The organism is Octadecabacter sp. B2R22, from assembly GCF_018861045.1.
Taxonomy (GTDB): domain Bacteria; phylum Pseudomonadota; class Alphaproteobacteria; order Rhodobacterales; family Rhodobacteraceae; genus Octadecabacter.
This window is the reverse complement of record NZ_JAHKQJ010000002.1, coordinates 1-54,288: the sequence shown is the minus strand read 5'-3', so window position 1 is coordinate 54,288 and position 54,288 is coordinate 1. Positions and strand designations below refer to the sequence as shown.

General features: G+C 53.5%; 65 protein-coding genes, 1 tRNA gene and 2 pseudogenes. 20 read left to right on the top strand and 48 right to left on the bottom strand.

What is annotated here, in order from left to right; all coding sequences use genetic code 11:
- Positions 1 to 121 precede the first annotated feature (121 nt).
- The 4 genes from KO486_RS00395 to KO486_RS00380 all read right to left on the bottom strand — a co-directional run bounded on the left by KO486_RS00395 (position 122) and on the right by KO486_RS00380 (position 3,830).
- A tRNA-Arg gene (locus KO486_RS00395) sits at positions 122 to 198 on the bottom strand.
- 47 nt (positions 199 to 245) lie between these two features.
- Entirely contained in the window at positions 246 to 1,646 is a 1,401-nt protein-coding gene (locus KO486_RS00390; protein WP_216035252.1) for a HAMP domain-containing sensor histidine kinase, read from the bottom strand.
- Positions 1,647 to 1,674: 28 nt separating this feature from the next.
- Positions 1,675 to 3,093 (bottom strand): FAD-dependent oxidoreductase, encoded by a 1,419-nt coding sequence (locus KO486_RS00385; protein ID WP_216035251.1) that lies wholly within the window; start codon positions 3,091 to 3,093, stop codon positions 1,675 to 1,677.
- 2 nt (positions 3,094 to 3,095) lie between these two features.
- Positions 3,096 to 3,830, bottom strand: a complete 735-nt coding sequence (locus KO486_RS00380) for a TVP38/TMEM64 family protein (RefSeq protein ID WP_216035625.1) — start codon at positions 3,828 to 3,830, stop codon at positions 3,096 to 3,098.
- A gap of 301 nt (positions 3,831 to 4,131) precedes the next feature.
- On the opposite strand from KO486_RS00380, the gene rpmH reads away from it, so the two are divergent.
- From rpmH to yidD, 3 genes are read left to right on the top strand one after another with little or no spacing between them, the layout of a single operon-like run.
- Positions 4,132 to 4,266: a 50S ribosomal protein L34 gene (rpmH, locus tag KO486_RS00375; protein WP_083903176.1), complete on the top strand. Its 135-nt coding sequence runs from the start codon at positions 4,132 to 4,134 to the stop codon at positions 4,264 to 4,266.
- 19 nt (positions 4,267 to 4,285) lie between these two features.
- Positions 4,286 to 4,675, top strand: coding sequence for a ribonuclease P protein component (rnpA, locus tag KO486_RS00370; RefSeq protein ID WP_216035250.1), 390 nt, complete (start codon positions 4,286 to 4,288; stop codon positions 4,673 to 4,675).
- 8 nt (positions 4,676 to 4,683) lie between these two features.
- A complete protein-coding gene (yidD, locus tag KO486_RS00365; RefSeq protein ID WP_216035249.1) occupies positions 4,684 to 4,908 on the top strand; it encodes a membrane protein insertion efficiency factor YidD in 225 nt (74 codons plus the stop codon).
- A 35-nt stretch (positions 4,909 to 4,943) separates the two neighbouring features.
- On the opposite strand, the gene KO486_RS00360 is transcribed toward yidD, so the two are convergent.
- Positions 4,944 to 5,567 carry a hypothetical protein gene (locus tag KO486_RS00360; RefSeq protein ID WP_216035248.1) on the bottom strand — a complete coding sequence of 208 codons (624 nt, stop codon included), beginning with the start codon at positions 5,565 to 5,567 and terminating at the stop codon, positions 4,944 to 4,946.
- 240 nt (positions 5,568 to 5,807) lie between these two features.
- On the opposite strand from KO486_RS00360, the gene ttcA reads away from it, so the two are divergent.
- The 8 genes from ttcA to KO486_RS00320 all read left to right on the top strand — a co-directional run bounded on the left by ttcA (position 5,808) and on the right by KO486_RS00320 (position 13,547).
- Positions 5,808 to 6,650, top strand: a complete 843-nt coding sequence (gene ttcA, locus KO486_RS00355) for a tRNA 2-thiocytidine(32) synthetase TtcA (protein ID WP_216035247.1) — start codon at positions 5,808 to 5,810, stop codon at positions 6,648 to 6,650.
- Between the two features lie 106 nt (positions 6,651 to 6,756).
- Entirely contained in the window at positions 6,757 to 8,256 is a 1,500-nt protein-coding gene (locus KO486_RS00350; protein ID WP_216035246.1) for a GGDEF domain-containing phosphodiesterase, read from the top strand.
- Positions 8,257 to 8,377: 121 nt separating this feature from the next.
- On the top strand, positions 8,378 to 10,159 hold the full coding sequence (gene yidC, locus KO486_RS00345) for a membrane protein insertase YidC (protein ID WP_216035245.1): 1,782 nt from the start codon (positions 8,378 to 8,380) through the stop codon (positions 10,157 to 10,159).
- Positions 10,159 to 10,902: an MOSC domain-containing protein gene (locus KO486_RS00340; protein WP_216035244.1), complete on the top strand. Its 744-nt coding sequence runs from the start codon at positions 10,159 to 10,161 to the stop codon at positions 10,900 to 10,902. Before yidC ends, KO486_RS00340 begins: the two co-directional genes overlap by 1 nt.
- Positions 10,903 to 11,553, top strand: a complete 651-nt coding sequence (gene yihA / locus KO486_RS00335) for a ribosome biogenesis GTP-binding protein YihA/YsxC (protein WP_216035243.1) — start codon at positions 10,903 to 10,905, stop codon at positions 11,551 to 11,553.
- A 28-nt stretch (positions 11,554 to 11,581) separates the two neighbouring features.
- The gene (gene argB, locus KO486_RS00330; RefSeq protein WP_216035242.1) at positions 11,582 to 12,448 is read left to right on the top strand and encodes an acetylglutamate kinase; all 867 of its coding nucleotides are present in this window, start codon (positions 11,582 to 11,584) and stop codon (positions 12,446 to 12,448) included.
- Complete coding sequence (locus KO486_RS00325; protein WP_216035241.1) at positions 12,445 to 13,056, top strand: ferredoxin; 612 nt, start codon at positions 12,445 to 12,447, stop codon at positions 13,054 to 13,056. The genes argB and KO486_RS00325 overlap by 4 nt, the downstream gene beginning before the upstream one ends.
- Complete coding sequence (locus KO486_RS00320; protein ID WP_216035240.1) at positions 13,053 to 13,547, top strand: histidine phosphatase family protein; 495 nt, start codon at positions 13,053 to 13,055, stop codon at positions 13,545 to 13,547. The genes KO486_RS00325 and KO486_RS00320 overlap by 4 nt, the downstream gene beginning before the upstream one ends.
- Here KO486_RS00320 and KO486_RS00315 read toward each other — a convergent pair.
- The 8 genes and pseudogenes from KO486_RS00315 to KO486_RS00280 form a co-directional block, all read right to left on the bottom strand.
- Complete coding sequence (locus KO486_RS00315) at positions 13,544 to 14,335, bottom strand: amino acid ABC transporter ATP-binding protein (RefSeq protein ID WP_289847950.1); 792 nt, start codon at positions 14,333 to 14,335, stop codon at positions 13,544 to 13,546. The genes KO486_RS00320 and KO486_RS00315 overlap by 4 nt on opposite strands.
- 11 nt (positions 14,336 to 14,346) lie before the next feature.
- Positions 14,347 to 15,009 (bottom strand): annotated as a pseudogene (locus KO486_RS16390) (amino acid ABC transporter permease); the annotation flags it as partial.
- Positions 15,010 to 16,702: 1,693 nt separating this feature from the next.
- The gene (locus tag KO486_RS00305) at positions 16,703 to 17,935 is read right to left on the bottom strand and encodes an ABC transporter permease subunit (RefSeq protein WP_216035238.1); all 1,233 of its coding nucleotides are present in this window, start codon (positions 17,933 to 17,935) and stop codon (positions 16,703 to 16,705) included.
- A 142-nt stretch (positions 17,936 to 18,077) separates the two neighbouring features.
- Positions 18,078 to 19,094, bottom strand: a complete 1,017-nt coding sequence (locus tag KO486_RS00300; protein ID WP_216035237.1) for an amino acid ABC transporter substrate-binding protein — start codon at positions 19,092 to 19,094, stop codon at positions 18,078 to 18,080.
- 221 nt (positions 19,095 to 19,315) lie between these two features.
- The gene (locus tag KO486_RS00295) at positions 19,316 to 20,020 is read right to left on the bottom strand and encodes an ATP12 family protein (RefSeq protein WP_216035236.1); all 705 of its coding nucleotides are present in this window, start codon (positions 20,018 to 20,020) and stop codon (positions 19,316 to 19,318) included.
- The gene (locus KO486_RS00290) at positions 20,017 to 21,060 is read right to left on the bottom strand and encodes an RluA family pseudouridine synthase (protein WP_216035235.1); all 1,044 of its coding nucleotides are present in this window, start codon (positions 21,058 to 21,060) and stop codon (positions 20,017 to 20,019) included. The genes KO486_RS00295 and KO486_RS00290 overlap by 4 nt, the downstream gene beginning before the upstream one ends.
- A complete protein-coding gene (gene crcB / locus KO486_RS00285; protein ID WP_216035234.1) occupies positions 21,057 to 21,431 on the bottom strand; it encodes a fluoride efflux transporter CrcB in 375 nt (124 codons plus the stop codon). Before crcB ends, KO486_RS00290 begins: the two co-directional genes overlap by 4 nt.
- 30 nt (positions 21,432 to 21,461) lie before the next feature.
- The gene (locus tag KO486_RS00280; RefSeq protein WP_216035233.1) at positions 21,462 to 22,769 is read right to left on the bottom strand and encodes a replication-associated recombination protein A; all 1,308 of its coding nucleotides are present in this window, start codon (positions 22,767 to 22,769) and stop codon (positions 21,462 to 21,464) included.
- 92 nt (positions 22,770 to 22,861) lie between these two features.
- Here KO486_RS00280 and KO486_RS00275 point away from each other — a divergent pair, with 92 nt between their 5' ends.
- The gene (locus KO486_RS00275; RefSeq protein WP_252734422.1) at positions 22,862 to 23,587 is read left to right on the top strand and encodes a DUF4336 domain-containing protein; all 726 of its coding nucleotides are present in this window, start codon (positions 22,862 to 22,864) and stop codon (positions 23,585 to 23,587) included.
- A 53-nt stretch (positions 23,588 to 23,640) separates the two neighbouring features.
- Here the strand turns inward: KO486_RS00275 and rplQ are convergent, their stop codons facing one another.
- The 22 genes from rplQ to KO486_RS00165 all read right to left on the bottom strand — a co-directional run bounded on the left by rplQ (position 23,641) and on the right by KO486_RS00165 (position 37,393).
- Positions 23,641 to 24,057, bottom strand: a complete 417-nt coding sequence (gene rplQ, locus KO486_RS00270; RefSeq protein ID WP_216035231.1) for a 50S ribosomal protein L17 — start codon at positions 24,055 to 24,057, stop codon at positions 23,641 to 23,643.
- Between the two features lie 117 nt (positions 24,058 to 24,174).
- Positions 24,175 to 25,191 (bottom strand): DNA-directed RNA polymerase subunit alpha, encoded by a 1,017-nt coding sequence (locus tag KO486_RS00265; protein ID WP_216035230.1) that lies wholly within the window; start codon positions 25,189 to 25,191, stop codon positions 24,175 to 24,177.
- A gap of 109 nt (positions 25,192 to 25,300) precedes the next feature.
- Positions 25,301 to 25,690 (bottom strand): 30S ribosomal protein S11, encoded by a 390-nt coding sequence (gene rpsK, locus KO486_RS00260; protein ID WP_216035229.1) that lies wholly within the window; start codon positions 25,688 to 25,690, stop codon positions 25,301 to 25,303.
- Positions 25,691 to 25,703: 13 nt separating this feature from the next.
- The gene (gene rpsM, locus KO486_RS00255; RefSeq protein ID WP_216035228.1) at positions 25,704 to 26,072 is read right to left on the bottom strand and encodes a 30S ribosomal protein S13; all 369 of its coding nucleotides are present in this window, start codon (positions 26,070 to 26,072) and stop codon (positions 25,704 to 25,706) included.
- Positions 26,073 to 26,419: 347 nt separating this feature from the next.
- A complete protein-coding gene (locus tag KO486_RS00250) occupies positions 26,420 to 26,998 on the bottom strand; it encodes an adenylate kinase (protein WP_216035623.1) in 579 nt (192 codons plus the stop codon).
- Positions 26,998 to 28,356, bottom strand: coding sequence for a preprotein translocase subunit SecY (gene secY / locus KO486_RS00245; RefSeq protein ID WP_216035227.1), 1,359 nt, complete (start codon positions 28,354 to 28,356; stop codon positions 26,998 to 27,000). Before secY ends, KO486_RS00250 begins: the two co-directional genes overlap by 1 nt.
- A 134-nt stretch (positions 28,357 to 28,490) precedes the next feature.
- A complete protein-coding gene (gene rplO, locus KO486_RS00240) occupies positions 28,491 to 28,964 on the bottom strand; it encodes a 50S ribosomal protein L15 (protein WP_216035226.1) in 474 nt (157 codons plus the stop codon).
- Positions 28,965 to 29,192: 228 nt separating this feature from the next.
- A complete protein-coding gene (locus KO486_RS00235) occupies positions 29,193 to 29,840 on the bottom strand; it encodes a hypothetical protein (RefSeq protein ID WP_216035225.1) in 648 nt (215 codons plus the stop codon).
- Between the two features lie 6 nt (positions 29,841 to 29,846).
- Positions 29,847 to 31,058 (bottom strand): threonine ammonia-lyase, encoded by a 1,212-nt coding sequence (locus KO486_RS00230; RefSeq protein ID WP_216035224.1) that lies wholly within the window; start codon positions 31,056 to 31,058, stop codon positions 29,847 to 29,849.
- 67 nt (positions 31,059 to 31,125) lie between these two features.
- The gene (gene ppk2, locus KO486_RS00225; protein ID WP_252734420.1) at positions 31,126 to 31,986 is read right to left on the bottom strand and encodes a polyphosphate kinase 2; all 861 of its coding nucleotides are present in this window, start codon (positions 31,984 to 31,986) and stop codon (positions 31,126 to 31,128) included.
- 155 nt (positions 31,987 to 32,141) lie between these two features.
- Positions 32,142 to 32,330, bottom strand: coding sequence for a 50S ribosomal protein L30 (rpmD, locus tag KO486_RS00220; RefSeq protein WP_093996463.1), 189 nt, complete (start codon positions 32,328 to 32,330; stop codon positions 32,142 to 32,144).
- Between the two features lie 3 nt (positions 32,331 to 32,333).
- Positions 32,334 to 32,897 (bottom strand): 30S ribosomal protein S5, encoded by a 564-nt coding sequence (gene rpsE, locus KO486_RS00215; protein ID WP_216035223.1) that lies wholly within the window; start codon positions 32,895 to 32,897, stop codon positions 32,334 to 32,336.
- 105 nt (positions 32,898 to 33,002) lie between these two features.
- Complete coding sequence (rplR, locus tag KO486_RS00210; RefSeq protein WP_216035222.1) at positions 33,003 to 33,362, bottom strand: 50S ribosomal protein L18; 360 nt, start codon at positions 33,360 to 33,362, stop codon at positions 33,003 to 33,005.
- Between the two features lie 6 nt (positions 33,363 to 33,368).
- A complete protein-coding gene (gene rplF / locus KO486_RS00205) occupies positions 33,369 to 33,899 on the bottom strand; it encodes a 50S ribosomal protein L6 (RefSeq protein WP_216035221.1) in 531 nt (176 codons plus the stop codon).
- Between the two features lie 10 nt (positions 33,900 to 33,909).
- Positions 33,910 to 34,302 (bottom strand): 30S ribosomal protein S8, encoded by a 393-nt coding sequence (rpsH, locus tag KO486_RS00200; protein WP_216035220.1) that lies wholly within the window; start codon positions 34,300 to 34,302, stop codon positions 33,910 to 33,912.
- A 12-nt stretch (positions 34,303 to 34,314) separates the two neighbouring features.
- A complete protein-coding gene (gene rpsN, locus KO486_RS00195; RefSeq protein ID WP_216035219.1) occupies positions 34,315 to 34,620 on the bottom strand; it encodes a 30S ribosomal protein S14 in 306 nt (101 codons plus the stop codon).
- A gap of 14 nt (positions 34,621 to 34,634) precedes the next feature.
- Positions 34,635 to 35,198: a 50S ribosomal protein L5 gene (gene rplE / locus KO486_RS00190; RefSeq protein ID WP_216035218.1), complete on the bottom strand. Its 564-nt coding sequence runs from the start codon at positions 35,196 to 35,198 to the stop codon at positions 34,635 to 34,637.
- A complete protein-coding gene (rplX, locus tag KO486_RS00185; protein WP_216035217.1) occupies positions 35,198 to 35,503 on the bottom strand; it encodes a 50S ribosomal protein L24 in 306 nt (101 codons plus the stop codon). The genes rplE and rplX overlap by 1 nt, the downstream gene beginning before the upstream one ends.
- A gap of 1 nt (position 35,504) precedes the next feature.
- Entirely contained in the window at positions 35,505 to 35,873 is a 369-nt protein-coding gene (gene rplN / locus KO486_RS00180; protein WP_216035216.1) for a 50S ribosomal protein L14, read from the bottom strand.
- Positions 35,874 to 35,953: 80 nt separating this feature from the next.
- Positions 35,954 to 36,184, bottom strand: a complete 231-nt coding sequence (gene rpsQ, locus KO486_RS00175; RefSeq protein ID WP_049833301.1) for a 30S ribosomal protein S17 — start codon at positions 36,182 to 36,184, stop codon at positions 35,954 to 35,956.
- 3 nt (positions 36,185 to 36,187) lie between these two features.
- On the bottom strand, positions 36,188 to 36,397 hold the full coding sequence (gene rpmC / locus KO486_RS00170) for a 50S ribosomal protein L29 (protein ID WP_216035215.1): 210 nt from the start codon (positions 36,395 to 36,397) through the stop codon (positions 36,188 to 36,190).
- Positions 36,398 to 36,553: 156 nt separating this feature from the next.
- Positions 36,554 to 37,393, bottom strand: coding sequence for a hypothetical protein (locus tag KO486_RS00165; protein ID WP_216035214.1), 840 nt, complete (start codon positions 37,391 to 37,393; stop codon positions 36,554 to 36,556).
- Positions 37,394 to 37,527: 134 nt separating this feature from the next.
- On the opposite strand from KO486_RS00165, the gene KO486_RS00160 reads away from it, so the two are divergent.
- A complete protein-coding gene (locus KO486_RS00160; RefSeq protein ID WP_216035213.1) occupies positions 37,528 to 38,136 on the top strand; it encodes a 2OG-Fe(II) oxygenase family protein in 609 nt (202 codons plus the stop codon).
- A 76-nt stretch (positions 38,137 to 38,212) separates the two neighbouring features.
- Complete coding sequence (locus tag KO486_RS00155; RefSeq protein ID WP_216035212.1) at positions 38,213 to 38,902, top strand: hypothetical protein; 690 nt, start codon at positions 38,213 to 38,215, stop codon at positions 38,900 to 38,902.
- Between the two features lie 117 nt (positions 38,903 to 39,019).
- On the opposite strand, the gene KO486_RS00150 is transcribed toward KO486_RS00155, so the two are convergent.
- From KO486_RS00150 to rplB, 7 genes are all read right to left on the bottom strand, one after another.
- Positions 39,020 to 39,640: a VPLPA-CTERM sorting domain-containing protein gene (locus KO486_RS00150; protein ID WP_216035211.1), complete on the bottom strand. Its 621-nt coding sequence runs from the start codon at positions 39,638 to 39,640 to the stop codon at positions 39,020 to 39,022.
- A 289-nt stretch (positions 39,641 to 39,929) separates the two neighbouring features.
- Entirely contained in the window at positions 39,930 to 41,087 is a 1,158-nt protein-coding gene (locus KO486_RS00145; RefSeq protein WP_216035621.1) for a choice-of-anchor F family protein, read from the bottom strand.
- 415 nt (positions 41,088 to 41,502) lie between these two features.
- Entirely contained in the window at positions 41,503 to 41,916 is a 414-nt protein-coding gene (gene rplP / locus KO486_RS00140; protein WP_216035210.1) for a 50S ribosomal protein L16, read from the bottom strand.
- Positions 41,917 to 41,928: 12 nt separating this feature from the next.
- Positions 41,929 to 42,645, bottom strand: a complete 717-nt coding sequence (gene rpsC / locus KO486_RS00135; protein WP_216035209.1) for a 30S ribosomal protein S3 — start codon at positions 42,643 to 42,645, stop codon at positions 41,929 to 41,931.
- The gene (gene rplV, locus KO486_RS00130; RefSeq protein WP_216035208.1) at positions 42,645 to 43,031 is read right to left on the bottom strand and encodes a 50S ribosomal protein L22; all 387 of its coding nucleotides are present in this window, start codon (positions 43,029 to 43,031) and stop codon (positions 42,645 to 42,647) included. Before rplV ends, rpsC begins: the two co-directional genes overlap by 1 nt.
- 3 nt (positions 43,032 to 43,034) lie before the next feature.
- Entirely contained in the window at positions 43,035 to 43,313 is a 279-nt protein-coding gene (gene rpsS / locus KO486_RS00125) for a 30S ribosomal protein S19 (RefSeq protein WP_216035207.1), read from the bottom strand.
- A gap of 3 nt (positions 43,314 to 43,316) precedes the next feature.
- Positions 43,317 to 44,159, bottom strand: a complete 843-nt coding sequence (gene rplB, locus KO486_RS00120; protein WP_216035206.1) for a 50S ribosomal protein L2 — start codon at positions 44,157 to 44,159, stop codon at positions 43,317 to 43,319.
- A gap of 977 nt (positions 44,160 to 45,136) precedes the next feature.
- Between rplB and KO486_RS00115 the strand changes: the two genes are divergently transcribed.
- Positions 45,137 to 45,439, top strand: coding sequence for a DUF4156 domain-containing protein (locus KO486_RS00115; protein WP_216035205.1), 303 nt, complete (start codon positions 45,137 to 45,139; stop codon positions 45,437 to 45,439).
- A gap of 65 nt (positions 45,440 to 45,504) precedes the next feature.
- Here KO486_RS00115 and KO486_RS00110 read toward each other — a convergent pair.
- Positions 45,505 to 45,582, bottom strand: a pseudogene (locus KO486_RS00110) (50S ribosomal protein L23); the annotation flags it as partial.
- Between the two features lie 78 nt (positions 45,583 to 45,660).
- Complete coding sequence (locus KO486_RS00105) at positions 45,661 to 46,350, bottom strand: VPLPA-CTERM sorting domain-containing protein (protein WP_216035204.1); 690 nt, start codon at positions 46,348 to 46,350, stop codon at positions 45,661 to 45,663.
- Positions 46,351 to 46,921: 571 nt separating this feature from the next.
- Here KO486_RS00105 and KO486_RS00095 point away from each other — a divergent pair.
- A complete protein-coding gene (locus KO486_RS00095) occupies positions 46,922 to 47,092 on the top strand; it encodes a hypothetical protein (protein ID WP_216035203.1) in 171 nt (56 codons plus the stop codon).
- 202 nt (positions 47,093 to 47,294) lie between these two features.
- Here KO486_RS00095 and KO486_RS00090 read toward each other — a convergent pair whose 3' ends face one another.
- Genes KO486_RS00090 through rpsJ form a run of 4 tightly spaced genes read right to left on the bottom strand, consistent with a single transcriptional unit; the run spans position 47,295 to position 49,340 of the window.
- On the bottom strand, positions 47,295 to 47,591 hold the full coding sequence (locus KO486_RS00090; protein ID WP_216035202.1) for a 50S ribosomal protein L23: 297 nt from the start codon (positions 47,589 to 47,591) through the stop codon (positions 47,295 to 47,297).
- Complete coding sequence (gene rplD / locus KO486_RS00085) at positions 47,588 to 48,205, bottom strand: 50S ribosomal protein L4 (protein WP_216035201.1); 618 nt, start codon at positions 48,203 to 48,205, stop codon at positions 47,588 to 47,590. Before rplD ends, KO486_RS00090 begins: the two co-directional genes overlap by 4 nt.
- Entirely contained in the window at positions 48,195 to 49,016 is an 822-nt protein-coding gene (gene rplC, locus KO486_RS00080) for a 50S ribosomal protein L3 (RefSeq protein ID WP_216035200.1), read from the bottom strand. The genes rplD and rplC overlap by 11 nt, the downstream gene beginning before the upstream one ends.
- 12 nt (positions 49,017 to 49,028) lie before the next feature.
- The gene (rpsJ, locus tag KO486_RS00075) at positions 49,029 to 49,340 is read right to left on the bottom strand and encodes a 30S ribosomal protein S10 (protein ID WP_049833284.1); all 312 of its coding nucleotides are present in this window, start codon (positions 49,338 to 49,340) and stop codon (positions 49,029 to 49,031) included.
- 504 nt (positions 49,341 to 49,844) lie between these two features.
- Between rpsJ and KO486_RS00070 the strand changes: the two genes are divergently transcribed.
- From KO486_RS00070 to KO486_RS00055, 4 genes are all read left to right on the top strand, one after another.
- Entirely contained in the window at positions 49,845 to 50,837 is a 993-nt protein-coding gene (locus tag KO486_RS00070) for a TRAP transporter substrate-binding protein (RefSeq protein WP_216035199.1), read from the top strand.
- A 75-nt stretch (positions 50,838 to 50,912) separates the two neighbouring features.
- A complete protein-coding gene (locus KO486_RS00065) occupies positions 50,913 to 51,407 on the top strand; it encodes a TRAP transporter small permease subunit (protein WP_216035198.1) in 495 nt (164 codons plus the stop codon).
- A complete protein-coding gene (locus KO486_RS00060; RefSeq protein WP_216035197.1) occupies positions 51,404 to 52,714 on the top strand; it encodes a TRAP transporter large permease in 1,311 nt (436 codons plus the stop codon). The genes KO486_RS00065 and KO486_RS00060 overlap by 4 nt, the downstream gene beginning before the upstream one ends.
- A 10-nt stretch (positions 52,715 to 52,724) precedes the next feature.
- Positions 52,725 to 53,897: an AGE family epimerase/isomerase gene (locus KO486_RS00055; protein WP_216035196.1), complete on the top strand. Its 1,173-nt coding sequence runs from the start codon at positions 52,725 to 52,727 to the stop codon at positions 53,895 to 53,897.
- Positions 53,898 to 54,288: the final 391 nt, after the last annotated feature.

Below are 54,288 nucleotides of genomic sequence, written 5' to 3'. Positions count from 1 at the left end.
TGAGTCAGCTTGTGCCCTGAAGGTCAAAGTGGTGTGAAGTTCAACGCGGGGGATATTCTGGGGGATACAGAAACGGAATCAGCCAAAACAATAACGAAACCAATGCCTTAAGGGGGTGTTATGGCGGACCGAGGAGGATTCGAACCCCCGACCCCCTGATTCGTAGTCAGGTACTCTATCCAGCTGAGCTATCGGTCCACTGAGCGGGGATGTAGCGACCCCGTGGGTCCAGCGCAAGAGGTAAACTACGTTATCTTCGGGGAAAGTGTCAGGTCGGATTTAGGAAGGCTTATGACAAAGCGTGTTCCGCTCTCGTCGGTGCGTTCCAAATCTAGCCGCCCGCCATGCCCACGGATCAATTCGGCTGCAATCGCCAAGCCAAGACCGGACCCGCCACGGGTTGTCCCACCCTGGAACGCTTCGAACAAATGCTCTTGGGCTTTCTTTGGGAGCCCCGGCCCTGTGTCGGTCACCGCGATAGACCAAACGCTGTCGTCTTCTGTTCCTGTGATAGAAATCTCGCCGGCTTTTCCGGTGGCGACAATCGCTTGCCGTGCGTTCCGCACAAGGTTGCCGAGGACACGATATATCTGTTCCTCATCAGCGCGCACAGTCATGCCTGTCGGGATGTCCTCACTGAAGGACACATCGTTCTCACCGCTGGCAAGACGTTCGCTTTCGATGACGTCATCCACAACTTCGGCCAAAGAAATGCGTGCCAAAGTCGGCGCTGGTTCGTCAACGCGCCCAAAGGCCAGCGTGGTTTCGCACAGATTTACGGCTCGGGTGATCGAATTCACCAATTTTGGCGCAAGGCGGCTCACGGTCGGATCGTTGGAGCTTTCGATGCGGTCGGTGAACAACACTGCAGAGGTCAGGATATTGCGCAAATCATGGCTGATCTTGCTCACGGCGCCACCCAATTGCGCCAACCGTTCCTTTTGCTTGAGGGCCCCCGTGATCTGCGTCTGCATCATGGCCATCGCATCTTCGGCTTCGCGCAGTTCGGTGATGCTGGCATTGGGCATAATCAGGTTGCGCGAATCCTCAGGTGAGCGCGCATAGGCTTTCATATGATCAACGACGCCCCGAATTGGTTTCACGATCAGACTTTGCACAGCAAAGAACAACAACCCTGCTACCACGATGGAGATCACGGCGGACAACAGCAGAATTCGAACACCGTAATCGATCAGGGCCATGCGTAAGGGTTCGGTGGGGAGCGTGATCTCGATCAGCAACCCACCATCCTGTACAGGGTTACCGATCACACGAATAACCCGTTCTTCAGTATCGGTAAGCCGCAGCATCGTGTCACGCACCAACATCCATGAAGACGGGGCACGCATATCGAATGTCTTGTGAATTGGTGTCGGGATGGGTGACGACAGCGCCAACTGCCGCACCTCATCGCGCCGCAGCACGACGTTATACACCCCAGCATTCACCAAAAGCTCTTGCTCTAACTCTTCGGAGATCATGTCTTCGGCCAGTAGTGTTAACGACGCAATCTGCGCACGTTCTAGCCGCTCGAGAAAGTAGTCTTCCCTAAAACGCGCAACCGACGGCACAAAGATCAACAGTTCGGCAATCAACACAAACACCGTGGTGAGTATCAAGAACCGCCCTGACAGGGTATTGAGCATTCTGCGTTCCGTTCCTTACTTACGTACCCTAGGGCAACCAGCGCTGCACCAAACCAACAACACGTTTCACCGTGCTACTTTCAAACAACCTTGGGCTAAAGTAAGCACCCGCTGCCCGTTTGTTAATCTCTGATACGGTCGGGTACGGCAAAACCGTCCCTGCAATGGCCGACATTTTCATTTTATTGGCAATCGCCATGGCCCACATGCTGATCAATTCACCCGCCATTGCACCTGCAATAGACGCGCCAACAGGGCGACCTTTGACGATCATGACCTTGATCAGACCGGTTGTTTTACCTTCCGCGATCGCGCGGTCGTTCTCATGATAGGGGAACCGAACAACCTCCAGCTTGCTTCCGAATTTCTCTTGGGCCTGCGCTTCGGTCAGGCCAACTTGGGCCAACTCAGGGTCCGTATAAGTAGCCCATGGGATATGATCGGTGCGTTGCTTGCTGGGCAAGCCAAACAGCATAGACTTGATCACGACGCCTGCGTGATAACCTGCAACATGGGTGAATTGCAGCCCACCTGCGACATCGCCCACGGCATAGACCTTTTTGTTGGTGACAGAACGTAGGTTTGCACCAACTTCGACACCACCACGGCCCCATTTGACGTCGGCCTTATCCAGATCAAGGTTTTCGACATTCACCTTACGGCCGACCGCCATCAAAAGATGGGACCCCGTAAAGTCGCCCTTTGATGTGTGTACGGTGATGGCACCTGCTGTGCCGCTTACCTTATCCGCCTGCGCGCCTTCGATAATCTCGACACCTTCAGCGCGGAGTTTTTCAAGTACGACAGCAGCCATTTCAGGGTCATCCTTGCCCATGGCCTTGGCGCCCTCGATGACGGTCACCTTGGACCCGAGCCGCAAGTGCGCTTGTGCCATCTCCATCCCAATTGGCCCACCGCCAACAACGATGAGATGGTCAGGCCGTTCGCGCAAATCGAAAATGTTTTCGTTGGTATAGACATCGACCGTGTCCAGCCCGGGGATCGGCGGAACAAACGGGCCAGACCCAGTTGCGACAATAAATCGACGCGCTTCGATGACGTTGTCACCGGCTTGGACTTCCGTTGGGCTGATGAACTTGCCGAATTCGCGGATCACTTTGATCCCGAACCCTTCAAACCGTTCTTGGCTATCAACGGGTTCGATGGTTTCGATCACTTTGCGAACATGATCTTTTGCTGCTGCGTAATCCACATCAGGATCAACCGCTTTGACACCCAAATCACCGGTGTGCCCCATGGCGTAGGCCTGTTTACCTGCCGCGATGAGCGCTTTGCTGGGAACACAGCCGTAGTTCAGGCAATCGCCGCCCATTTTGTGCCCTTCGAGGAGGACAACATCCGCGCCCATCTGGGACGCGCCGGCTGCGATGCTCAGCCCACCAGAGCCAGCGCCAATAATACAAACGTCAGTTTTAATACGGTTCATGATTACAGACCTTTTTTGCCGCGCACGGCTTTGATGAGAATGGGAAGCGCCGCCAACACACACAGACCGAGGATCGGCAGCAGGATGTGGGGCTCAAAAATAATACCAAGATTTGGTGTTTCGCCTGCGGCGAAAACTTCACCCAGCCCAGCGCCCACAGATGTGTACACAACTGACCCTGGAATGATGCCAACAAAGGTTGAGATCACAAACCGCCGCAGCGGCACTTCTAGGAACGCAGGGATCAAGTTGGCGAGGAAGAACGGGACTGCAGGGACCAAACGAATAAGGAACAACATGGACCACTGGTTTTCGTCGATCCCGTCTTTGATCTTCTTAACAACCCCCTCGGACCCTTCCAGCTTTGCGCCCAATTGTTTTCCGAATCCCCAACGCGCCGCGAGGAAAATTCCAGTCGCCCCCAATGTGGCCGCGATGACATTGAACAAGAAACCCGGGAATGTTGCGAACAAGAAGCCCCCCGCGAGGGTCATGATCGTCGCACCCGGCAAGGAAAACGCGACCACGACCGTATAGATGGCGATAAATGCGACAACCATCAGAAGATAGTTCGCATCACGAAACGCCAGTAGGCTTTCTCTGTTTGCGGCCAATGCTTCAAACGTCAGGTAATCACTTAGGAAATAGGCGCCCAACACGGCGACCACACCAATTACGATGATGGGCAAGCGTTTGAGAATCGGGTTTGGCTCAATGGGCTTTGGTGTGTCGGTCATCTGTGTCACGTCTCTATTCCTATGGCTTGTGTTGCCCTTTAGATGGACGACAAGCCTTGTTCCCGATACCCCTAGAGGGCCTTGGTTCACGCGGCGTTGATGCCAAGTGACTATTTTCATGCTGTTTGTTGCAATTGTCGTGAAGACTGTAACATTTGGCCGCGCTACTTTCTGACTTTGTTGCAGAAATTCGCAGTGTCGCGCGTTGACAGACCATCAAACCCCTCCTATTAGCTGGGCTTCGAGATTTAACGGGGCTTGATTCCTAGCAATAGGCTCGCCCACAGACCGGAGAGACGCAATGAAGCGTACATTTCAGCCATCCAACCGCGTTCGCAAGAACCGCCACGGTTTCCGCGCACGTATGGCCACCAAAGCTGGCCGTAACATCCTGAACGCACGTCGTGCGAAGGGCCGCAAGGAACTCAGCGCTTAATTGTGCTGAACGAAGTCACATGACTTCGCCTGTGGATACAAATAAAACCGCCACAGCCTCGCCTGCGGCGGTTTTTGCACGTCTTGAGGTTCTTAAGAAGCGGAGCGATTTCGTTGCCGCCTCTAAAGCACGGTATCAGACCGCAACCGGCCTGACGGTGCAAATGCGAAACCGGGGCGACGACGACCCAAAGGTGCGCGTCGGATTCACCTGCTCTAAAAAGGTCGGAAATGCCGTCGCGCGAAACCGTGCCAAACGTCGCCTTCGCGAGATTGCGCATCTTGATTTGCCGATGCTTGCCAAGCCGGGCCACGACTACGTACTCATTGGTAAGAAAGACGTAACCGCGAACCGTGACTTTGAGGCTTTGCGCGCCGATTTCGCCAAAGCACTCGGGAAACTGCGATGAACCGTCGAATGACCCCGCTTGCGTTTGTTCTTTCTTTGCCGATCCGACTTTACCGCCTTCTTTTCTCGCCTTGGGTTGGCCATGGCTGCCGTTTTCACCCGACCTGTAGTGCCTACATCATGGAAGCGTTGCGAAAGCATGGTGGGATCAAAGGAACTGCATTGTCTGTTAGACGCGTGGCCCGTTGCCACCCGTGGGGCGGCTCTGGAATTGACAACGTTCCGGACGAGTGAAAGTCGGTTAAGCGGACAAAGCCGCCATTCGTCTTTCAGGCCACCCGTTCAAAGAGATAAGCAAAAGCAGGGCGGGTGTAGGCGACTCCGCGATTGGTTGAGAACAACAACTCTCGGGTGATTTCGACGGTCTTCTTGGGCTGCAAATAGTCGGCCAAGTTGGTCTGCACGACACGGTAGTCACCTGACTCCGAAATGACAGCGCCAGCAAGCTGGTAGCGTTCGTCAAGAGACGCGAGGGCTGCGTCACCGTGGCTCGGATTTACAAGTAGATGGCCGCCCAATTTGAGAAATTTGGTGCAGTATTCCGAAATGAACCCCGCATAAAGTGAAATCAGCAAGTCAAAAGATTGCTCGGGTAAAGAGAGCTTTGCGTAGTCGGAATGAATGAATGAAAACTGGGCATTCGGCGCGGCAGTATCCTTAGATTTGATAATTTCCTTAACGCCCACTTCGTCATCAAAAAAGCGTTTGGCGCGCCGATCCATGTCGACATATGTGACATTTGGAAAGATAAACGACGGTGCGACATCCACATAGCTACCGGCATAGAGAACGGATTTCGGCGCAATGACCTTTCCGACAGCGCGAAAGAGCCGAAATCTGTCGTCGGGATGTTGGTTTTGCTTGTCCCAAAGCTTTTGGGTGATTTCCTGCAAATTGCGCTCCGCTTCATGTTGGTCAGGCCTAAAGCATGACACAGGGTCGACGGGTGTTCCAGCTCAGCTTGGGGCAGTTCAATATTGTAACTTTGGGCTCAAACCAGACGTTTATAAATGCAGACACGAATGGCTCATTCGGCGAGCTAAGGAAGGGTCGGTGTGCATTCGGGAGGTATACAGTTTGTACGAGCATATCGCCCACTTGTAGGTCGAACCTTACGCCTGTAATTCGACACCATGCTTGATGATCCCGATGACATTCACCCGCTGTTTTATGGCGCTCCCAAAACGACCGAGTTCAAGAAGCTCCGAAAGCGGATCGTGCAAAACACACGCGAAGCGATTGAGACCTACGGAATGGTTCAAGACGGGCCGCGTCCGAAATGGCTCGTCTGTTTGTCAGGCGGGAAAGACAGCTACACGTTGCTTGCGGTGCTTCATGAATTGCAATGGCGCGGCTTACTGCCTGTTGATCTTTTGGCGTGCAATCTTGACCAAGGGCAGCCGAATTTTCCAGCGACGGTGCTGCCCGCCTTCCTAGAAAAGATGGGCGTACCCAATCGCATTGAATACCAAGACACCTATTCCATTGTCATGGACAAGATCCCCGCGGGCCGCACATTCTGCGCTTTGTGTTCTCGTTTGAGACGCGGAAACCTGTATCGCATTGCCCGCGAAGAAGGCTGTTCGGCTGTCGTGCTTGGGCATCATCGCGATGATATCCTTGAGACATTCATGATGAACATTTTCCACGGGTCTCGGCTGGCGACAATGCCGCCAAAACTGGTGAACGAAGAAGGCGATTTGTTTCTTTATCGCCCGCTTGCCCATGTTGCTGAAGTGGACTGCGAAAAATTCGCAACCGCAATGGATTACCCAATCATTCCCTGCGATCTGTGTGGGTCTCAGGATGGGCTACAGCGGCAACAAGTAAAAGCAATGTTGGACCAATGGGAAACTAATTTCCCGGGGCGTCGTAACATCATGTTCAAGTCTCTCATGAATGCGCGACCGTCACACCTTTTGGATCCAAAACTGTTCGACTTCAAAGGACTGGACGTCAAACAGTGCGAAACCTGACGGCGTTTTGTTAAAGAGCTGCTGTTCTTAACTCCCCGATAACGGCCTTCCCGTATGTATTATCCAACCTCAGGCTTCATCTGTGGGGATTCAAACGGGTGCGATCATGCAATTTCTTGCGAAGTTTCCAAACAAGAACAGACAGATAGTATTTGCCACCTTAAGCTTTGGGGCGAGCAGTTCACTGGCTTTTGTGGCTCTGGGCGTGACAGGCCTTGCGGCCGCGTTCATCTTCGCCCCGTTACTGGTTGCCCATTTGATTCGTCCAAACGCCGCGCCGTCAGAACGAGCGGGTGAGCAACAAGAAGCACGCCCTTTCATCATTGGCTGCCTCTCTAGGTTCCTCGGACAAATCGGGCATCCCACGGGCGCGATGATCATTGAAATCGATGATCATGACCGGCTCGAAGAAACCCATGGTCGCGGCGCGCTCGATCGGGCGCTTGTTTTTGTTCAAAGCGCGCTGGACCTTCACCTTACAGAAACGGACGTTGTGGCAAGTCTAGATGGCTATCGCTTTGCCGTCGCACTTGCACCCTTGGCCCCCTACGATCTTGAAACGATGCTCAACACGTGCACCCGTATTCAACAATCCATGTCCACAGCCCCCTTGTCAGCTGACCTTCCTCCGCAAATGACCGTATCGATCGGGTTCGCTTCTTCTTGCAAATTGGAAAACCCGACAGGTGAAGGCTTGATGCAGGCAGCCTACTCAGCCCTCGCCGAAGCGCGCCGAAATGGCCCAAACGCCGTACGAGGGTATTCTCCTGCCGTGGAGAGCAAACGTCGCGCGGCCAAGAAAACCGCAGCAGAGGCCAAAGCCGCCTTTGAACGTGGGGAGTTCTTCGCCTACTTCCAACCCCAGATAAACCTATCCAGCGGGGAATTGTCCGGATTCGAAGCCCTTGCCCGTTGGCACCACCCAGACCGCGGCATCCTGACTCCGCCGGAGTTCCTGCCTGCACTGGCACAGGCGGGATTGATGCAAAAGCTTGGCGACACGATGATAAAACAAGCGGTTCAGGCCCTTTCGTTTTGGGATACATCGGGGCTGGACGTCCCTTGTATTGGCGTCAACTTCTCCTCCGATGAGCTGTGTTGCCCGCACCTTGTCGAAAGGATCGCGATGCATCTAGAGGTTGGCGGTATCGACCCGAACCGCCTTGCCATCGAAGTTCTAGAAACCGTCATCGCGGGGGGTGCTGATGATGAAATTGTTGGTAATCTAGCAGCTCTTGCCGACCTTGGTTGTAGCGTTGATCTTGACGATTTCGGAACCGGCTATGCCTCCATCACCAACATTCGGCGTTTCAGCGTTGGCCGGATCAAGATCGATCGGTCCTTTATCTCTGGGGTTGACCTTGATCTCGAACAACGCAGCATGGTCGCAGCGATTGTCACAATGGCCGAGCGACTGAATGTTAAAACTCTGGCAGAAGGGGTTGAGACGAAAGGCGAACTTAGTGTCCTCAAATCAATCGGTTGTGCCGACGCGCAGGGCTTTCAACTTGCGCGCCCTATGCCAATACAAGAAACGCTGGAATGGGCCGCCGCCTATATGAAACAACCCAATGCGCCAATCCAGCTTTCGCGGCGAGCCAGTTAAACGCAGCCACCCAAGGCATCTCTGGCAATACTTAAAGAAAATAAGGGAAAACAGCTTGACCTTTGGGCGCTCGACCTATTGAAACTGCCTGATATTTCAATGGCAGTTTCAGGCGGTTTCAATGGACGACCAGAACAAGAATCTTATCCTTGCGACAGCACTTAGCTTACTCGTGATCTTGGTGTGGTTTGTTTTATTCCCACCACCGGAAGCAGTTGAGCCTGTTGCCCCAACCGAGGTAGTTACAACTGCCGAAGGCGAAATGCTGGGCGTCGACGCGGCCGCTGACTCTGCGCAGGTCGCAACACCCGTTGAGGACAACGGTCTAGCCGACACCCTCGCAAATGCTGCGCGCGTGACCATCGACAGCCCAAGCCTGACCGGTTCACTTTCGCTGATTGGTGGTCGTATTGATGATCTGTCGCTGAAAAACTACGACGAAACTTTGGATGACGATTCCGATCTGGTGCGCCTCCTTTCTCCAATCGGCGAAGAAGATCCCTACTACGCATTGCATGGCTGGGTTGCGTCCGTTGGTGCAACTGCTGATCAAGTACCTAGCGCGACGACCGAATGGGCCATCGAATCCGGTGACACGTTATCCCCAGGTTCAGACGTCACATTGGTTTGGGACAACGGCGCTGGCCTCATGTTCCGGAAAACATACTCTGTCGATGATGACTTCTTGTTTACCATCACCCAAGACGTTGAAAACGTTAGCGGTTCTGAAGTGGCCTTGCGCCCATACGGGATCGTGGCACGACACGGAGAGCCGGAACAAATCGGTTTCTTCATCCAGCACGAAGGTGTCGTGCGGATGTCCGACGATTCGATGGAAGAAATCGATTACGATGATATGCCAGACCTGACGACTGAAGAAGGCCGCATCGAGGTCGAGGAAAATGGCTGGATCGGCTTTTCCGACCAGTATTGGATGACCGCGCTTATCCCGACACCGGGGCAGAACTTCCGTTCTACGGCGAAATCCGGAAACGACATCTATCAGATCGAAACGATCTATCCGATGGTCACTGTCGCAGCAGGCGCTACCGTCGCGGCACAATCGCAGTTTTTTGCTGGCGCTCAGGAATGGGAAGTCATTCGTGGTTACCAAAACGATCTTGGGATTGACCGGTTCCTCGACAGTATTGATTGGGGCTGGTTCTTCTTCCTGACCAAGCCGATCTTTGCAGTGCTGCACTGGTTGCACGGTTTCATTGGAAACATGGGTTGGTCCATCATCGCGCTGACCTTCATGATCAAGGCACTGCTTTTGCCATTGGCGTACAAGTCCTACGTTTCCATGGCCAAAATGCGTGAGCTTCAGCCCCAAATGGCCAAGTTAAAAGAAGACGCCGGCGATGACCGTGAGAAGATGCAAAAAGGCATGATGGCGCTTTATAAAGAGAATAAAGTTAATCCGGCGTCTGGTTGCTTGCCCATCTTGATGCAGATTCCGATCTTCTTCTCCTTGTACAAAGTGATCTTCGTAACGATCGAATTGCGCCACGCCCCTTGGATCGGCTGGATCAAAGACCTTAGTGCGCCCGATACGTCTAGCCTGTTCAACTTGTTTGGATTGTTCCCATGGGATGCACCATCAACGGACTCGTTCCTGTCACTGGTCTTTATCGGGATCATGCCAATCGTTCTTGGTATCTCCATGTGGCTGCAGCAAAAACTGAACCCAGCCCCCACAGACGCGACGCAAAAAATGATCTTTGCGTGGATGCCATGGGTCTTCATGTTCATGTTGGGCAGCTTTGCCAGTGGTCTTGTTCTTTACTGGATTGCCAACAACACGATCACGTTCATGCAGCAGTATGCGATCATGCGCAGCCAAGGGTTCAAGCCTGATATCTTCGGCAACATTACAGGTCGCAACACAGCGGATCCTAAGTGATGAGCACAGTCGCAGAACTCTGGCGACACCCGATCAAGAGTCACGGCCGCGAAGCACTCGCGGCCGTTGCTTTGACTGCAGGTAAGTGTTTTCCGTGGGACCGTCACTGGGCGGTTACTCATGAAAAATCCAAGTTCGATGGATCCGAATGGGTCATGTGCCGGAATTTTATGATTGGGGCTATGACACCTTCGCTTGCAGGACTTTGGGCAACCTTTGATGACACGTCGCACATGATGACTTTGCGCCATGCCGACTTGGGCGAAGTGACATTCAACCCAGAGACCGAAAGCCAAGCGTTTTTGGCTTGGGCCGCACCACTTTATCCCGAAGATCGTCAACAGCCCCAGAGCCTTGTTAGCCTATCAGACCGAGGCATCACTGATTCCGACTACCCGTCAGTTTCGATCATGAACATGGCCAGCCACACGTCAGTCGAAGCCGCGCTTGGTGGTCCGCTCGAGATGGAACGTTGGCGCGGAAACATCTGGCTCGATGGTATTGGCGCTTGGGATGAACTGAACTGGGTCGGGAAAACCATCCGGATCGGCAGCGCAGAGCTTGAAGTTCGCGAACCTATCGGGCGGTGCATGCACACCGCCGCAAACCCTGTGACTGGCGAACGCGACGCCGACACTCTCGGGGTACTGAAATCCAGCTTTGGACACCAAGACTTTGGCGTCTATGCTGTCGTGACGAAATCCGGCCATGTCGCACTTGGCGACCAAGCAGAGGTGCTTTGAATGCAACTACCCTTTCCCGAGGCGGAAGCCCCCGATGACGCGACACGCGAAGCGGGCCGTATCCTTTTTGCCGGTGAAACCGAATTCGTAAAAGGCGTCGTCGCGATGGACGGCCTTCCCGAAGCTGACCGCCCAGAGGTCTGCTTTGCAGGGCGATCCAACGTGGGTAAGTCCAGCCTGATTAACGCGCTGACAGGCCGCAAGGGCCTCGCACGGGCGTCCAACACGCCAGGCCGAACGCAAGAGATCAACTACTTCACTGTTGGCGAAAGCTACTATCTTGTCGACCTCCCGGGGTATGGCTACGCAAACGCGCCCATTCCGGTTGTCGAAAAATGGCAGCGATTGCTGAAGAACTACCTGCGTGGCCGCGTCACATTGCGCCGTGCCTTTGTTCTGGTTGATGCGCGCCATGGGATCAAACCCGTCGACGAAGAGATCATGGCGTTGCTCGCCAGCGCGGCGGTCACGTTCCAATGTGTGATGACCAAGACGGATAAGCTCAAGAAGGGAGAACTCGAAAAGGTTCTCGTTCAGGTTCGAGAGAAGCTGCAGAAATTCCCATCCGCCTTCCCTGAGATGGTTCTGACATCGTCCGAAAAGGGCGAGGGAATTGAAACATTGCGCGCAATCATCTCAGGGATAGACTGACGCCAAGACCGCCCGCCTTAGGAAGAACATGAGAAAGCAAGATATGAACCGCGATTGGATCGCCACTGCATCCACCCTCAGTGCAGCACTGCCGTATTTGCAGCGCTATAATGATGCCGTTGTTGTCATCAAACTGGGCGGCCATGCCATGTCGTCAGAAGAGGCGATGGAAGACTTCGCCCGCGATGTCGTGCTGATGCAGCAGGTTGGTGTGAATCCCGTGATCGTCCATGGCGGCGGGCCGATGATCAACGAAATGCTCGAAAAGCTCGAGATCAAGTCCGAGTTCGTAAACGGCAAACGGGTGACCGATAAAGCGACCGTCGAGGTCGTTGAGATGGTCCTGTCTGGCCGTGTGAACAAGTGGATCGTTGGCGCAATCAACCGCCAAGGCGGGCGTGCGGTTGGACTGTCTGGCAAGGATGCAAACTTGATCATCTGCGATCAGGATGCACCAGAGCTTGGTCTTGTGGGGACACCCGCCGAGATTGATACCGGCGTTCTGACGACCCTGTTTGATGCCAATACCATCCCCGTAATTGCGCCGCTCGGTGCAGGTCGCAATGGCGAGACCATGAATATCAACGGCGACACTGCGGCTGGCGCAATCGCTGCCGCCTTGACGGCAGATCGCCTACTGTTGCTGACGGATGTGCCCGGCGTGATGGACGAAACAAAGACCGTTCTTACGGATTTGACTGTGGATCAGGTGAACGAAATGACCGCCTCTGGTGTGATTGCCGGTGGCATGATCCCCAAAACGCAGACCTGTCTGGATGCCCTAGAAGGTGGCGTGCGTGCCGCCGTTATCCTTGATGGTAGAGCGCCGAATGCCTGCCTGCTGGAACTGTTCACAGAACACGGCGCTGGGTCCATCATTCGGGCGGCGAAGTGACGCTAGAGCAGATCGCCGCAGCCGTAGCAGCGCTACGGCTTACCCCATTGGGGGGCTTTCACGAAGACGGTTACACGATGATCCTACTAGGCCCTGCGGACGGCTTTTGGGATTACGTCACCGAACATCCCGCGTTCACGGGGGATAACCCGTTAGACGCTTGGTCTCTGGCGGCCATTTCAGACATCGCAAAACACTTGGACGCCCAAGCCGTGTTTCCGTTCGGCGGCCCGCCATTTAACCCGTTCATTGCGTGGGCCCTGAATAGCGGTGAGGCGTGGCAGAGCCCTGTCGGGTTGCTGGTGCATAAGGACGCGGGACTGTTGGTGTCTTATCGTGGGGCCTTGCGGTTTACGGGCCAAATCGAGTTGCCCAAGCAATCTACGTCGCCCTGCGACACCTGCACCACGCGCCCCTGCCTCACGGCATGCCCTGTGTCGGCACTAGGCCCAAACAGCTATGACGTGCAGGGCTGTAAGGCACATATCGAAACAGATGCCGCTTGCCGCGCGGCCTGTCGGGTCCGAATGAGCTGCCCAATCAGCCAGTCTTACCCGCGAGACCCCGCACAAACTGCATTCCACATGGAGGCATTTCACCCGTCATGACCAAACGATTGATCCTTATGCGCCACGCAAAGTCCGGTTGGGATGATCCCCTGCTGAGTGACATCGAACGCCCCTTGAATGAACGTGGCCGCAAAAGTGCGACCGCACTTGGCGTGTGGTTGTCCGAGAATGGGTATCTGCCGGATGAAGTTCTGTGTTCCTCCGCGACACGTACGGGGGAAACGTTCAGCCGTTTGGCAATCGACACCCCAGTGACGTTCAAGCCGGACCTCTACCTCGCGTCACCAAACATGCTGTTAAAGACGTTGAAACAGGGTACGGGTGATACGGTTCTTATGCTTGCCCACAATCCCGGGATTGCAGAGTTCGCCGAAGGAATTCTGGCCGCGCATCCCGATCACAGCCGGTTTCTTGACTACCCGACAGGCGCGACCTTGGTTTGCGACCTGCCAATAGAAAAATGGGCCGACGCGGTTCCCCGTTCGGCCCATCCGGTTGATTTCGTCATCCCGCGGGACCTGACTGATTAGTGCCCCAAGATCTGGCTGAGGAACAGTTTCGTACGGTCTGATTTCGGGTTGTTAAAGAACTCTTCAGGCTCGTTTTGTTCAACGATCTGACCGGCATCCATAAAGATAACGCGGTTGGCAACCTGACGGGCAAAGCCCATCTCGTGGGTCACGCAGAGCATTGTCATGCCTTCTTCGGCCAACTCGATCATCGTGTCGAGAACTTCTTTGATCATCTCAGGGTCAAGAGCCGACGTAGGTTCATCGAACAACATAATGCGTGGTTTCATGCATAGCGAACGGGCAATCGCCACACGCTGCTGCTGACCACCCGACAACATACCCGGGTATTTGTCGGCTTGCTCTGGGATCTTCACTTTCTCAAGGAAGTGCATCGCGATGTCTTCGGCTTCTTTCTTGGGTGTCTTACGGACCCAGATTTGTGCCAGCGTACAGTTTTCCAGAATGGTCAGGTGCGGGAACAGGTTGAAGTGCTGAAAGCACATGCCGACTTCGGAACGAATCTTATCGATGTTCTTGAGGTCGGAGGACAGCTCAGTTCCGTCCACCATGATGGTGCCAGCCTGATGCTCTTCCAGACGGTTGATGCACCGGATGAGCGTCGATTTACCGGACCCGGAAGGTCCCGCAATAACGATCCGCTCACCGCGGTTAACCGTCAGGTTGATGTCCTTCAGGACGTGGAATGTGCCATACCATTTGTCCATGTTTGTGATCTGGATCGCGACCTCATCAGAGACCGTCATGGCATCGCGATTGATCGCGCGTTCTGTTGTTGTGTCAGACATTAGAGGTCTCCTTAACGGTGCTCACGTTGAAGCTTTTTCTCGAGGTGTAGGGAATAACGGCCCATGCTGAAGCAGAAGATAAAGAACAGCAGTCCGATAAAGATAAAGAGTTCCCAATAGATGCCGTTCCAAGCGGTATCCGCACGGATGGCACCGGCAAGGCCGATCGGGTCAAACAGGCCGATGAAGAGAACCAGAGTGGTGTCTTTGAACAGACCGATAAAGGTGTTCACGATACCCGGAATAGAAATCTTCATCGCTTGTGGCAGGATGATGAGTTGCATCGATTGCCAGTAGCTTAGGCCAAGACTGTCCGCTCCTTCATACTGACCGGTCGGCAGCGCCGCGAGGCCACCGCGGATAACTTCCGCGATGTAGGCCGCGGCGAACAATGTCACCATAATGATCACGCGCAAGACGAGGTCGAAGTTCGTGCCTGGTGGCAAGAAGTAGTTCAACAACAAGGATGCTGTGAACAGCCACACGATCAACGGTACGCCGCGAATGACTTCGATGAAGACAACGCAGATCTTGTTGACGATGAACAGGTGCGACTGGCGACCAAGTGCCAACAGAATGCCAAGTGGCAGTGATAGCACGATGCCAGCAATCCCGATGATCAGCGCCAGCATGAAACCACCAATCTTACGACTATCGATAGGCAACAAACCAACACGACCCAATTCGCCGTAAGTATCGTTGACGGATGCAGAGACGCTGAGAACATCGTTCTTCGCGCCCAAATACTCGGACAAGAGCCGCTCATCCGCAGAGGAGGTCCCCTCTGGAAGTTGGTTCACGGCGATCAGGTTTCGCATGTTGCGGGGCAACTCAGCCTTTAACTCATCAACACGACCCTGAAGGATCGGCAAAGAGGCTTCTCGTTCATTCAGCGACTGCAAAGATGACAGGAAGCTGTTGCCTTCCGATAGCTCTGTTTCCAGACGGAATTTACTTTGGGAGATGACGGTTTGGTCATCGCGCAAAGCCGTCAGAATTGCCGTTTGATCAAGCAGGCGGGCTTGAGGTTCCACGAGGGCATCTGCGTTTGTCGCAATCACCTTGTCATGGACTGTCTGAAGAGCCTCAATATTAGCCCCAAGCGCCGCAGACGCAGTTTCAATATCCGCCTGAAGGTCTTTCAGATCGGCTTCGGACGTTTCTGTCGTCACCGATTCCGCACGCGCGATAAGCGCGGCAATCGGATCTTCCAAACCGGCCTTGCTTACCATTGAGCTGACATCCTCAAGGATAGAAGGATCAGCTTGTGACGCAGAAGGAACCAAAAGCTCGGAGGGATCAACCGTATCCCCAGCCAGATCGGACAGAGCGCCAGACAGCAAAGACCCGATGTCACCCACCAAATCTTCTGCTGTTTCCGCAGCGGCTTGCGCTTTGGCGATGTCGACTTCGGATGCGTCGGACGCGGCCGCAGGTGCCCCGCCCCATTCGTCGAGAATATCAGCCAGATCAGAAACGCTTTCGGACGCACCATCAAGACGTTGCAGGGCAACCTCTTTGGCTTCGAACTGTTCTTCGATCCCGAACTCTTCGATCCGAATTCCGGTCATTTCGATCAGAATTTCATTCTTAACTGCGACAGCTTCTGCAATCTCGGCCTGTTTTGCCTCAAGCAACGCATCTTCAGCAGCAACCTGCGCAGGGAGTTCGTCAGTCCGCGCGTTCAAGGTCGCGACGGTGTTATCAAACCGGCTCGAACCTACCATTTTGTGCAGCCCATCGCTAATCGGAGCCATCAACATGCCCCACCAGATCAAGGCGGCTGCCAATGCGCCAAGGTTCGCGACGATTGGTCCAGCTAGTTTGCTCAGGATTTTGTATGCGATAACGGCGGCCACGAAACCAAAGGCTGCAAAGATCGGTAGCCAGACAGATCCGCCCCAAACCAGCCACGCTGCAAGAAACGGGTAAGCCAGTGAGAACCAGACCAACTGCCCCGGCACCTTGTCTGCAAACAAGATTGGCGCAAGTGCGACAAACAGCAGAACAAACGCGAGGATCGGGCGCCAGTAAAGTTCTGGCGGATAGAAGCCGAACATGATCTGCAACCAGCGGTCTTCGATCACAGCCCAACACGCGCCATCATGGCTACCCTTGTAGAAGGAAAAGAGGACTTCGCGACATTCGGTCAAGGAACCCGCGTTCCAGACACCCCCGAAAGCCCATGGCAAAATCAATGACAGCACGGAATAGATCGCAAACAGCGACAAAACCGTCAGCAGGATGTTCAGCCAGCCTGAGAACAGGTTCTGGCGGACCCATTTGATAGCACCCGTCTCTTTCGCAGGCGGAGCCTTCTCAGGAAGCATTTCGGTACGGACAAAGCTGATTTCTGAATTGTTCATATCAACGCTCCTGCAACTGCGTGCGGTTGTTGTAGACGTTCATCACGCCCGAAATCACAAGGCTAAGGACAAGGTAGAACAATGCCATCAGCAAGATACCTTCCAACTCCCGACCGGTTTGGTTGATGGTAATGCCGCCCAGTGTTGAGCGGACATCCATGTAGCCAACCGCAATCGCCAACGACGAGTTTTTGGTCAGGTTCAAGAACTGTGAAATCAGTGGTGGAATGATAACGCGCATCGCTTGCGGCAATATCACAAGGTTCATGGTGCGGCTCGGGCGCATGCCCAGTGCTGCTGCGGCCTCTGACTGGCCTTTGGAAATCGCCAGGATACCAGACCGGACAATCTCGGCGATGAAGGCGCCGGTATAAAGGGACAAGGCGAGCCATAGAGCGATCAGCGAGTTACGCAGGTGAATACCGTCAGTAAAGTTGAACCCTTTAAGGTAAGGGAACTGAAGTTGCGCGCCCATAAGGATCAGAACCAAACCAACTGGAACGATCAAAAGAGCAAGCTGTTGATACCACGTTGTCGGACGAACACCTGTCGATTCCTGTATGTGGTCGGCACGACGGCTTAGAATGCGAATGCACACAATGCTGGCTATTAGGACCGCAAGAATGAGCAGCCAGTTCAGAACAGCGGAGCCAAACAGCCCGTTCTCGAGAATGACCCCCGGCACATAGACCCCACGGTTTGTGACCGCGACACTGTCTCCCAAGATCATGCTGGCGTCACCGCCAACTTTGAAATCACGTGGCTGCGCCATGCCTTCGGTCATCAACGCAAAGATCGCAATGATCCAAAGCAAAAGAGGCACGTTGCGGAACCCTTCAACGTAGACCGCCATCATGCGGCTCACGACCCAGTTCTTTGAAAGGCGCAAGACCCCAACAACAACACCAAGGATGGTTGCGAGAATGCACCCCAAAAAGGCAATTAGAAGCGTATTGAGAATACCGACAATAGCGGCACGCCCGTGGCTGGATTGGGAGGTGTACTCGACCAATCGTTGGTTAATGTCATAACCCGCAGGTTGGGACAGGAACCCGAAATCAAAATCTTTGCCCAAAGCAGAGAGGTTCTGAATGGTGTTGTTCACAAGCCAGAAAATGCCAAGCAAAACCAGGATCATCGCAATCACTTGGATGGTGATCGACCGGTAGCGTGTATCGTAAATGAGCTGGCTTAGCCGAAAGTTACCTTTCGGCGGATCAGTGAGCGTCGTCATCCGCAAACTCCCTCGCCCCTGTCGGGCAAAATGTAAGACATCTACGGGTCGGTTGATCCCACCACTTGTGTCTTAGCTTAATTTTTATGTGGTTTAGAAGTGAAAGGGCGCGATCCGAAGATCGCGCCCAATACTGTAGGTCTTAGCGGAATGGTGGGGAGTAGATCAGACCACCTTCTGTCCACATGGCGTTCAAGCCACGTGCCAGACCGATTGGTGTGCTTTCACCGATGTTCGCTTCGAACAGCTCACCGTAGTTGCCGCCAGCCATCAGAGCGTTTTTCGCCCAGTCAGCTTCGAGGCCGAGCATCGCGCCCAGTTCACCTTCAGTGCCCAAGAGACGGTTGATCTCTGGGTTGTTCGTGCCTGCGGACAGTTCTGCGATGTTTGCAGATGTCACACCCAGCTCTTCAGCTGTGATCAGTGCGTTCAATGTCCAACGTGCAACGTCAGCCCATTCGTTGTCGCCGTGACGTACCAGTGGGCCGAGTGGCTCTTTGGATACGATTTCTGGCAGCAGAACGTGGTCGCCTGGGTTTTCGAATGTCGCACGTGTCGCAGCAAGGCCGGATGCGTCTGTTGTGTAAACGTCGCAAGCGCCAGCAAGGTACTGCTGTTGTGCTTCAGCGTTTGTTTCGATTGGCACTGGCTCATAGGAGATGTCGTTAGAACGGAAGTAATCCGCCAAGTTCAGCTCTGTTGTTGTGCCTGTCTGAATGCAAACAGTCGCGCCGTCGAGATCTTGAGCGGAAGAAACGCCCAGTTCACGTGGAACCATGAAGCCTTGGCCGTCATAGTAGTTCACGCCAACGAATTCGAACTTAAGGTCGACGTCGCGGGAGAATGTCCAAGTTGTGTTACGTGCCAGCAGGTCGATTTCGCCAGACGCAAGCGCTGTGAAACGTGTTTGACCAGTTGTTGGAACGAACTCGACTGCCATTGGGTCGCCAAGAACAGCGGCAGCAACCGCGCGGCATACGCCAACGTCGAAGCCATCCCAAACGCCATTGGCGTCAGGTGCCGCGAAGCCAACAAGACCAGTTGTAACACCACAGTTAAGCGTGCCGCGTGCTTTGACATCGTCAAGCGTGCCTGCAGCAGCTGCGCCAGCAGCAAGACCAGCAACGGTCATAGCGCCGAGGAATACTGATTTTTTCATTAAATTACCTTCCTGAGTTTCCCTGCGTGAGCCACAGGGATTATTTTTGTCTGACCAACCGGTCAGGGGCGATACACGCAAGGAAGCCTTGCGCAACGCGTTAGAGTTTGTCGAATAACGGGATGACGTCAAGAGGCCGATGACTTGAATTAGGCGATTCATTCAGTCAAATCGCCCTGTAAGAAGCACCTTGCACAGAAAATACACTAAACAGCGTTGATTTAAGCCATCCGATAGAATTTTTCGGCGTGAATAAAGGCACTTCTTTTAATTTCAACAGCTTGGCTGGCATCTTCATCCTCGCCCCACTGCTCAATTTGCCAATTTTCATCCAAACGGGACAAATCCCAGGCCGCCTGACCGCTTAATTGACGTTGCGTCACAGCCAACCCCAAAACCAGAGAGCCAGATAAAGCGATTAGATCGTGCAACGCCGTCAGTTCGAACGCCGTAGCTGCAAATAGTGGCGCACGGATGGCTGCAAGCGCTTGCGAATCCTGCTCGATCGGCATGATCCCCGCCGTCAGGAGCAACCGAGCGCCAAATGTGTCTTCGGCCCATGCGAGCAATGGATTCCAGCCAGCGTTCTGTCGCTCAACCAGTTCGGTAGGCGCATCAGCACGGTAGCAAAGCAGATCACTGCCGCCGTAGGCCGCCAACATCTCGGCGACGGCATCAAATTGGACTGATACCTTGTCGATCGCCGCATTGGCTGACCTTGTAAACGGCATGACTTCGGGATCGATCTTTTCCTCGACCACGTCCCATTCGGCGGCAACCGCCTCTGCCATTTCACGACGTGGCACGATCAGCGCGGATTTTGCAGGTGTCTTTACTGACCGACCGTCGAGCCGAATTCCGAATCCATCGCCGTCTTCAACGACCGATACGTCCGTCCAGAATCGTTTGGCCGCCCAATCGCTCATAGGAGACCCTCAAATGGATTGTCTGGCGCGTGGCTTTCGGCCCAGCCGAAGAACTTCCATGAATTTTCCATATGTGGTGGCAGGGAGGCTTTGATCCAAAGCTCTTTCCCAGTCGCAGGGTGTTCGATCCGCAAGGACCGTGCATGTAGGTGAAGCTTGCGGCCGATTTCTTCGCCCATACCAGCGCCCCAACCATCGCCGGGGTTATCCTGCACGTTCGCGGTTCCGTACTTGCCGTCACCGATAATCGGATGACCGATTTCGGCCATATGGGCGCGCAACTGGTGTGTACGACCCGTCACAGGCGTCAATGCGACCCATGCCGTGCGATCCGCCAGAGACGTCAGCACGGTGTAATCCGTATGCGCACGCTTCGCGCCTGGCACTTTGTCAACGTCACGCGGGTGCACGCACTTCATGCGTTCGTTGTCGCCTTTTGCGCCGTGACCGCCCTGTTTAACGAGACCATACTTGATTGAACCTAATTTCGGGATCGGAACACCGGCAACCAGCGCCCAATAGATTTTCTCAGTATTACGGTGGCGAAATGCCTCTGTCAGGGATTTTGCTGCCATCCGGGTTCGCGCAAGGATCAAAACACCAGATGTGTCTTTGTCCAAACGGTGCACCAGTCGGGGCTTTTCATCGTAGCCGAATTTCAAAGCTTCGGCGAAACCATCCACGTGGCGTGTCTGCTTGCTGCCACCTTGGGTCGGCAACCCAGCGGGCTTGTTCAATGCGATCACGTGGTCGTCTTTGTAGATTACGCAGCCTTGAATAAGCTCGATATCCGCTTTCTTCATATCGCGTGGGCGATCTTCAACCTGATTTGGATCAGGTAGTGGCGGAATGCGGACTTTTTGGCCCACTTCGACACGGGTATTCGATTTCACCCGACCACCATCGACGCGGATTTCGCCCTTACGGCACATCTTTTCGATACCACCTTGTTGCAGGTGGGAGAAACGGCGCTTCATCCAGCGATCAAGGCGTTGATCACCTTCATCGGGGCCAACAGTAAGTGTTTGAACGCGGCTCATGCCAGCACTCCTCGCATGATGAAAATTCCCAGCACCAACGCGGCGATGGATAGGATGACAGAGAGGGCCACATAAAGGGCCGCAAGACCCGCCTCGCCCCTCTCGAATAGGGTGTATGCCTCAAGCGAAAACGCCGAGAACGTCGTAAAGCCGCCCAGAACACCTGTCATTAGCAACGGGTTCAGGTGTGTTAGCATTTTCTGGCCGAGATAAACCACGAGCAGTCCCATCAGAAACGAGCCGATGATATTCACAGCCAAGACACCAAAAGGGAACCCGCCTGTCGGGCGGAACAACGCCACGCCCACGCCATAGCGTGCTGCAGCGCCAATGGCACCGCCCAAAGCAACATGAAAGACAGTTGGTATCATGGGCGCGTCATATGCGCATGAGGGCCAGAGTCAACTGTTACGCTTATCGCGCAGCTTAGCGAAGTAATCGACACGTTTCTTTAACTCCCGCTCAAAACCACGATCGACGGGGATGTAGTAGACCCCGCGTTTCATCGTATCTGGGAAATAATTAGCGCCACTAAACGCGTCCTCGGCGTCGTGATCATATGCGTACCCTTCCCCATACCCGATATCCTTCATCAGAGATGTTGGCGCATTCAGGATATGTTTCGGCGGAGGTTCACTACCTGTTTGGGTCGCCGCGTTCATCGCTGCCTTATAGGCCACATAAACCGCGTTGGATTTAGGTGCGAGAGCGAGGTACGTCAACGCCTGCGCCAGTGCGAGCTCTCCTTCGGGAGAGCCAAGCCGTTCATAAGTTTGCCATGCCTGTAGGCACACATGTTGCGCCTGTGGATCGGCCAATCCTATATCTTCGACAGCCATGCGCGTAATGCGCCGCGCTAGGAAACGAGGGTCCTCGCCGCCCTTGAGCATCCGTGCAAACCAATAAAGAGCGGCATCTGGATCCGAACCGCGCACGGACTTATGCAACGCGGAGATCAGGTTGTAATGTTCATCGCCAGACTTGTCGTAGCGCGTCGCACGTTTCATCAACCGAGTGGTCAATGCATCCGTATCGAGCTTTCCATCAACCTTCCAAGCAACAACCTGTTCGATCAGGTTCAACAAGGCACGCCCGTCGCCGTCGGCCATTTCCAAAAGGTTTTCACGCGCGTGACCATCCAGCGGCAGTTTGCGATCGAGTTCTCGTTCCGCCCGCTGAGCAAGGCGCTCCAAATCTGCAAGATCGAGGCGCTCAAGAACCAACACCTGAGACCGAGACAGCACCGCCGCATTCAGCTCAAAACTTGGGTTCTCTGTCGTTGCCCCCACGAGCAAAATTGTTCCGTCTTCCATGTAAGGAAGGAAACCGTCTTGTTGGGCTTTGTTGAAACGGTGGATCTCATCGACAAACAGCAAAGTGCCTTTGCCGTTCTGGCGGCGCATCTTCGCGGCCTCAAAGACCTTTCGCAACTCTGGAACGCCCGTAAAAATCGCGCTGATCTGGATGAAATGCAGGTCTGTCTCATCCGCCAGAAGGCGCGCGATTGTGGTTTTCCCAACTCCGGGCGGGCCCCAAAAAATCAACGACGAAAGCGAGCCTGATGCGAGCATCACCCCAAGCGGTGCCTCTGGTCCAAGGACTTGCTCTTGGCCGATGACTTCGCCAAGGTTGCGCGGGCGCAAGCGGTCCGCCAAAGGGCGAGGTGCGGTATCGGGCGTCGCGGCCCCGGAGTCGAATAAGTCTGCCATGTTGGGACAGTAAGATGACCGTGCCCTAGAGGGAAGCAGCCTCTTGAACTGTGAGTGGGCCAAATAGCAGCCTGTAACTTGAGGAATTGATTTTGACGTACGATCCCGTTGATCAAGCAAAGCAAGTCGACACGGATGTCTGGGTTTTCGACGGCCCTCACATCGCGTTCTATGGCATCCCATTCCCGACCCGCATGACGGTTGTGCGCTTACAGGGCGGCGGCCTTTGGGTTCACTCACCGATACGCATGTCCGATGAAGTCATTAGAAATGTAAATGCCTTGGGCAAGGTAAAGCACCTGATCGCGCCAAACTGGATCCATTACGCTTCGGTTGGGACTTGGTCGGATGCCTTTCCCGATGCGGTCACGTGGGGCGCCCCAGGGGTCGAGGACCGTGCGAGAAACCGAAACGTGCCGCTTAGAATTGATAATACGTTTGGGCCAAACGTACTTGCGCCTTGGGCCGATGAAATTGAGTGGCATCACGTTCAAGGGAGCAGCACGCACCAAGAGGTCGTGTTTTTCCACAAGGCGTCACGCACGCTGATCCTCACAGACTTGATTGAGAATTTCGAGAAGGCCCAAGTGTCATTCTGGATGTGGCCCCTACTAAGGCTTGCCGGAAATACGGACCCAGACGGGAAAATGCCGATTGATATGGCAAATACATTCCGAAAAGGGCGTGACCAACTTCGCAGGTCCGTCGAACACATGATCGCGTGGGCGCCTGAACGGGTGATCATTGCACACGGTCGGTGGTACCGAAAAAATGGCGTCGCTGAACTTCGACGCGCCTTTCGTAAGGTCCTGAAATAGGAAAGGGCCCCGCGTTTCCGCGAGGCCCTAAAATCTTTAATTCGTCGAACGACTTATTCTGCAGCTTCTTCAGCGGCAAGGCGGGCTTTGTCGCCTGCGCCTTTGGCATCAACGTCGCGGTCAACGAATTCGATGATCGCCATTGGAGCCATGTCACCGAAGCGGAAGCCCGCTTTCAGAACGCGAACGTAACCACCTTGGCGGTCTTTGTAGCGTGGGCCAAGAACGTCGAACAATTTCGCAACGTACTGGTCCTGCTTCAGCTGCGCATTCGCCTGACGACGTGCGTGCAGATCGCCGCGTTTCGCCAATGTGATCATCTTTTCGATGATTGGGCGCAGTTCTTTTGCTTTTGGCAAAGTTGTTTTGATTTGCTCATGTTCGATGAGCGAGCCAGCCATGTTAGCCCACAAAGCCTTACGGTGTTCGTGGGTACGGTTTAGGCGGCGGTAACCTCGTGCGTGACGCATGTGATAGTCTCCATTTTGTATTAGGGTGGGCCGTTGGTGATGCGTGTCACCGGCTCCGTTATTGGGGCAGAATTACCCAGGGTAGAAATGGGTGGGCTATGCGCCCACCCGAGTATCTTAGAAAGAGTCTTCGAATTTCTTCGCAAGATCTTCGATGTTGTCCGGTGGCCAGTCCTCAACGTCCATGCCGAGGTGCAGACCCATGCCCGACAGCACTTCTTTGATCTCGTTCAAAGATTTGCGGCCAAAGTTCGGTGTGCGCAGCATTTCTGCTTCGGTTTTCTGGATCAGATCGCCGATGTAAACGATGTTGTCGTTCTTGAGGCAGTTCGCGGAACGAACAGAAAGCTCAAGCTCGTCAACCTTCTTCAACAGAAGCGGGTTGAATTCGAGGCCATCATCATCGTTCGCAGCTTGTGCGGACTCAGGCTCATCGAAGTTCACGAAGATGGACAGTTGGTCCTGAAGGATACGTGCAGCGAATGCCACAGCGTCGTCCGGCGTGATGGAACCGTCTGTTTCGACTTTCATCGTCAGCTTGTCATAGTCCAGAACCTGACCTTCACGTGTCGGTTGAACGTCATAAGAGACTTTCTTGACAGGTGAATAGATCGCGTCGATGGCCATCATACCGATAGGCGCATCTTCTGGTTTGTTCTTGTCAGCAGCCACGTAGCCTTTGCCAGTGTTGACTGTCAGTTCCATGTAAAGGTCAGCGCCGTCGTCGAGGTGACACAGGACGTGATCTTTGTTCAGGATTTCGATGCCAGCAGATTCCGAAATGTCACCAGCTGTTACAACGCCAGGGCCTTTGGCCTGGATCTGCAAACGCTTAGGACCTTCGACTTCCATACGGATGGCGACGCCTTTGAGGTTCAGAACAACGTCAGTTACGTCTTCGCGAACACCAGCAATGCTGGAGAATTCGTGCAGAACGTTGTCGATCTGAACAGCCGTGATAGCCGCGCCCTGAAGCGAAGACATCAAAATGCGACGCAAAGCGTTGCCGAGTGTCAGGCCAAAACCACGCTCAAGCGGTTCAGCAACAACAGTTGCCTGACGCAGCGGGTCGTTTCCCGGTTTAACTTCCAATTGAGTTGGTTTGATCAACTCAGCCCAGTTCTTGTGGATCATAAGTCCCTCCATACTTGTTTGCCTTCATGTCCAAAAAGGCAAACGCCCGAGGTTAAAATGACGGATTGGGGCCGCAGCAAAACTGCAGACCCCAAGGCGTTTGGATAGCTTAGACGCGGCGGCGCTTTGGTGGGCGACAGCCGTTGTGCGCCATTGGTGTCACGTCACGGATAGATGTGATGTTGAAACCAGCAGCAGCAAGTGCGCGCAGCGCAGATTCACGACCGGAGCCAGGACCCTGCACTTCGACTTCGAGTGTCTTAACACCGTGGTCTTGTGCTTTTTTGCCCGCATCTTCCGCAGCCATCTGAGCAGCGTAAGGTGTGGATTTACGGGAGCCCTTAAAGCCCATCGTACCAGCAGAGGACCAAGAGATCGCATTGCCCTGCACGTCGGAAATCAGGATTTTTGTGTTGTTGAAAGAAGAATTCACGTGAGCAACGCCAGCGGCGATGTTCTTGGAGACCTTCTTTTTGGTTTTTTTAGGTTCGCGTGCCATTCGTCAGGTCCCCTTATTTCTTCTTACCAGCAATGGCCTTTGCAGGGCCTTTGCGAGTACGTGCGTTAGTGGATGTACGCTGACCGCGAACGGGCAGGTTACGACGGTGACGCAAGCCTTTGTAAGAACCAAGGTCCATCATGCGTTTGATGTTCATCTGAACTTCACGGCGCAGGTCGCCTTCGACTGTGTAAGTCGCGTCGATGTGCTCGCGGATTTTCAGAACTTCAGCGTCGGACAGTTCGTTGACGCGACGTGTGAGGTCGATGCCAACAGCTTCGCAGATAGCTTCTGCAGAAGTGTTACCGATACCGGTGATATATGTGAGGGCGATTGGAACCCGCTTTGCAGTCGGGATGTTTACGCCGGCAATACGTGCCACGTGTGCAATTCCTTTTCGTTGCGGGTCCGTAGTTCCGGACCCTTTTTTCACAACGTAAGCCCGAGGCGATAAAGCGTCGGGCCTAAGTCATATCGAGGTGTTACGCCTAAGAGCGACTCAGGCAAGTTCCCATTGGGAACGGCGCTGTTTAGGAGGGTTAAGGGATTGGGTCAACCCCCTGCCCCCAATCAGTCATAGAAGCATAAGTCGGGCGATATCTGGTCTAACTGCTCAGGGTACTGGCTGCACATCTGATTGACCTGCCACGCCCTGCCGATGCCGATCCCTAATCCGAAGATAAGGACCAGAACAGCGACCTTGAACAAACCCGACACCGCGCGTTCCGGTTATCCCAGAACGGCGGCAATTTCTGCGGCAACCGCATCCATCGTGCCAAGGCCATCGACGCTGCTCAGGTCGCCCTTTGCATGGTAATAGCCGATCAGCGGAGATGTCTGTTTGTAATACGCCATCAAACGGATTTTCAGGCTTTCTTCGTTGTCGTCTGCACGGGCAGTGCCGCCAGCCGCAACCGCGTCGGCCGCACGTCCAAGAATGCGCTCAACAAGGATTTCATCGTTTACAGCCAGTTCAATCGCGTGGTCGAGCGTCTGCCCTGTTTCCTCAAGCAATTCGCCAAGCGCATCAGCCTGAGCCAACGTCCGCGGGAAGCCGTCAAAGATAAACCCGCCGTGATCGCCACCCGCTTCGAGTTTCTCACGGATCAAACCGATAACAATCTCATCCGTAACCAGATCGCCACGATCCATTACTGCCGCAACCATTTTACCCATCTCGGTCCCCGAGGTCTTGGCTTCGCGCAGCATGTCACCGGTGCTCAGTTGCACCATGTTGCGTTCATCCACGAGCTTTTGTGCTTGTGTGCCTTTGCCGGCTCCGGGTGGTCCAAGAAGAATAATATTGATCATTTGCGCTGCGGGCTCCTTTTTTTGCCGCCGCGCTTACCGCGCAACTGCGATTTCTCAATCAGGCCCTCATATTGGTGGGCCAGAAGGTGGGATTGGATTTGCTGGATCGTGTCCATGCCGACGCTCACGATGATCAACACAGATGTGCCGCCAAAGTAGAACGGGATGGACAGCTGGCTGCGCAAGATTTCTGGCAGCAAACAAACCAAAGCAAGGTAAGCAGAACCAAGAACCAAGATGCGCGTCACCACATAATCGAGGTATTCTTGCGTCCGTTTACCTGGGCGAATACCAGGAACAAAACCGTTCTGGTTTTTCAGGTTGTCGGCAACTTCATCAGTCTTGAACGCAACTTCACGCGTGTAGAAGAACGTGAAGAATACGATCATCGCCGTAAAGAAGATCAAGTAAAGCGGTTGGCCGGGACCAAAGTAAGCCAAGATCGTGGACATAATCGGTCCTGCGCCATCACCACCAGAAAATGTCGACAGAGTAGTCGGCAACAACAGCAGCGCAGATGCGAAGATCGCAGGAATAACGCCAGCTGGGTTAACTTTGATCGGCAGGTGGCTGGACCCACCATCATAGACCTTCATGCCAACCTGACGGCGCGGGTACTGGATGTGGATTTTGCGCAAGGAGCGTTCCATGAACACCACAAAGGCAAAGATCGCGATGACCATCACAAAGACGCCGAGCACAAGACCCCAGTTGTTTGTCTCCTGACCTTGAGCAAGGAAGCCAGCAAGGGCGGCTGGGACTTCGGCGATGATCCCGACGAAGATGATCAAAGAGATACCGTTACCGATGCCGCGTGCAGTGATCTGTTCACCCAGCCACATCAGGAACATGGTGCCACCAACAAGCGTGATGACGCAGGCAATCTTGAAATACAGGCCCGGATCGGTAACGAGGTTCCCCGCTTCAAGACCAGACGCCATGCCGTAGGCTTGGAACGTCGCCAGCACCACGGTTCCGTAACGCGTGTATTGGTTCAGCTTTTTGCGGCCCTGCTCGCCCTCTTTCTTGAGGTTCTTCAGGGGTTCCCACATCGCGCCCAACAGCTGCACGATAATGGACGCAGAAATATAAGGCATGATGCCGAGGGCAAAGATGCCCATACGACCCAGCGCACCACCGGTGAACATCGACAAGATGCCGCCGATACCGCTTGCGGCTTCGTCCATAAAGGCACGCAACTGATCAGCATCGATCCCCGGCACAGGGATATACGTCCCCACGCGGTAAACGATGAGAAGACCGAGCGTGAACATGATCCGCTGACGCAATTCTTTGGCTTGGCCAAAGGCGCTCCAGCTTGTGTTCGCGGCCATTTGCTCTGCTGCTGATGCCATGGATGTGCTGCCTATCTGTTCGCAGGCCCGAAAAGGGCGATAATGTTATGAAAACGCCGCCAGCGAGGGTGACCCAAGCGGCGGCGTTTAAGTCGATTAACGATGTAGTGGGCGAAAGCGCCCCTCACAAGGTGTTATTCTGTCGCTGCCGCAGCTGTGACAGTGAGTTTACCGCCAGCTTTTTCGACTGCTTCAACCGCACCTTTGGATGCGCCTGTCACTTCGATACTAACTTTTGTTGTGATTTCGCCCTTTGCGAGAACGCGAATACCGTCCAGCTTGCGACGGATCAGGCCGGATTCAACGAGTGAATCTTCGGTGATCGCTTTGCCGTCCAATTTCTTCTCGTCGATGAACTTTTGGATCAGGCCAAGGTTCACAACTGCGAATTTCTTACGGTTCGGCTTGTTGAAGCCGCGCTTTGGCAGACGTTGGTACAAAGGCATTTGACCGCCCTCATAGCCGCCAATAGCCACACCCGAACGGGATTTTTGACCTTTGATACCACGGCCACCCATTTTACCGGTGCCGGAACCCGGACCACGGCCAACGCGTTTGCGTGGTTTTGTGGCGCCTGGATTGTCGTGAAGTTCGTTTAGTTTAACCATGTCGCTGTCTCCTTGCCGGAAGACCTAACCCAGCGACGGGAAAGGCACGCGGCGTTTGTTGTGAATCAGTGGTCACACATGTGGCCACTGGCGGCGTATAGGACATGGGGGATTATGGAGCAAGCAGAACATTGCCGCTAGAGAGCGCTCGGACCTCGGGGTGGGTGCGAAGCGCCCTCCCCATGGGGGAGGTCCGGGCGCTGCCCAATCTTTGATTGGGCACGATCTTCAATCTTCCTTGGTTTCCTGAAGGAGATTGCCTAGCAGTCCATCGCGCTTTGGTTCGACGGTGAATGTTACCACATTCCGCCTCTCATCGGGATCTATGTTGGCACGTTCAAACACTGCCATGATTCTAGCACGCACCCATCCGGTAGCCTCGTCAATTACTCCAAGAGCGCTTTGACCCTCAAAGTGTCCGGTTCGGATCTTCAGTTCACTGCCGTAGTTTTCGCTGGTCAGTGTGAGCAATCCTGGTGGCGAGGCGGTTTCTCCGCTCTCGGCGTCAAAATATCGCTCATATGCCGACCATCTATACTCGTGGATAATATTGTTCCTCTCCTCGCGAAGGAATTTCCAGAAAATTGGGTGTTGATCTCGATCATCGGATATCTTGTGCCATTCGTTTCTAAACTCTTCACGTAATGAATGACTCAAACAGTTTTTTGCGTCCGCTTTAAATAGGTCAATCGCGGTTCGAAGTAGTGTGCAACTCGCAACCCAGTGAATTTTCCAGTCCCTAAGAAGCAGGGAGTCTTGCTCCATTATCCGCCGAAGCTTTGAGGCGGCGTATTTTCCATCGCTAAACGCTCTGTGCGAATTGACCATGTCCTTCGCTGGAATATGTAAGTTCAGATATTTACTTGGAACCGTCATTGCTCACTAAACCCCACTATCCGTCCGCACCTTAAACCCCTGCCCCCTCAACGCCCCGACAATCGCCTCAACGTGCCCCATGTCTCGCGCTTCGATAACCACATCCAACTCCGCCTGTTTCAACGATACCGATTGCATCATCCGTTGGTGGATTACTTCGACGACGTTGGCGCCTGCGTCGCCGATGATGCGGCTGATGGTGGCGAGTTGGCCTGGTGTGTCACCGATCTCGAATGTCAGGCGGGTGATGCGTCCGTCGCGCACAAGGCCGCGTAGGATGAGGGTTGAGAGAAGGCGGCTGTCGATGTTACCGCCGCAGATCACGAGGCCGACTTTCTTGCCACGGTAGGCCGCAAGGTTGTTCTTGATCACAGCCAGCCCTGCTCCTGCGGCCCCCTCGGCCACGAGCTTTTCATTGGACAACAGATCAAACACCGCATCCTCGATATCCGCCTCGCTCGCGCTATCCACGCGAGCCACGTGTTGCTTGATGATTTCAATGTTTGCCGCCGACGGAGCCTTCACGGCGATCCCTTCGGCGAGGGTGGCGCCGTCAAAGTGGGTTTCCCCACCGTCAAAGGCCGCCTTCACAGCATCGAATAACACCGCTTGTGCGCCGATGACTTCAATCCCGGGCTTTACCGACTTTGCGGCGACGGCCATCCCCGCAATCAACCCGCCCCCGCCAATCGGCACGACGATCACATCCAGATCGGGGTCCTGCTCCAGCATTTCCAGCGCAACCGTCCCCTGCCCTGCGGCCACGATTGGATCATCGAATGGATGAATGAACGTCAGCCCGTCCTTGTCCGCCAAGTCCCACGTAAACTGCACGCTTTCATCAAACCCGCTTCCATGCAGAATCACGGTCGCGCCGAATTCTTCAGTGCGTTTGACTTTGTTGAACGGAGTGCCCTCTGGCATAACAATCGTGCTGGCAATACCAAGGCGCGTGGCGTGATAGGCGACCCCTTGAGCATGGTTTCCTGCGCTACAAGCGATTACGCCCGCCTGCTTTTGCGCTTCGGTCAATGTCAGCAGTTTTGCGAGCGCCCCGCGTGCTTTGAACGCATTGGTGTGTTGTAGGTTTTCCAGCTTGAGCTGCAGATCAATGCCCATATGCAATGACAAACGGGTCGCAGGCACCAGCGGCGTGCGAATGGTTGCCGACGCGATGGCGTCATGGGTCTCGCGAATAAGATCAGGGGTGAGGGTCACGGCGCGCGTCCTTATGCGGAAAGTCTTGCGGACTTTCGTGCCAGACGCGCGCCGTTGTCAACGCGCGTTAGGAGTGACGTTGGCTTGGGTGTAGTGAACTCGACAGGATATGGTCGGATTGGTGCAAGACATGGCTCGCCTGACCAACGATCTGATTGTCCGGCATTCCGACGAGGTCATAGTCCTTTTCAGGGTAATCGAGCGTGGATAGGAAATGGCGCATGCAGGCGAGACGCGCTCGTTTCTTGTCGTCAGATTTGACCACGGTCCAAGGCGCGTCGGCGGTGTCTGTGTAAAAGAACATCGCTTCTTTCGCTTCGGTGTAATCTTCCCACTTATCAAGGCTCGCCTTGTCGATCGGGCTGAGCTTCCAACGCTTGAGGGGATCTGTCTCACGAGATTTAAAACGCTTGGCTTGCTCGTCCTGAGTGACCGAGAACCAGTACTTGTAAAGCTTGATACCCGAACGGGTCAGCATTCGTTCGAATTCGGGCGTCTGGCGCATGAATTCAAGGTATTCGGATGGTTCGCAAAATCCCATCACCCGCTCAACACCGGCACGGTTGTACCAAGACCGGTCATAAAGAACGATCTCGCCCGAGCTTGGAAGATGTTTCACGTAGCGTTGAAAGAACCATTGGCCGCGTTCTTCGTCTGTGGGCTTGTTCAAGGCAACGACACGGGCACTACGAGGATTTAGGTGCTCGGTGAAACGTTTGATCGCGCCCCCTTTGCCGGCGGCGTCGCGCCCCTCAAAGAGCATCACGAAACGCTGTTCGGTTTCAGCGGCCCAGTGCTGAACTTTCAGAAGTTCAGCCTGAAGGTCCGCCTTTTGTTTTTCATATTCACCGCGCTTCATACGGTCTGAATATGGGTATTTGCCTTTTTCAAAGCCGATCAATTTCTTTGTGTCTGCGTTCTCTGTCATGTGATGTCCCTCAGTTTCCCAAGTGTAGTGGCACATGATCAATTCACCGTCTCTGACATGGATCAAATTGCCTGCTCAGAGAGCAGTTCGCACCAACGCAAAACGCCCCGCAATTGAATGCAGGGCGTTTAATTTTCTAGACGATGAAAAAGGGCTTAGCCTTTTTCTTCGATGATCTCGACCATGTGAGGGATCTTAGCGACCATACCGCGTACGGAAGGTGTGTCTTCCAGTTCGCGTGTCTTGTGCATTTTGTTCAGGCCCAAACCGATCAGCGTTTGCTTTTGGTCTGCAGCGCGACGGATCGGGGAACCGATCTGTTTTACAACGATTGTTTTAGCCATGGTTTAGGCCTCCTCAGCTTCAGCTGCTGGCGCTTCGTCGCGCTTAGGCAGGATGTCAGCAACTTTTTTGCCGCGACGCTGGGCAACAGAACGAGGGGATGCCTCTTTCTTCAAGCCGTCAATCGTAGCGCGGATCATGTTATATGGGTTCTGGGAACCGATGGATTTTGCAACAACGTCTTGCACGCCGAGCATTTCGAATACCGCACGCATTGGACCACCTGCGATGATACCAGTACCTTGTGGTGCTGTACGCATGACGACTTTACCAGCGCCGTGGCGACCGTTCATGTCGTGGTGCAATGTGCGGCCTTCTTTAAGCTGTACGCGGATCATTTGACGCTTAGCTTGCTCAGTGGCTTTACGGATCGCTTCAGGAACTTCCTTAGCTTTACCCTTACCAAAGCCTACGCGGCCCTTCTGGTCGCCAACAACGACAAGTGCAGCAAAGCCAAAACGCTTACCACCCTTAACGGTTTTGGACACACGGTTGATCGCTACGAGGCGATCTGCGAATTCTGGTGTTTCTTCACGACGGTTACCGCCGCGCTGGTTATCTCGAGCCATGTGGCCCTCCTAAATTTGGGTGGCGCGTAGCGCCGTGGATGTCGATCCTAGTGACAAATGCCCTGGATCATCGGAAGGGCCCCCACAGGGAGCCCTTCACAAGTCTTAGATTTTCAAACCGCCTTCACGCGCAGCTTCGGCCAGAGCCTTGACCTTGCCGTGAAAGAGGAAACCGCCACGGTCGAAATAGGCTTCGGTTACACCGGCCTTTTTCGCACGTTCTGCGATTGCTGCGCCAACTTTGGTCGCTGCTTCGACGTTGTTTTTGCCAACTACGCCCAGATCCTTCTCGAGAGAAGAAGCAGAAGCGACAGTTACGCCGTTCACGTCGTCGATCAGCTGAACACTGATGTTCTTGTTGGAGCGGTGAACGCTGAGACGAGGACGTCCAGCATTGACCTTGCGGAGTTTGTTCCGAACGCGCAGACGGCGTTTGATGAACAATTGACGTTTGGTGTTTGCCATTTGTTGTTACCTCTTGCCTTCTTTGCGGAAGATATACTCGTCCACATATTTGATGCCTTTGCCTTTGTAAGGCTCTGGCTTGCGCCATTCGCGAATTTCGGCAGCAACCTGACCAACTTGCTGTTGGTCGGAGCCTTCGACGATCACGATTGTCGGTTTAGGTGCTGTAACAGTAACGCCAGCAGGAACTTCGAAGTCCACGTCGTGTGAGTAACCGAGGTTCAGCTTCAGGATATTGCCCTGCATAGCTGCACGATAACCAACACCGTTGATTTCAAGCTCTTTTTTGAAGCCGTCAGTTACGCCGGTTACAAGGTTTTGAACCTGCGTACGAGACATGCCCCACTGTTGCTTAGCACGCTTGGACTTGCCACGTGGAGTGACAGTCACTGCGTTCTCTTCAACAGCAAGCGTTACGTCGTCAGTTGCAGTGAAAGTACGTGTGCCCTTAGGGCCTTTCACTTCAACAGTTTGACCAGACACAGAGGCTGTTACGCCGCTGGGTAGGTCGACTGGTTTTTTACCAATACGAGACATCTTGCTCTCCTTAGAATACGGTGCAGAGCACTTCGCCGCCAACATTGGCCGCACGTGCGTTTGCATCCGACATCACACCCTTAGGGGTGGAGACAATCGACACACCGAGGCCCTGACGGACCTGTGGGATGTCATGTGCGCCCATGTATACGCGGCGGCCAGGTGTAGAAACCCGCTTCACTTCGCGAATGACAGGAGTGCCCTCGTAGTATTTCAGGCTGATGTCGAAAGCCGGGTGGCCGTTGACGCCTGTGGTTGCTTCGTAGCCACGAATGTAGCCTTCGTCTGCCAGCACATCGAGTACCCAGCCGCGCAGTTTGGACGCAGGTGTTGCCACCATGGACTTACCGCGCATTTGGCCATTACGGATGCGTGTCAGCATATCACCGATAGGATCGTTCATAATAGTTGCTCCTTACCAGCTAGACTTGACCATACCGGGAATTTCGCCATTGGAACCAAGGTCCCGAAGAGCGATCCGGCTGATCTTAAGCTTACGGTAGTACGCGTGCGGACGACCTGTAAGCTGGCAACGGTTGTGCAAACGAACTGGCGCAGAGTTGCGTGGCAGTTTTGCAAGCTTAAGACGCGCGTTGAAACGCTCTTCCATTGGCTTGCTGTCATCGTTTGCGATTGCTTTGAGTTCGGCGCGCTTAGCTGCGTACTTTTTGACGAGCTTTTCACGCTTCACTTCGCGGGCGATCATGGATTTCTTAGCCATCTTTAATCTTCCCCTTAGCTGTTGAACGGCATGTTGAAATGCTTCAACAGCGCTTTTGCTTCTGCATCGTTGTCTGCTGTTGTGCAAACGACGATATCCAAACCCCAAGCAACGTCGACTTTGTCGAAGTTGATTTCAGGGAAGACGATGTGTTCCTTCATGCCCATGGCGTAGTTGCCACGGCCATCGAACGACTTACCAGAGATGCCACGGAAGTCACGAATACGTGGCATGGCGATCGTTGTAAGACGGTCAAGGAATTCAAACATGCGGTCGCCACGAAGAGTAACCTTCGCACCCAGCGGCATATCTTCACGAACGCGGAAACCAGCGATGGATTTCTTTGCTTTGGTGATGACAGCGAGCTGACCAGCGATTGCAGTCAAATCGGCCTGAGCAGATTTTGCTTTCTTGGTGTCGTTCACAGCTTCGGAACCGCAGCCAATGTTCAGAACAATTTTGTCCAAACGTGGTGTCTGCATTGCGTTCTTGTAGCCGAACTCTTCCATCATGGCAGCACGGATGCTGTCATTGTAAAGCGCCTTAAGACGAGGTGTGTAGTTTGCAGTATCGAGCATTAGATCACATCCCCTGTTGTCTTGGCGAAGCGAACTTTTTTGTCGCCGTCCATTTTAAAGCCAACGCGCGTTGCTTTGCCGTTCTTGTCTACAACCGCGAGGTTGGAGAGTTCGATTGGCATCGCTTTAGGTGTGCGACCACCTTGCGTTGTCTGGGATTGTTTTACGTGGCGGATCGCGATGTTCACGCCATCAACAACGGCTTTGCCGGACTTTGGGTCAACGGACGAAATCTCGCCTGTTTTGCCTTTGTCTTTGCCAGCCAGCACGATGACGTTGTCACCTTTGCGGAGTTTAGCAGCCATGTTACAGCACCTCCGGAGCGAGCGAGATGATCTTCATGAAGTTCTTCGCGCGCAATTCACGAACCACTGGCCCAAAGATACGGGTGCCAACAGGCTCGTTTGCATTGTTGAGGATGACAGCAGCGTTGCTGTCAAAACCGATTGCAGTGCCGTCTTCGCGACGAACCTGCTTACGTGTACGAACGACGACAGCCTTACGGACGTCACCTTTCTTTACGCGACCACGTGGAATGGCCTCTTTTACCGATACGACGATAACATCGCCGACCGATGCGTAACGACGGTGGGAACCGCCGAGTACCTTGATACACTGAACACGGCGAGCGCCGCTGTTGTCAGCTACTTCAAGGTTGGTCTGCATCTGGATCATTTAGATTACTCCCGACCTATAGGGTTCACCCCGATTCTGACCGGGCCCCTAGGGTTTCGATTAAAGGAAATGAACGCGGCTTACGCCGTGATCACTTCCCAGCGTTTCGTTTTGGACTTTGGCGCACATTCCTGAATGCGAACCTGGTCGCCTACGTTGAATGTGTTGGCCTCATCGTGCGCCCGGTATTTTTTGGACTTACGAATTGTCTTCTTAAGAACTGGGTGCGTAAAGCGACGCTCTACGGATACAGTTACGGTCTGTTCGTTCTGGTTGCTTGTGACAACACCAGTCAGGATACGCTTAGGCATCTATTAAGCCTCCGTCTTGGCGGCATCAGCCGCTTTTTCGTTCAGAATGGTTTTAACACGGGCCGCATCACGCTTAACTGTGCGCATACGTGCTGTGTTTTCCATGGACCCTGTCGCCTGCTGAAAACGCAGGTTGAAGGCTTCTTTTTTCAGGTTTGCCAGCTCTTCACGGAGCTGGTCAGGGGTTTTCCCCCGCAGTTCATTCGCGTCCATCGGACGACTCCTTTTGTCAACATCATCGGCGGGCCGTGATTTTGTGTGTTTTCCTTAAGGAGCGCACACGCCACGTGACCCGATTCTCCGATGGAGTGGGTTAGAAGCTGGCCGTATAGGGGAGGGATGGGGGTGTGGCAAGGGGGTAGGCAACGGCTACTTATGATACGCATCTTCCACGACCTCGACGCCAAGCAGGTTTCTTAACCCCATGAGCGACGAGGGTAGCTTACCCTCTAAGACCAGAACAGCGCGAACGTTTCGTTCATCAGCTTTGGCAGCACCCATCGCCTTTTGGACCGCACCATATTTGACGCATTGGTAGATTCCGCGGCGCACGTCAGACACGTCAGATTTTTTGGATTTTACTTCCACTGCGACCCACTCTTCTGGTGTGAGAAACGAGACGTCAAGAAAGTCGCCAGATAACAACGGAAACTCCAAGCTACTTTTGATAGCGGTGCTGCGAACACCAACCAATGCAGGGTTTTTCTTAACGAATTCTTTTAATGCACGATGGTCGTCGCTTTCGCCGCCGCCGAAAAAAAGAGGCAACCCTTCAATCTCGACGCCTCCAGCGCGATCCAAACCCAAATGCCTGAGCACTTCTCCCCAAAGGCTATAATTAAAAACCGCAGCCAGCTCTTTTTCGACTACGAGTCGTTTCTCTTTGGACGGAAGGGTAGCATACTGTTTTCGCCCAATCCCTGACAAATTGGTTTGATCCAAGAACCAACCAATCCCCTCTCCGGGTAAACCATCGCTCTTGTTGACGACGAGGCATTGAATCGGTGGTATATTCATGCCTGACTGCTCAGCCAAAGACATAAGTGACTGCCCAATGCTCCCAAGAACATAATTCAAATTCCTAGGGTTGGGCATTCCAAGCTCTTGCGCAAGATTAGAATACAATATTTTGCATCCAAACTCCGCTTGTCTAACCAGTAATGGGAGGGCGCTTCTAGCTCGCTGTTGATAAAGTTTTTCTCCATGCATGTCATGTGAAACTTCAGCAGTTTTTTTCAATTCTCTGTTCCAATGTTTATATTTGGGAGTCGCTTAATCTGTTCAATCTTTTATGAAGTTAGCTAGGAACGCTAGCCAAATCAAACTTTGTCAGGAGACAGACCATGGGCACCATCCGCTCCCTCTTCGCCACCCGCCTGTATCAAGCCAAGCTTGGCCCAATTGATGCGGATGAACTTGAAAACTCCTGCTATTCCATCGCTGAAGATGATGAAGCTGGGCAGGATTGGTGTGAGGCCAATGATTTCCCTGGCTACACCTCCTATGCGTCCCTGACGGACCTGCCGTGGCGGTTTCCGATTTTTGCGGACATCGTGGCGGCACTGGATCAGCACGTCGCAACCTTTGCTGCGGACCTTGAATTTGAATTGGACGATCGCAAGCTGGTGCTGGAAGACCTCTGGATCAACATTCTGCCTGAGGGCGGCATTCACACCTCTCACATCCATCCACACTCCGTCATTTCCGGCACGACATACGTGAAGATGCCCGAAGGTGCCTCCGCGCTCAAGTTGGAAGACCCACGCGCGCAGATGATGATGGCCGCCCCTTCGCGCAAGAAGGGCTGCCGCGACGAGCTAAAGCAGTTCGTTTACGTGCGTCCCGTCGTAGGCGACGTCTTGCTGTGGGAAAGCTGGCTGCGCCACGAGGTCCCGATGAACATGTCCGAGGACGACCGGATTTCCGTAAGCTTTAATTACAAATGGGAATAATTCGTCGGACGGGGTGAAACCTGTCGTAAACGATTAACCCTGCATAAGCGCCCTGATCTCAGAAGGGGTGCTTGCGATGGTTCGTGTTTTGTTGGCTTTGGTGATGCTGTGCTGTGCAGGGGGCGCGCGTGCAGAATTGCAATCGTTGTTCCCCAGCGCCCCTTCACAAGACACCCAAGTCACTCGCGCCAGCTTGTTTTCCCCTGACCCGCAGGTCGGGTTCTTCGCGCCCCTGCCCGAACGCATTGCACCACCTACGGCCGCAATCATCGGCACGGGCACGACCCCCGTCGATCGGTTGCTAAGCCTTATCGCCAACGCCGAGGCTGGGTCAGCCGGATACAACGCCGTGCAACACGGGGCACGTATTCGGCCTGTGAAACCGCCTACGCAGATGACCTTGGGTGAGATTTATCAATGGATCAGAGCGACGCCTGGCCAGCCCCACGCGATTGGGCGCTACCAATTCATTCCATCGACACTGCGCCGTGTGGCGGCCGAACGGGGGTTTGGGCCGGAGACGCAGTTCACGGCGGGTGTCCAAGACGCGCTCGCAGTGGTCTTACTAGAAGATGCAGGTCTGTCGCAGTTTCAGCACGGCGAGATGGGTCGTCGTCAGTTCATGCATAACCTCGCGCGTATCTGGGCGGGGCTGCCGCTGCCCAACGGGCGGTCGTATTACGAAGGCCATGCGGGGAATTCCGCGACGATGACATGGGCCGCTTTCGAAGGCGGGATGGCCCGGATCTGGGGGGCGAGCGGTTGAAACGCTTAGCGGTTAGGATTGGCGGCGGGAAGTTTCGACCACCTGTTATGGTGGAATAAAAAATGCCCCCGAGTAATCGAGGGCATTTCATGGTCGTCAATGTCGACTGATCGTAAATCAGGCGTTCAGATTTTTCCGGCGCTTCATAAAGCCCAACGCGCCGAGCCCCGCAAGAATAAGTGGGAAGCCGGCGGGAAGAGGTACAGCTGGCGTCGGAATCAGGCCCGTAGAGGTAAACGCAGAGGCGTCGGCATTGCCGCTAACGGCCGCGAAAACACCTAGCAGGCGCTGCCCATCTGAGAAGTCAGCATAGGCTGTCGCACCGATCAACTCGTTGCCGTACACTGTGGCCGATCCAGCATCGTTGTCCACATCGATGTCGAAAAGAAAGGTTGATCCGGACGAAAACGAGCTGAAAATGATGTCCAGCATTTTTGATCCGTCATACGTGGATGAGCTTGAAACGGTCGCGCCGCTAATTGGCGTAAAAGGCACCGCCAAAGAGTCGTTACAAGGCGAGTAGTTAACAGTATCAAAACAATAATCGCCAGCCGTGGCACCCGACAGGTTAATGCCAAACGCAACAATGGATTCACCTGCGTCTGAGGTATTTGTGATCGCAAATGGGTCAGAGTAGGTGTTGCCGTCGATCACGAACGACAGCATTGGAACGGCTTGGGCGGCAGACGTTGACAGAATCATCGCTGCGGCAGCGCCAGCTAAATATTTTAAGGTCATGCAGAATATCCTTTTAGATTAGAAACATAGTTAGGAAATTTAAGTGGCAGAAAAACGGGTCGACTTTATTCATTTAAAATGACCTAAAATTACCTAAAAAGCAATGTTTCTCTATATTCCGTTAATATCTGCATGTCTCTATACGCGTCGCGCAGACCAAGAATGGGGGGGATGGCACGGATTTGGGGCGGGTTAAGGGATGTTGAATAGTCTAAAATTGGATGGCTAAATAACGACGAAAGAGGCCGCCCTGAACGGACGGCCCCTGATCGCTGAACTTCGTTTTCGATCAAGCAGTTTTGCGACGCCCGGCGAAACCGAATGCAGCAAGACCGCTCAGCAATAGGACTGCACCTGCTGGCAGTGGCACAGGCGAAATGTTTGCCGCTGGCATTGCAGTTGTACGCAGTGTGAACGACCCTGTTGGCACAAATCCCGCCAAATTGATGGCAAAATTCACATTCAAGTTTGCAAGGTCTTCAATGTCATCTTCGAACAGACTTGATCCTAGCCCCAGCTGTGCAACAACTTCGTCAAACGTGTTAAAAAACAAGGGACTGGTTAAGCTGCCAGCTATGCCACCGGCGAAATCCTCAACATCGCGACGGATTTCCCATTGTCCATCGGCATTCAGCCACGCCATGAGCAACGCATCAGTAAGGGGGTCATTGTCGTTGTCCCAGAATGCTCCGATTGGAACGTTTTCCTGGGACAGCCATGACGGGAAGAGGTCTGTGTACGGACCAACAAAATCAGTACTTGCGATTTCTGTTAGCCCTTGATCAAGAGCTAGGCTTGTTCGTTCAGCCGCAAAAAAGCCGTCTAACTCAAAGTTATCGTTGGTACTGGCATCTCCAAACAACCCGAACGGGAATTGGGTTGTGGACGATGCGGCAGCATCAGCTGGTTGTGCCCGGAACGCCGTCGAAAAAGAAATGCCGTCCGCGGCAGTTGCTTCTATAAAATCGTTTCCGACACCAAACCCCAATTCAAGAGCGAAACCCGCCAGTGATTGAGTGGTCTGGTTAATAAGGCGATAAAATACTTGATAGTTCGATTCCGCGCCTTCGGTTACGTCAAATACCAGATCAATCGGTTCTGTGCCTGTCATTTGCGTCTTAATCCGCTTCCCGCTTTGGAATGCACCAGTGCAGGTGTTGTCTGGATTAGACGTCATAACGCATCCGTCCAGTGTTAGGCCGGTTGGGCCACCCTGAGTATAGGTTTCCTGCACAACCTGAATTCCGGGAGCAATTGCCTCTGGTGGTGCATAGGCGATCTGTCCACTGCTGGCCCCACTTCCGTTGTCAATTACACTTGCGCTTGGCGTTCCATCGGTTGCGCCAACAGTTACATTATCTAGGTTCCAGCTGTCGAGCGTTGCGGACGAGGCCGGTATGGCCGTCGACATTCCGACAATTGCCGTCGTTAAAAGAATATTTCTCATGGTTCCTCCCTGATCAATTTGCGTCTTGAGTGGCGCTTTTCCGACTCGCAGGGTCAATGACTTGTTGCGATGTGGGCTGGTATAGATTCGCCGTTCACCAAGACATATTCAAATATAGCATTATTAAATTCTGATAGATTTGATCGAAATCAACTAGGGATTGCGCGCAAGTCGCCAACAAAGAGCTGAGCTGTGAAATGACAACCTACATAAACGTTTCAGCAACGATAATCTGGGGCAGGCAAAAGCAGCTGTTTCTCTGAGACGAGGCTAATTGATATAGCGGACATTCTTCGCATAGTGACACTCCGGCAAGATGGGCGCAGGGGCGAAGTTCACACGAAAGAAAAAGCCCCCGCCGAATACTCGACGAGGGCTTTTCGTTAGTTTCAAATCCCGGTGGGGAAGATTGGGTTTACCAGTCTTCGCGAACCACTGTGCGTGTTTTCACAGGCAGTTTCATCGCAGCAAGGCGCAGGGCCTCACGAGCGACGCTTTCGTCCACGCCATCGATTTCGAACATGACACGGCCAGGTTTGACCTTACATGCCCAATAATCAACGGAACCTTTACCTTTACCCATACGAACTTCGACAGGCTTGGAGGTGACAGGTACGTCTGGGAAGATGCGGATCCAAACACGACCTTGACGTTTCATGTGACGTGTCATCGCGCGGCGTGCTGCCTCGATCTGACGTGCTGTCACACGTTCCGGTGTGGTCGCCTTGAGGCCAAATGTGCCGAAGTTCAGGTCGGAGCCACCTTTGGCTTCGCCCTTGATGCGGCCTTTGTGCATCTTGCGGAATTTAGTGCGTTTTGGCTGAAGCATTGTTTAATCCTTTCAGCGATCACGGCCACCAGGACGTGCGCCGCGCGGTGCGGGGCCATCCTGAAGCTCTTGAAGTTTACGGTCACGCGCAGCTGGATCGTGCTCCATGATCTCACCTTTGAAGATCCAAGTCTTGATCCCGATGATACCATAGGCAGTCATTGCTTCCACGTGTGCGTAATCGATGTCAGCACGAAGGGTGTGGAGTGGCACGCGGCCCTCACGATACCATTCAGTACGCGCGATCTCTGCACCGCCAAGACGGCCAGCAAGGTTCACACGAATACCAAGGGCACCCATACGCATTGCGTTCTGAACCGCACGCTTCATAGCGCGACGGAAAGAAACACGACGCTCAAGCTGCTGTGCAATGCTCTCACCAACAAGCTGAGCATCAAGCTCAGGCTTGCGCACTTCAACGATGTTGAGGTGCAGCTCGGAGTCAGTCATGGACGCAAGTTTCTGACGCAGAGTTTCGATGTCTGCACCTTTCTTGCCGATGATGACGCCCGGGCGTGCAGTGTGAACAGTTACGCGGCACTTCTTGTGCGGACGTTCGATGATAACGCGGCTAACACCGGCTTGCTTGCAGTCTTCTTTGATGAAGGCTTTGATCTTCAAGTCTTCAAGAAGAAGGTCACCGTAGTCTTTGGTGTCAGCGTACCAGCGGCTGTCCCAAGTACGGTTCACCTGAAGACGCATGCCGATAGGATTTACTTTGTTACCCATTATGCTTGCTCCTCAGCTTGAACTTGGCGCACTTTGATTGTCAGCTCTGCGAACGGCTTCATGATCTTGCCGAAGCGACCACGGGCACGAGGGCGACCGCGTTTCATCGTCAAGTTCTTGCCCACATAAGCCTCAGCAACGATGAGTTCATCAACGTCGAGGTTGTGGTTGTTCTCAGCATTGGCAATCGCGGACTGAAGGCATTTCTTCACATCCAGAGCGATCCGCTTTTTGGAGAACGTCAGGTCCGTGAGGGCCTTGTCTACCGATTTGCCGCGGATCATGCCGGCCAGAAGGTTCAGTTTTTGCGGGGACGTCTTCAGCATGCGCAGTTTTGCCATTGCTTCGTCGTCTGCCACGCGGCGGGGATTCTTATCCTTGCTCATGACTTATTTCCGCTTCGCTTTTTTATCAGCCGCGTGACCGTAATAGGTGCGAGTTGGTGAATACTCACCAAACTTCTGACCAATCATGTCTTCGGTGATAGATACAGGGATGTGCTTCCGGCCGTTGTAGACACCAAATGTCAAACCAACGAACTGAGGCAAGATTGTAGAACGACGGGACCAGATTTTGATAACGTCATTGCGGCCGGAATCTTTGGCGGCTGCGGCTTTCTTAAGCACGTAGCTGTCAACGAATGGACCTTTCCATACAGAACGAGACATATATTAACGCCCCTTTTTCTTGGCGTGCCGGGACCGAACGATAAGACGGTTGGACGCTTTTTTCTTGTTACGTGTCTTGGCGCCCTTCGTCGGCTTACCCCAAGGAGTAACCGGGTGACGACCACCAGACGTACGACCTTCACCACCACCGTGTGGGTGATCGACCGGGTTCATTACGACACCACGAACGGATGGACGTTTGCCATAGTGGCGCATACGGCCGGCTTTACCCATGTTCTGGTTGGAGTTGTCAGGGTTGGACACGGCACCAACGGTGGCCATGCATTCCTGACGCACGAGGCGCAATTCACCAGAGCTCAGACGGATCTGAGCGTAACCACCGTCACGACCTACGAACTGTGCGTAAGTACCAGCTGCACGGGCGATCTGGCCGCCTTTGCCTGGCTTCATTTCGATGTTGTGAATGATTGTACCGATTGGCATGCCAGAGAACGGCATTGCGTTGCCCGGCTTGATGTCTGCCTTAGCAGAAGCAATGACCTTATCGCCAACAGCCAAACGCTGTGGTGCGATGATGTAGGCTTGCTCGCCATCAGTGTATTGAACGAGTGCGATGAACGCAGTCCGGTTCGGGTCATATTCGATCCGAGCGACAACAGCTTCCATGTCGAACTTGTTACGTTTGAAATCTACGATGCGGTAAAGGCGTTTTGCCCCACCACCACGACGACGTGATGTGATCCGTCCGGTGTTGTTCCGACCGCCCGATTTCGTCAGACCCTCTGTGAGGGACTTAACTGGACGACCTTTCCAAAGCTCCGAACGGTCAATCAGCACCAACCCACGTTGGCCAGGCGTCGTCGGCTTATACGACTTAAGTGCCATGTTTGCTACTTCCGTTTGCTTGGCGGACCGCAGATGCGGCCCTGATGTTTATAGGCCCCCGTAGGTGCCCGATGATATGTCTTTGCAGACAACAACAAAGCCCCAGACGAATCTGGGGCTGTGCCGATGGGGTCTGATAGGGGGGATAGGGGGATGGGTCAAGGGCTCACCCCACCTATTCAATGATACCCAACTTAGCGCGCTCTAAGAATGCTCGTTGGAATAAAAGTAGCTCCAGTTGGGGGACCTTGTTCAATTGCACCCAATACTCGTAGCGAACATGTCCAACCGTAAGCCGAGACCCAATTTTCTCTGCGAAACGCTTTGACTTGTCAAATGTGAGCCAAAGACCGCCATGCGCCACCCATCCCGTCCCAATGGCCCTTTGCTTAATTTCGGCAAGTGCAGGGTCCTCAGACACACTCAACAAGATAGGGTTTTGCTCTGCCAAAGATGCAGCAAAAGCACCAACCGCCTTTGGTCGTGGTCCGTCTATTTCTGCAAGAAAACAACACAGCAATTTTGCGAAGTACCTAAAGACATCTCTTTCTCTGTCAGACGCAACAGGCCGAACTAACTCTCCAAGTTGTTCGCGGTCTTTCAACACTCGCTCAAGGTCAGCACTATTCGCATAATGAAATTCGTCAAAGGCTCTATCCGCCGATTGGGTACGGCTACTATTGCAAAGAGCACAAACACTTTTCTTGAATTTTAAATTGCTTGATTTTGATCCTTAAACAAATTTGGGGCGTTTCCAATCGGGGTTGTTCATCGAAAGCAACTCTCCGTCTGGAAAACTGGACTTTATTTGTGTCGCTTTGAATTTATGCTCGCCAGTTAAAGGACCCTTTTTACCGCAAAGGCAGCATCTATCTGAATCATATTTTGCAAATGCAAGCATGGTGAACATAGAACCTTTTGGGATTGTTAGCATAATCGCGATGTGTTCACTTTAACCCGTAGAGAAAAGGAATGACATGAATCGACTTATTTTATTGCTAGCTTGTTCAGGTTTAGCTGCTTGTAGCGCTGAACTTACGCCAGAGGCGCAACTCGTCAGACAGATCACACCTCAAATGACAGAACGATGTCAGTTCTTAGGTCCAGTATCGGGAACCGAACTCATGGGCATGACTGTTACCGATGACGTTAGCAGCGCGTTGAATAAGCTGCGAAATGAAACTGCGGCGCGTGGTGGAAATGCGTTTGTACTTTCAAACACTCAGTCGTCGTTAGACGGCTCTATCGCACTGGGTGATGCCTACGTCTGCCCCACCTAAAGTCAAAAAGACCCCGCAGTTCACACTGCGGGGCCTTCCTAATTCTCAATCGTAAATCCTAACCCTTACAGGCCAGTGGATACGTCGATTGTGTTGCCTTCTTCGAGCGTTACATAGGCTTTCTATACGTCTTTACGCGTGCCGGGTTAACGACCCAACGAAAGAAGCCGCCCCACAAATGGGACGGCCCTAAAATTCGCCTCAACGCCTAAGTGCGGCGATTATGCTGTCTTACGGCGGCGTGTCATGGCCAGACCACCGATTGCAGCGACCAGCATCAGGCCTGTTGCAGGCAGTGGCACCGGTGAAGGCGCGGCCGTCACGAGGTTCTGACTGCGTCTGATGTTCGGATCAGTATTTTCGCCTTCCAAGAAAGACAACGTCCACGTGCTTGGCCCGGTGTACCCGTTGGCCGCTGCAAGAAATTCGTTTGCCATGTCTTTTACAGCGCCGTCATCGTCTTGTGAGAACGTACCGCCATTCACATCCCAATCGGTGTCGTAAACCGTATTCCACAGAGCAACCTGAAACGCGGCAGACGTCGTAGAGCTCGCCAGTGCGTTGGAGTAACCGGTGTCAAACAGGTTCTGCAGGCCCGTCATATTCAGCGGGGACTGAGAATTTGAAAACGGCGCGGCCGTGGTCGTGTAGTCATAGGTGACATTGCTGTAGATCACACCGAGGATATCGAGGCAAAACACGACAAAGCTGTCCGAGGTGTCGACATCGTTCATCACGAAGCCACCTGCAGCGCCATTGTAGGATGGCGCTGTGACGTCAACGGTTTCGTAACCGCTCGCCCAGCTTTCAAATTTCAAGCTTGCGGCCGACGACGCGGGGGCCGTCGCAAGTGTCAGCAAGGCAGCGGCAGCCACAGCCTTCAGTGATTTTGAGGTAAGTGTATAAGTCAATTTACCGTCCTTCATTCGTCGCGCGGAAACTACGCAAACTATTAATATTACCGCCGCTCCCCAACAGCTGGCGTCCTTAACAAGTTATTAACTTACTCGTTTTGTAGCCGATACTGGGAAAAAATCCGCGTTTTTGTCTAAAAGTCTAACTTTGCGGGGCAAACGTGGGTTTTCAGACGCCAGCATCGAAACAATGCCATGCCATTTTAGGAACTGATCACGAATGCCGAGTGATTGCTTGACGCGAATCGCAAAAATAGGCCCCCGCTTTCGCGAGGGCCCTCTCATTTCGTCCGTAAGTGAGGCGCTTTACAGGCCCGTGCTTACGTCGATTGTGTTGCCTTCTTCGAGCGTCACATAGGCTTTCTTCACGTCTTTGCGTGTGCCGAGCTGGCGGCAGAGCCAGTTTCTTACCTCCGTGGGTCATGTGACCTATCCGTTTGGGCAGCTGAAACAGCCCAAGTTGCCGTGTTCCTATGCCGTTGGCCGCGAGACCTCGTCGATAATCACGGTTAATTTCATTTCAGGGTTAGGGGCAAAAAACCTTGGGAGAACGAAAATGGACACGAAAATGATCAACACTGCACGCAACGGCCGCATAACCGCATTGAACGAATTGCGGAAGAAACGTCGCGCGCATCGTTCCAACCGGACCGCTCTGGCATTCTGCTCGCGACGTGGGCGCGATGGCACGCTTGATCGGCTCTTCAATATCTTTTCTGACCTTGCAGACGTCGCCTAAACAGCGCGCCATGTTTGGGGTATGGCAGTGCAACGTTTAAAGCGAGCACACGACCAAAGAACGTTGGGGACGCCAAAGCCCGGTCTGTAAAAACAGGCCGGGCTTTTGCTCGTCTGGCTGCTCGAAGACGGGCCACGACATGAAAAAGGGCCCCCGCATATCTGCAGGGGCCCTATCTATCTTCAATCGATGGAGCGGTGCCTTACAGGCCTGTGCTCACGTCGATTGTGTTGCCTTCTTCGAGCGTCACATAGGCTTTCTTAACGTCTTTGCGCGTACCAAGCTGGCCGCGGAAACGCTTTACTTTACCTTTAGTGATCGTCGTGTTGACCGCTTTAACCTTTACACCAAAGAGGCTTTCAACAGCTTCTTTGATCATTGGTTTGTTTGCATCGATATGCACTTCGAAAACGACGGCGTTGTTTTCAGACGCCATTGTTGCTTTCTCAGTGATGATCGGCTTGCGGATCACATCGTAGTGTTCTGCCTTAGCGTTCATGACAAACGAGCCTCCAGAGCTTCGACGCCTGCTTTCGTCAACACGAGTGTATCGGACTTCAGGATGTCGTAGACGTTTGCGCCCATGGATGGGAGCACGTCAATGGAAGTGATGTTGCGCGCGGCAACGGCGAAGTTTTCGTTCACGGCTGCGTCGATCACGAGTGTACGCTTCCAACCCAATGCGCCGACCTGTTTGGCCAATGCAGAAGTTTTCGCGTCCTTCATGTCAACTGTGTCCACGATAACCAATTCACCTGCTGCTGCTTTCGCAGACAACGCGTGGCGAAGACCCAATTTGCGGAACTTCTTGGTCAGCTCGTGGCCGTGGCTGCGTGGCGTAGGACCTTTGTAGATACCACCACCGCGGAAGATCGGAGCAGAACGTGCACCGTGACGTGCGCCGCCAGTACCTTTCTGACGATAGATCTTCTTTGTGGAGTACTTAACTTCGGACCGTGTTTTCACCTTGTGTGTGCCAGCCTGCGCGTTGTTGCGCTGCCAGCGGACCACACGGTGAAGGATGTCCACACGTGGCTCAAGACCAAAGATTTCGTCGTTCAAGTCGACGGAACCTGCGGCTTTGCCATCAAGTTTGATTGCTTCAGCTTTCATCGGAGGAACCCCCATCTGCTTCTACTGCGTCCGCGGCTGCCTGTTCGGCTTCTGCGGCTGCAGCTGCTGCTGCTTCTTCTGCGGCTGCGGCTTCTGCGGCTGCGGCTTCTGCCAATTTCTCGGCTTCTTTCGCGGCGGATGCCAATGCTGCTGGGAAGATCACGTTGTCGGACTGTGGCTTCTTAACCGCATCCTTAATTGTGACCCAGTTGCCTTTGGAGCCAGGAACGGCGCCTTTAACCATGATCAAACCACGATCCGTGTCTGTCTTAACGACAACAAGGTTCTGAGTTGTGATCTTGGCGGCACCCATGTGACCAGCCATTTTCTTGCCTTTGAAAACCTTACCAGGATCCTGACACTGACCTGTGGAACCGTGGGAACGGTGAGAGATGGACACACCGTGTGTCGCACGCAGACCGCCAAAGTTCCAACGCTTCATCGCACCAGCGAAACCTTTACCGATGGACGTACCGGATACGTCAACGAATTGGCCTTCGAAGTAGTGAGAAGCGATGATCTCTTCCCCGACAGGGATGAGGTTTTCTTCTGCAACGCGGAATTCAGCAACTTTGCGCTTTGGTTCAACGCCAGCTTTGGCGAAGTGACCGCGCATAGGTGCGGATGTGCGTTTGGCTTTGGCAGTACCCGCACCGAGCTGAACAGCAGAGTAGCCGTCCTTTTCAGTGGTGCGCTGTGCCACAACCTGCAGGTTTTCGAGTTGAAGAACGGTTACAGGAATCTGACGACCGTCTTCTTGGAAAAGGCGGGTCATGCCAACCTTTTTCGCGATTACACCGGAACGTAACATATGCAGCGCTCCTTAAACTTTGATCTCGACGTCAACGCCAGCAGCGAGGTCGAGCTTCATCAGCGCGTCCACAGTCTGTGGTGTTGGGTCGACGATATCCAGCAGACGCTTGTGCGTGCGGATTTCGAATTGATCACGAGATTTTTTGTCGATGTGCGGTCCACGAAGAACTGTGAACTTTTCGATCTTGTTCGGAAGCGGAATTGGACCGCGAACCGATGCGCCTGTGCGCTTGGCTGTGTTTACGATTTCCTGTGTGGATGCGTCCAGCACACGGTAATCAAAAGCCTTCAGACGGATGCGAATATTCTGGCTAGCTGCCATGATGCATATCCCTTGTCTTTGGGATGTTAACGGATTGGACGAATGCCGCTCATCGGCACCCCTCGTCGCGTCTTATAGTCCAAGAAAAAAGGGGCACGCAGCGCGCACCCGACTTGGATTGGGGCCGTATAGGGGGAGTCGGGGATTGTGGCAAGGGGGAGTTCGGAGATTTCCTTTAATGACCGCAATGCGGACAAAGCTGTCCTTCGAGGTTTTTCACCTAGTGGCTGCTATGTGGACGTTCTCCACTATCTCGCACATCTCATAGCCACAATGAACCTAGAGAAGAAGACGTTAGCCGCTCTGCGCACAACATGGAGGATAGGGCATAGGGGTCGATGCTGCTCACATCGCACTGGTTGGCCGCATTTTGACCAGACCCACCCGTTCCTCTTAATACACACATTTCACAGCGCTGTTTACAAATCCCAACTAATGTGGAAACCTGAACAGGTATACTAGTCTGCATGCTGTGTGCAGTTAGCTACCGTCTGGGAGGACAAAATGATTCAATTCAAATCAACGAAGGCCTTTGCCGTCGCAGCCATCGCTGCAACAGCGATCATGGCAACCTCAGTTTCCGCACAAACTGCTTTGCGCGGGGCAAGCCTGTTCGACGAAGAGCACGCCTACACCAAAACTCTGCGCGAATTTGAACGCCTGGTAACAGAGAGCTATGATGGCGATATCTCTTTCGACATCAGCTTGAACGGCGAACTCGGTGACGAAAGCGATTTTGTGACGTTCTTGCAGCAAGGTGTTGCGATCGATTACGCAATCATGGCTCCGTCCAATATGGCGACATTTGCACCGTCCATTCCGCTCATGGATATGCCCTTCTTGTTCCGTGATCTCGAGCACTGGGATACAGCGCTGTCCAGCGGCGTCATGGCCCCCCTCGAAGCCGAGCTTCTGGAGAAAGCCAACATCCGCGTAATCGGTTATGCAGGTGGCGGTGTACGTAACCTTGCCTCTGCTGACCCAATCACCAACATCGATGACCTTACCGGCCACCAGATGCGGGTTATGGGCGCCCCTATTCAGGCGCAAATCTTTGCTGCTATTCAGGCGGCACCATCTGCGATTGCGTATAACGAAGTGTACAACGCTATTCAGACTGGCGTGATCGGTGGCTTTGAAAACGAAGCGGCGTCCATCCAGAACCTGAAGTTCTATGAGGTTGCCCCAAACATCACACTGACACGTCACGCCATCACGGTGCGTCCATTGGTGATGTCCGAAAGCACATTCTCCGCTTTGCCAGCTGACCTTCAGGCGGTTGTACTGGAGGCAGGCGCAGAAGCCGGTGCATTCGGTCGTGAGCTGGAAAGCCGTCAAGACGGTGAAAAGATGCAAGAGATGATCGATGCCGGTCAGATCTTTGTCACCGAGTTCGAAAACCGCGAAGCGCTGCTAGAAATGGTGATCCCGGTTCAGGATGCATACGCAGCCGAGCTCGGCGCGACTGATCTGCTTAACGCGATCCGCGCTCAATAAGAGCCTTGTCGAACAACAAAGTTGTCGGCGCTCATCGTTAGCGCCGACAACTCTTAGGGGGAAATGGGGCACAACATGTTTGGACGGATGCTTGAGCAGCTTTGTAATGGGCTGAGAGTTTTGCTGGGCACACTGATTGCCCTCCTCGCTATTCCCGTCGGAATGCAGGTCTTAGCACGATATACTGGTGTTATTCCCGTCTATCTTTGGACCGAAGAATTGGCCACGTTCATCTTCGTGTGGGCCGTCATGATTGGTGCGATGATTGCGGTTTGGGACGGGTCCCATTTCGATGTACGTGTCATTCCCGATGCCAAACGCCCGCTACTTGTGTTGCTACAAGACGGATTTGTTTTGGTCATGATCCTCGCATTTGCGCTTATCTTTGCTTGGTACGGGCTCGAGTATGCAAAATTCGGATATATCCAAAATTCTGTCATGATGCGGGCAAACATGATGATCACCTATGTCTCGGTTCCGATTGCAGGCGTAGTTTGGATCCTGTTTGCAGGCTACCGCCTCTATGAGGCCATTCTCACTTACAAGAACCGAGCGGTAGACGTAGCATGATTATCTCAACTGGCCTCGCCTGTGCCATTCTTGTGGGCGGCTTCATCTTCTTGGTGGCGATGCGCATCCCTGTGGCCTTTTCACTGGCGATTTCGACCGTGCCGATTGTGGTGCTTGAATTGCGCCTGACACCGTTCATCGTGTTGGACCGGATGTTCCAGTCCTACAATTCATTCATTTTGCTGGCGGTGCCGTTCTTCCTGCTAGCTGCAAATCTTATGAACTCCGGCAAAGTTACTGACAAACTTATTGATCTTTCACGAGTGCTTACCGGTTGGATGCCCGGTGGCTTGGGCCATGTGAATGTCGCGGTGTCGATGCTGTTCGCGGGTATTTCCGGGTCGTCCACAGCTGACGCTGCTGGCTGCGGCAAAATCCTAATCCCAGCGATGATTAATGAAGGTTACGACCGCCGCTTTGCAATCGCGATCACAGCTTGTTCGTCCGTGATGGGTGTGATTATCCCACCATCGATTTTAATGATCGTCTGGGGCGGCGTCATGCAAACTTCCGTCGGGGCCCTGTTCCTTGCGGGTGCGGTTCCCGGGATCATGATTGGTATTGCACTAATGGCGACGGTCTACGGGTATGCAAAAGTCTACGACTATCCGATTATCGGGAAGCCGACATTGTGTGAAATCTGGACAGCGTTTAAGGGCGCGTTCCTTGCGATGCTAACCCCAATCTTCGTAATTGGCGGCATTGTCGGTGGTATCGTAACACCCACAGAAAGCGCGATTATTGCGGCAGGTTATTCGTTGATCCTAGGGATGTTTGTGTATCGTACAGTCACCGTCAAAGACCTAGGCCACATCTTTTATGACACGGGCCGCTTCGCTTCGATCTCGCTCTTTGCGATCGGTTCGGCTTCGGCGTTCGGGTGGTTGCTTGCATTCTACCACGTGCCGCAGTTGGTCGTGGACACGATGACCAGCCTAGAATTCGGGACCTTTGGGACCGCCCTTGTGATAGCAGGTCTGTTCTTGTTCTTCGGTCTGTTCATTGATGCGATCCCGACAATCATCATTCTTGGGACGGTTCTCTTGCCTGTCGCGACTGCAGCGGAAATCCATCCGATTGTCTTTGCGATTATCGGTATTGTATCGCTCGCCTTTGGATTGGTAACGCCGCCCTATGGACTGTGCCTGCTGATTTCGGCCTCGATCGGGGGCATGAACGTCGTGCAGGTCATGCGCGAAGTCTGCATCATCCTACTGCCGATGCTATTGATCTTATTGCTGATCATCATCTTCCCAAACATTGCGCTTTGGTTGCCCCAGATGTTGATGCCTGAGACGTTTAAGTAAGGCCTTACCAATGATCAAAGATGCACAATATTGGTCAAAGTGGTTCTGGGGCAGTTTCTTTGCGGACTGGCTGGCGCGGGTTCAAGACGATCAAGGCGGTGTTTTTGATGCGCTCGATGTCGAGGGTAAGCCCGACACGACTTCCGGCAAAACGCTTCTCTCGCAGGCACGCACGCTTTTTACTCTTTCGCATGTTGCATTACTATCTGGGGACCAAGGGTTGGTTGAGATTGCCCGCAAGCAAGCGAAATTCTTGGACAACTTTCGAAAGTCACCAGGCCTCTATCGTTGCAAAGTCAACCGGAACGGTTCCCTGACAGGCAATTCAGGAGATGAGGTCGCGCGCAGTTATGACCAAACCTTTGTCATCCTAGGGCTTGTAACATGGAACAAGGTTTCACCGTCAATCGAGGTCAGCACCCTGATCAACGAGTGTTGGAAAGCTCTAAAAACGGACCTGACTGACCCTGCGAGCGGACTGCTGCTTAACGACGAGAGCGGGATAAACACAGATCCGGCACAGAACCCGCACATGCACCTTTATGAGGCCTGCCTACAGGCTTTCCGCATGACGCAGGATGCCATGTGGCTCACGTACGCGGCAGACCTGCGCAAAGTTGGTCTGCGCTATTTTATGGATGAAAGCAGTGGCAGCATAACCGAGTTTCTTACAAGCGACTTGGAACCACTTGAGGGGGCCGCTGGTCAACGACGAGAGGTCGGCCATCAATGTGAATGGGCGTGGCTTTTGCTAGAAGAGGCTGATCTCGCCAAAGACACTAGCTTAATAAGTGCCGCGGAACGCCTCATCGCATTTGCCGATAAGCATGGTTTTGCGCAAGATGGTGATCTGAAAGGTGCTGTATTTGATGCCGTATCTACAAGCGGGCTCACCGTGGAAGACAGGTTTCTCTTGTGGCCTCAAACTGAGGCAATCAAGATTTTATCAACCCTCCACAAAGCAGGTGAGCCTTTCGCCGGTGATCGCGCCCAGAGGTTACTCTGCCTAGTATTCGTACGTTGGTTCGCAAACCGCCCGTATTTTTGCAATCAGCTTGATATAGGTGGTAACTCCCTGTGGGACGAAACGCTGACGCGGCTTATGTATCACCTTGTGTTAGCTTTGAGCGAAGGCTCAAAAGCTGGGCTGTGGCCTGATGTACCTGCAAAAATTTTAGATTGATTGACCTGGTAGAATTGGGCGCAGGTCTTAAAAATCTCATCTCAATCAATACCAGAACCCGCCTCAGTTGGGCCTACCTAAAAAGTTGGGCTGGACTGAAATTCGCTGAATGTCTGTTAGGAGCTGGATGCTTTGGTACCATTCTAAAAAATTCCACGGAATAGACATTAGGTGTGAGTTGAAATTTGGAAAAATGGGCTATTAGCTGGCCTTCGCTGCAGCGCCGTCCGATGATCGCTTTGGGCCGTCATTTCCCGAGTCATTTTTGGAAAGACCCCAGACCGGACATTGATGCGTGCCGCAGCATTGGGGACTTAGGGCTCAGAGCTGACATTCGCTACAACAGCAAAAAGGCCCCCGCATACCTGCGGGGGCCTTCTTTGTTCGTTCA

Bases quoted from the DNA above. Each gene is read 5' to 3' on its own strand.
- KO486_RS00390 (WP_216035252.1), bottom strand. From the start codon at position 1,646: ATGCTCAATACCCTGTCAGGGCGGTTCTTGATACTCACCACGGTGTTT.
- KO486_RS00385 (WP_216035251.1), bottom strand. From the start codon at position 3,093: ATGAACCGTATTAAAACTGACGTTTGTATTATTGGCGCTGGCTCTGGT.
- KO486_RS00380 (WP_216035625.1), bottom strand. From the start codon at position 3,830: ATGACCGACACACCAAAGCCCATTGAGCCAAACCCGATTCTCAAACGC.
- rpmH (WP_083903176.1), top strand. From the start codon at position 4,132: ATGAAGCGTACATTTCAGCCATCCAACCGCGTTCGCAAGAACCGCCAC.
- rnpA (WP_216035250.1), top strand. From the start codon at position 4,286: ATGACTTCGCCTGTGGATACAAATAAAACCGCCACAGCCTCGCCTGCG.
- yidD (WP_216035249.1), top strand. From the start codon at position 4,684: ATGACCCCGCTTGCGTTTGTTCTTTCTTTGCCGATCCGACTTTACCGC.
- ttcA (WP_216035247.1), top strand. From the start codon at position 5,808: ATGCTTGATGATCCCGATGACATTCACCCGCTGTTTTATGGCGCTCCC.
- KO486_RS00350 (WP_216035246.1), top strand. From the start codon at position 6,757: ATGCAATTTCTTGCGAAGTTTCCAAACAAGAACAGACAGATAGTATTT.
- yidC (WP_216035245.1), top strand. From the start codon at position 8,378: ATGGACGACCAGAACAAGAATCTTATCCTTGCGACAGCACTTAGCTTA.
- KO486_RS00340 (WP_216035244.1), top strand. From the start codon at position 10,159: ATGAGCACAGTCGCAGAACTCTGGCGACACCCGATCAAGAGTCACGGC.
- yihA (WP_216035243.1), top strand. From the start codon at position 10,903: ATGCAACTACCCTTTCCCGAGGCGGAAGCCCCCGATGACGCGACACGC.
- argB (WP_216035242.1), top strand. From the start codon at position 11,582: ATGAGAAAGCAAGATATGAACCGCGATTGGATCGCCACTGCATCCACC.
- KO486_RS00320 (WP_216035240.1), top strand. From the start codon at position 13,053: ATGACCAAACGATTGATCCTTATGCGCCACGCAAAGTCCGGTTGGGAT.
- KO486_RS00315 (WP_289847950.1), bottom strand. From the start codon at position 14,335: ATGTCTGACACAACAACAGAACGCGCGATCAATCGCGATGCCATGACG.
- KO486_RS00305 (WP_216035238.1), bottom strand. From the start codon at position 17,935: ATGACGACGCTCACTGATCCGCCGAAAGGTAACTTTCGGCTAAGCCAG.
- KO486_RS00300 (WP_216035237.1), bottom strand. From the start codon at position 19,094: ATGAAAAAATCAGTATTCCTCGGCGCTATGACCGTTGCTGGTCTTGCT.
- KO486_RS00295 (WP_216035236.1), bottom strand. From the start codon at position 20,020: ATGAGCGATTGGGCGGCCAAACGATTCTGGACGGACGTATCGGTCGTT.
- KO486_RS00290 (WP_216035235.1), bottom strand. From the start codon at position 21,060: ATGAGCCGCGTTCAAACACTTACTGTTGGCCCCGATGAAGGTGATCAA.
- crcB (WP_216035234.1), bottom strand. From the start codon at position 21,431: ATGATACCAACTGTCTTTCATGTTGCTTTGGGCGGTGCCATTGGCGCT.
- KO486_RS00280 (WP_216035233.1), bottom strand. From the start codon at position 22,769: ATGGCAGACTTATTCGACTCCGGGGCCGCGACGCCCGATACCGCACCT.
- rplQ (WP_216035231.1), bottom strand. From the start codon at position 24,057: ATGCGTCACGCACGAGGTTACCGCCGCCTAAACCGTACCCACGAACAC.
- KO486_RS00265 (WP_216035230.1), bottom strand. From the start codon at position 25,191: ATGATCCACAAGAACTGGGCTGAGTTGATCAAACCAACTCAATTGGAA.
- rpsK (WP_216035229.1), bottom strand. From the start codon at position 25,690: ATGGCACGCGAACCTAAAAAAACCAAAAAGAAGGTCTCCAAGAACATC.
- secY (WP_216035227.1), bottom strand. From the start codon at position 28,356: ATGGCATCAGCAGCAGAGCAAATGGCCGCGAACACAAGCTGGAGCGCC.
- rplO (WP_216035226.1), bottom strand. From the start codon at position 28,964: ATGGTTAAACTAAACGAACTTCACGACAATCCAGGCGCCACAAAACCA.
- KO486_RS00235 (WP_216035225.1), bottom strand. From the start codon at position 29,840: ATGACGGTTCCAAGTAAATATCTGAACTTACATATTCCAGCGAAGGAC.
- ppk2 (WP_252734420.1), bottom strand. From the start codon at position 31,986: ATGACAGAGAACGCAGACACAAAGAAATTGATCGGCTTTGAAAAAGGC.
- rpmD (WP_093996463.1), bottom strand. From the start codon at position 32,330: ATGGCTAAAACAATCGTTGTAAAACAGATCGGTTCCCCGATCCGTCGC.
- rpsE (WP_216035223.1), bottom strand. From the start codon at position 32,897: ATGGCTCGAGATAACCAGCGCGGCGGTAACCGTCGTGAAGAAACACCA.
- rplR (WP_216035222.1), bottom strand. From the start codon at position 33,362: ATGGCAAACACCAAACGTCAATTGTTCATCAAACGCCGTCTGCGCGTT.
- rplF (WP_216035221.1), bottom strand. From the start codon at position 33,899: ATGTCTCGTATTGGTAAAAAACCAGTCGACCTACCCAGCGGCGTAACA.
- rpsH (WP_216035220.1), bottom strand. From the start codon at position 34,302: ATGAACGATCCTATCGGTGATATGCTGACACGCATCCGTAATGGCCAA.
- rpsN (WP_216035219.1), bottom strand. From the start codon at position 34,620: ATGGCTAAGAAATCCATGATCGCCCGCGAAGTGAAGCGTGAAAAGCTC.
- rplE (WP_216035218.1), bottom strand. From the start codon at position 35,198: ATGCTCGATACTGCAAACTACACACCTCGTCTTAAGGCGCTTTACAAT.
- rplX (WP_216035217.1), bottom strand. From the start codon at position 35,503: ATGGCTGCTAAACTCCGCAAAGGTGACAACGTCATCGTGCTGGCTGGC.
- rplN (WP_216035216.1), bottom strand. From the start codon at position 35,873: ATGATCCAGATGCAGACCAACCTTGAAGTAGCTGACAACAGCGGCGCT.
- rpsQ (WP_049833301.1), bottom strand. From the start codon at position 36,184: ATGCCTAAGCGTATCCTGACTGGTGTTGTCACAAGCAACCAGAACGAA.
- rpmC (WP_216035215.1), bottom strand. From the start codon at position 36,397: ATGGACGCGAATGAACTGCGGGGGAAAACCCCTGACCAGCTCCGTGAA.
- KO486_RS00165 (WP_216035214.1), bottom strand. From the start codon at position 37,393: ATGCATGGAGAAAAACTTTATCAACAGCGAGCTAGAAGCGCCCTCCCA.
- KO486_RS00160 (WP_216035213.1), top strand. From the start codon at position 37,528: ATGGGCACCATCCGCTCCCTCTTCGCCACCCGCCTGTATCAAGCCAAG.
- KO486_RS00155 (WP_216035212.1), top strand. From the start codon at position 38,213: ATGGTTCGTGTTTTGTTGGCTTTGGTGATGCTGTGCTGTGCAGGGGGC.
- KO486_RS00150 (WP_216035211.1), bottom strand. From the start codon at position 39,640: ATGACCTTAAAATATTTAGCTGGCGCTGCCGCAGCGATGATTCTGTCA.
- KO486_RS00145 (WP_216035621.1), bottom strand. From the start codon at position 41,087: ATGAGAAATATTCTTTTAACGACGGCAATTGTCGGAATGTCGACGGCC.
- rplP (WP_216035210.1), bottom strand. From the start codon at position 41,916: ATGCTTCAGCCAAAACGCACTAAATTCCGCAAGATGCACAAAGGCCGC.
- rpsC (WP_216035209.1), bottom strand. From the start codon at position 42,645: ATGGGTAACAAAGTAAATCCTATCGGCATGCGTCTTCAGGTGAACCGT.
- rplV (WP_216035208.1), bottom strand. From the start codon at position 43,031: ATGAGCAAGGATAAGAATCCCCGCCGCGTGGCAGACGACGAAGCAATG.
- rpsS (WP_216035207.1), bottom strand. From the start codon at position 43,313: ATGTCTCGTTCTGTATGGAAAGGTCCATTCGTTGACAGCTACGTGCTT.
- rplB (WP_216035206.1), bottom strand. From the start codon at position 44,159: ATGGCACTTAAGTCGTATAAGCCGACGACGCCTGGCCAACGTGGGTTG.
- KO486_RS00115 (WP_216035205.1), top strand. From the start codon at position 45,137: ATGAATCGACTTATTTTATTGCTAGCTTGTTCAGGTTTAGCTGCTTGT.
- KO486_RS00095 (WP_216035203.1), top strand. From the start codon at position 46,922: ATGATCAACACTGCACGCAACGGCCGCATAACCGCATTGAACGAATTG.
- KO486_RS00090 (WP_216035202.1), bottom strand. From the start codon at position 47,591: ATGAACGCTAAGGCAGAACACTACGATGTGATCCGCAAGCCGATCATC.
- rplD (WP_216035201.1), bottom strand. From the start codon at position 48,205: ATGAAAGCTGAAGCAATCAAACTTGATGGCAAAGCCGCAGGTTCCGTC.
- rplC (WP_216035200.1), bottom strand. From the start codon at position 49,016: ATGTTACGTTCCGGTGTAATCGCGAAAAAGGTTGGCATGACCCGCCTT.
- rpsJ (WP_049833284.1), bottom strand. From the start codon at position 49,340: ATGGCAGCTAGCCAGAATATTCGCATCCGTCTGAAGGCTTTTGATTAC.
- KO486_RS00070 (WP_216035199.1), top strand. From the start codon at position 49,845: ATGATTCAATTCAAATCAACGAAGGCCTTTGCCGTCGCAGCCATCGCT.
- KO486_RS00065 (WP_216035198.1), top strand. From the start codon at position 50,913: ATGTTTGGACGGATGCTTGAGCAGCTTTGTAATGGGCTGAGAGTTTTG.
- KO486_RS00060 (WP_216035197.1), top strand. From the start codon at position 51,404: ATGATTATCTCAACTGGCCTCGCCTGTGCCATTCTTGTGGGCGGCTTC.
- KO486_RS00055 (WP_216035196.1), top strand. From the start codon at position 52,725: ATGATCAAAGATGCACAATATTGGTCAAAGTGGTTCTGGGGCAGTTTC.